Genomic DNA, 45812 nt, shown 5'->3' on the forward strand with positions numbered 1-45812 from the left:
CGAAGCGGACCACCGGTGCGCCCAGACTCACGTTCTTCGGACGGAACGGACAGGGAGAAACACATGGCCAGCAAGGCTGAGAAGATCGTCGCCGGGCTCGGCGGCATCGAGAACATCGAAGAGGTCGAGGGCTGCATCACCCGCCTCCGTACCGAGGTGAACGACGCCGGCCTCGTCGACGAGGCCGCCCTCAAGGCCGCCGGCGCCCACGGTGTCGTCAAGATGGGCACGGCCATCCAGGTCGTCATCGGCACCGACGCCGACCCCATCGCCGCCGAGATCGAAGACATGATGTGAGCCGCTGACCCGCGTCGGCAGGGCCCGTTCCGGCAGGGGAACGGGCCCTTCCGCGCGTCCGGCCCCTCCCTCCCGTACGGCTACGCTCCTCCCATGTCTCGCATCGACGGCCGTACCCCCGAACAGCTCCGCCCCGTCACCATCGAACGCGGCTGGAGCAAGCACGCCGAGGGCTCCGTCCTCATCTCCTTCGGCGACACCAAGGTCTTCTGCACCGCCTCCGTCACCGAGGGCGTCCCCCGCTGGCGCAAGGGCAGCGGCGAGGGCTGGGTCACCGGCGAATACTCCATGCTGCCCCGCTCCACCAACACCCGCGGCGACCGCGAGTCCGTCCGCGGCAAGATCGGCGGCCGCACCCACGAGATCTCCCGGCTCATCGGCCGCTCGCTCCGCGCCGTCATCGACTACAAGGCACTCGGCGAGAACACGATCGTCCTCGACTGCGACGTCCTCCAGGCCGACGGCGGCACCCGCACCGCCGCCATCACCGGCGCGTACGTCGCCCTCGCCGACGCCATCTCCTGGGCCCAGGCCAAGAAGCTCGTCAAGCCCGGCCGCAAGCCGCTCACCGGCACCGTCTCCGCCGTCTCCGTCGGCATCGTCGGCGGCGTCCCCCTCCTCGACCTCTGCTACGAGGAGGACGTCCGCGCCGACACCGACATGAACGTCGTCTGCACCGGCGACGGCCGCTTCGTCGAGGTCCAGGGCACCGCCGAGGCCGAGCCCTTCGACCGGGCCGAGCTCGACGCCCTCCTCGACCTCGCCTCCGCCGGCTGCGCCGACCTGGCAGAACTCCAGCGCAAGGCCCTCGACGCAACCCTCTGAGGCCCCCGCGGCGTCATGAAGGACAACGGGCGCACGGACGCGTACCGGTGACAGACCGATACGATCCGTGCGCCCGCACGACGTCACGTACAGGGGGAGGACCCGCCTTGAAGCGCCGAATAGCTCTGGCGGTGGCCACGGCCGCCGCGCTCACCACCGTCCTCAGCGGCTGTGGGGCCCTCGACAAGGCCATGGACTGCGTCAAGACCGCCGATGCCATCGCCACCTCGGTGAGCAAGCTCCAGCAGGCCGTCTCCAACGCCTCCAACGACGTGACCCAGATCGAGGAGTCCCTCAACTCCATCTCCACCGAGCTCGGCAACCTCAGGAACACCACCGACAACGCCGACCTCTCCAAGGCCGTCGACGACCTCACCAAGGGCGTCGAGTCCGTCCGCACCGCCGTCAAGAACGGCGAGACCAATCCGGACATCACCCCCGTCACCGACGCGGCCACCGAGATCGGCAAGGTCTGCACTCCCGGATAATCGGGGCATGACCCGTCTGATCCTCGCCACCCGCAACGCGGGCAAGATCACCGAACTCCACGCGATCCTCGCCGACGCCGGGCTCGACCTCGAACTCGTCGGCGCGGACGCGTACCCCGACGTCCCCGACGTCAAGGAAACCGGCGTCACCTTCGCCGAGAACGCCCTCCTCAAGGCCCACGCCCTCGCCCGCGCCACCGGCCTCCCCGCCGTCGCCGACGACTCCGGCCTCTGCGTCGACGTCCTCGGCGGCGCCCCCGGCATCTTCTCCGCCCGCTGGGCCGGCACCCACGGCGACGACCGCGCCAACCTCGACCTGCTCCTGGCCCAGCTCTCCGACATCGACGCCCCCCACCGCGCCGCCCACTTCGCCTGCGCCGCGGCCCTCGCCCTCCCCGACGGCACGGAACGCGTGGTCGAAGGCCGCCTGGAGGGCACCCTGCGCCACACCCCCACCGGCACGAACGGCTTCGGCTACGACCCGATCCTCCAGCCCGTCGGCCTCGACGTGACCTGCGCGGAACTGACCCCGGCCGAGAAGAACGCGATCAGCCACCGCGGCAAGGCCTTCCGCGCCCTGGCCCCGGTGGTCCGGGACCTCCTGGGCTGAACGGAAACCGGAAGGGCGCCCCGCCCCGCGGCGGTGCGCCCTTCACTGTGCGGCCGGAGGGATTCGAACCCTCACGGGATTTCTCCCACTGGGACCTAAACCCAGCGTGACTGCCGTTCCACCACGGCCGCCGACCGCCTGTCATCGTAGCGGCAGGCCGCGGTCCGGGGGCAGATCAGTCCTGGCCGTCCGGCGCTCCCGGGCGGCCGAGGCGGCCGGAGGCGGGGTCAGAGGCCCAGGTCGCGGATGATCTTGGCGACGTGGCCCGTGGCCTTGACGTTGTAGAGGGCGCGTTCGACCTTGCCGTCCTCGTCGACGACGACCGTCGAGCGGATCACGCCCGTCACCGTCTTGCCGTACAGCTTCTTCTCGCCGAATGCGCCGTACGCCTCCAGGACCGTCTTGTCCGGGTCGCCGACCAGCGTGACCTTCAGGTTCTCCTTGTCGCGGAACTTGGCCAGCTTCTCCGGCTTGTCGGGCGACACGCCGATGACGTCGTAGCCCGCGCCGGCGAGGAGGTCGAGGTTGTCGGTGAAGTCGCACGCCTGCTTGGTGCAACCCGGGGTGAGGGCGGCGGGGTAGAAGTAGACGATGACCTTGCGGCCCTTGTGGTCCGCGAGGGAGACCTCGTTGCCGTCCGCGTCGGGAAGGGTGAAGGCGGGGGCGGTGTCGCCGGGCTGCAGTCGCTCGCTCATGGCTCTCCTCGGGAAAGTTCGCGTACGCCTCCAGAGCCTAATGGGGGTCGGGGACGACCCATCGGCGGCGGAACTGACAGACTGTCCATCAACGACCGGATCACGACTACGGAGGCAGCGCGGTGTCGGACGCCAGGACCCCTGCGCAGATCGAGGCGGACATCGTCCGCCGGCGCGAGCAGCTCGCCGTCACGCTCGACGAGATCGGCATTCGGGTGCACCCGAAGACGATCATCGGGGACGCGAAGGCCAAGGTCGCATCGGCGGTCGACCAGACCGCGGGGCGCGCCTTCGTCGCCGTCAACCGCGTCGTGTCGGACGTGAAGGCACGTTTCACCGACGAGGACGGCGCCCCCCGCCTGGAGCGCGTCGTCCCGGTGGCCCTCGTGGCCGTCGCCCTCGTCGGGCTGATCGCCGCCTCCGCCCGCAAGGGCCGGGGATGACCCCTCCCGGCCACGGGCGCCGCGTCCGGCCAGGTAGGTTCGTGCCGTGAGCGAGAACACCCACGACAAGCTGCCCATCCGGATGCTCCACGACCGGGTCCTGGTCCGCACCGACTCCCCGGAGGGGGAGCGGCGTTCGGGCGGCGGCATCCTGATTCCGGCGACCGCCGCCGTCGGCCGCAGGCTGGCCTGGGCCGAGGTCGTCGCGGTCGGCCAGAACGTCCGTACGGTCGAGATCGGCGACCGCGTCCTGTACGACCCCGAGGACCGCGCCGAGGTCGAGGTCCGGGGGGTGGCGTACGTCCTGATGCGCGAGCGCGACCTGCACGCGGTGGCGGCCGACCGGTTCCAGGGCAGCTCCGACACCGGCCTGTACCTGTAGCGGACCGCGAGCGGACCCGCAGAGGACCCGAGGCCCTGGTGACGGCTGTCACCAGGGCCTTTGGCTGTTCCTTGCTAGGCTGGAGACACCCGACGAGACGCGCCGTACCGGGATTCCGCAAAGACGACGCACCCCTGTTGTCCGTCTTGCGGAGGTGTCGTCGTCATGGCCTGGGTTCTTCTGATCGTCGCCGGTCTGCTCGAGGTCGGCTGGTCCATCGGGATGAAGTACACGGACGGTTTCACCCGTCTCTGGCCGAGCGTGTTCACCGCCGCCGGGATCGTGGCCTCGATGGTGCTGCTCTCGCAGGCCGCCAAGACCCTGCCGATCGGTACGGCCTACGGCGTGTGGGTCGGCATCGGCGCGGCCGGTGCGGCGGTGCTCGGCATGGTGGTGCTCGGTGAGCCGGCGACCGCCGCCCGGATCTTCTTCGTCTGTCTGCTGCTGGTCGCCGTCGTGGGACTGAAGGCGACCTCCGGTCACTGACGCTTCGGCTCTGAGGGAGCCGGGGGAGCGGAGGGGGCAGGGGGAGCCGGGGGAGCGGCCGGTCTGCGGGTGATCACCGCGCCGGGGCCGGCCTCGCCCGTCTCGTACTCCTCCCCCCGGGGCCCGTCGGGCGCCTCCGCCGGCCCTGTGCCGTCCGGTCCGTTTGGCCCCCCGTCCGGTACGGGTGGTACGGGCGGTTCCTCCGCTCCCGGCATGACCATGAGGTCGAAGTCGCGGGGAGCGGTCCCGGCGAGCGCCTCGCGGGTGAACCGGGCCCAGATCTCGGCGGGGACGCCGCCCCCGTTGACGCGGGGCAGCCCGAGCGCCCCGTACAGCGGCTTCTGGTGGCCCGTCTCGGGGTCCTGGCCCATGAGGGCGACGACGGTGGCGAGGTCCGGGGTGTAGCCCGCGAACCAGGCCGCCTTGTCGTCCTCGGCCGTGCCCGTCTTGCCGGCCGCCGGGCGTCCCGCGGCCCGCGCCGCCGTGCCCGTACCCGTCTCGACGACGCTCCGCAGGACGGCGGTGGTGGTGTCGGCGGCCTCGCGGGTGACGGCCTGCCGGGGCGGGGCGGTCGGCAGGGGGATGGCCCGGCCGTCGCGGGAGACGGAGTCGACGAGGCCGTACGAGCCGTGCGCCCGGCCGTGCGCGGCGAGCGTCGCGTACGCCCGCGCCATGTCGAGGACGCTGGCGGTGGCGGGTCCGAGGGCGATGGAGGGGGAGGCGGTGAGGTCGGGCGTGCCGCGGGGGACGCCGAGGGCGACGGCGGTGTTCCGGACGCGGTCGGGGCCGACGTCGACGGCCATCTGGGCGTAGACGGCGTTGACGGAGAGGTCGGTCGCGGTGCCGACGGGGATCTCGCCGTAGCTGGCGTCGTCCTCGTTGGCCGGGTCGTAGGGCGCGCCCGTCCAGCCCTCGACGGGGCGCCGGTTGGTGCCGTCGTAGAGGGTGTTCGGGGTGATGGGCTCGCCGTGCTGCGTCCGGGCGCCGCTCTGAACGGCGGCGGTGAGGACGAACGGTTTGAAGGTGGAGCCGACCTGGTAGTCGCGGCGGGTGGCGTTGTTGACGTACTGCCGGGTGTAGTCGATGCCGCCGTAGAGGGCGAGGACGTCTCCGGTGGCGGGGTCGACGGCGGCGGCCCCGACGCGTACGTACTGGTCGACGGGGTTCGTCGCCGGGTCGAGGCGGTCGACGACCAGCTCCTCGACGGCCTGGACGAGGGCGTCCTGGCGGGCTGGGTCGAGGGTGGTGGTGATGCGGAGGCCGCCGGCGGCGAGGGTCTTCTCGTCGACGACGCCGTGGTCGGTGAGGTACTCCTCGACGGCCTGCACGAGGTAGCCGCGCTGGCCGGAGAGGCCGGTGGCGGGGCGGGCGGTCCGCGGGTCGGGGAAGCGGGTGGCGGCGCGCTCGGCGCGGTCGAGCCAGCCCTCGCCGACCATGCCGTCGAGGACGTAGTTCCAGCGGGCGACGGCGGTGGCGCGGTTCTCGGGGTGGGCGGTGACGTCGTAGGCGCTGGGGGCCTTGAGGAGGGCGGCGAGGTAGGCGCCCTCGGCGGTGTCGAGCTGTTCGACGTCCTTGCCGTAGTAGGCGCGGGCGGCGGCCTGGAGGCCGTAGGCGTTGCGGCCGAAGTAGCTGGTGTTGAGGTAGCCCTGGAGGATCTCCTCCTTGCTCTTCTCGCGGCCCAGCCTGAGCGCGATGAAGAACTCCTTCGCCTTGCGGGTGAGGGTCTGTTCCTGTCCCAGGTAGTAGTTCTTGACGTACTGCTGGGTGATGGTGGAGCCGGACTGGCGGCCCTTGCCGGTGACGGTGTTCCAGGCGGCGCGGAGCATGGCCTTGGGGTCGACGGCGCGGGAGGTGTGGAAGTCGCGGTCCTCGGCGGCGAGGACGGCCCTGCGTACGGGGAGGGGGATCTGCTCCAGGCGTACGTTCTCGCGGTTGATCTCGCCGTCGCGGGCGAGCGGGGTGCCGTCCCGGTAGAGGTAGAGGTTGGACTGGGCGACGGCGGTGGCGTTGGCGGGCGGGATCTCGACGAGGAGGTAGCCGGCGACGAGGGCGCCGGTGAGGAGCAGGGCGCCGAGCAGGAGGGTGCCGAGGAGGGCGCGCAGGACGCGGCGGGGGCGGCTGCGGCGCGGGGGCGGCGGAGGGGGCGGGGTGAGGGTGGGGTCCCGCGGCTCCCAGCCCGGACGGGTTGGCCGGGGGGTGTCGCTCGTGGCGGAGGAAGGGGACATGCCACCACATACTGCCCGGAAGGCGGCGAAAGTCCTGAAAGCGACCCGAGGGTGACGGAAAACGGGTCGCGGGAAGGCCCCCCGCCCCCATAGGGTCGTGCGCTTCGCCCTCGTGGCCTTCCCCCGCCCTGGTAGCCGTCCCCCGCCCTCGTGCCCTTCCCCCTTGCCCCCTCGTCTCCTCTTCCCGAAAGGAGCGTCATGCTGCGGCTGTACGCGACGGTGGCCGCGGGCGGCTTCCGGCGCCACGCCACGTACCGGGTCGCCACGGCGGCCGGCGTCTTCACCAACTCCGTCTTCGGCCTGATCCTGTCGTACACGTACATCGCCCTCTGGGACGAACGCCCGCACCTCGGCGGCTACTCGATGGACGACGCCCTCGCCTACGTCTGGATCGGGCAGGCCCTGATCACCGTCTGCGGGCTGATGGGCGGCGGCTTCGAGGACGAGCTGATGGAGCGGATCAGGACCGGCGACATCGCGGTCGACCTCTACCGCCCCGCCGACCTCCAGGCCTGGTGGTGCGCGGCCAACGCCGGCCGGTCGGCCTTCCAGCTCCTCGGCCGCGGCGCCGGACCGCTGCTCGTCGGCGCGCTCGTCTTCGACTTCACGCTGCCCGCCGGGCCCGGCGGCTGGCTCGCCTTCCTGCTCGCCGTGGCGCTCGGCTCGCTGGTCGGCTTCGCCCTCTGGTACCTGGTGGCGATGAGCGCGTTCTGGCTCCTCGACGGCCAGGGCGTGGCCCAGGCCGCCTGGCTGGGCGGCCTGTTCTTCTCCGGGATGCTGCTCCCCCTGAACGTCTTCCCGGGCGCGCTCGGCGAGGTGGCCCGGATCCTGCCGTGGGCCTCGCTGCTCCAGGTGCCGGCGGACGTGTACCTGGGGCGGTACGAGGGCTGGGCGCTGGCGGGGGCGTACGCCTTCCAGGGCTGCTGGGCCCTGGTGCTGCTGGCGGCGGGCCGGGCGGCGCAGTACGCCGCGACGCGGAAGGTGGTGGTGCAGGGTGGCTAGCGAGGCGGCCGTGACCGGAGCGGCGGCGGCGCGCGCGGGTGGCGGGGACGGGGACCGGGACGAGTCGGGTGGCGGCGCGGGCGCGTGGCGTGCGCACGACGGGGAGGCGCCGGACGGTGCCGCGGGCGCGTGGCGTACGTACCGGATGGTGGCGGGCATGTGGATCCGCTCCACGATGGCGTACCGCGCGTCCTTCGCCCTCACCCTCCTCACCAGCTTCTGCGTCACCTTCTTCGACTTCGTCGTCATCCTCCTGATGTTCGGTCAGGTCAGGGGCCTCGGCGGCTTCTCCTTCGCGGAGGTCGCCCTCCTCTACGGCACCGCCGGCACCTCCTTCGGCATCGCCGACCTGACGATGGGCTCGCTCCAGCGGATGGGGAAGCGGGTGCGGGACGGCTCGCTCGACACCTTCCTGCTGCGGCCCGCGCCGCTGCTCGCGCAGGTCGCGGCGGACCGGTTCGCGCTGCGCCGGTTCGGCCGGGTCGCCCAGGGGCTGCTCGTCCTGGTGTGGGGGCTGCTCCTGCTGGACGTGGCCTGGACGCCGCTGAAGGTGCTGCTGCTGCCGGTGACGGTGGTGTGCGGGGCGGTGATCTTCGGCGCGCTGATGGTGCTCGGCGCGTCGGCGCTGTTCTGGCTCCAGGACGCCGCCGAGGTCACCAACTCCTTCACGTACGGCGGGAACACGCTCCTCCAGTACCCGCCGACGATCTTCGCCCAGGAGCTGGTGCGGGGCGTCGTCTACGTCGTACCGCTGGCGTTCGTGAGCTGGCTGCCCGCGCTGTACGTGCTCGGGCGCCCCGCTCCGCCCGGCGTGCCGGACTGGGCCGCCTTCGCGGCGCCGGTCGTCGCGCTCGTCTGCTGCGGGGCGGCCGGTCTCGCCTGGCGGGCCGGCGTCCGTTCGTACCGATCGACAGGAAGCTGAGCCGCATGTCCGTGCCCACCGCGCCCCCCGCCCCCGCACCCTTCATCGAACTGGACGGCCTGGAGAAGACGTTCACGGTCCGCCGGAAGACCGGGCCGTTCCGCCGCGAGAGGAGGGAGGTCAGGGCCGTCGACGGCATCTCCTTCACGGTGGACCGCGGCGAGATGGTCGGCTACATCGGCCCGAACGGCGCCGGGAAGTCGACCACCATCAAGATGCTGACCGGCATCCTCACCCCGAGCGGCGGCCGGCTGCGGGTCGCGGGCATCGACCCGGCGCGCGAGCGGACGCGCCTCGCCCAGCGCATCGGCGTGGTCTTCGGCCAGCGGACGACGCTCTGGTGGGACCTGCCGCTGCGGGACTCGTACCGGCTCGTGCACCGCATGTACCGCATCCCGGACGCCCGCTACCGGGAGAACCTCGACCGCTGCGTGGAGCTCCTTGACCTCGGCGACCTGCTCGACGTGCCCGTACGGCAGCTCTCCCTCGGCCAGCGGATGCGCGGCGACATCGCGGCGGCCCTGCTGCACGACCCCGAGGTGCTGTACCTGGACGAGCCGACGATCGGCCTGGACGTCGTGTCGAAGGCGCGGGTCCGGGAGTTCCTGCGGGAGCTGAACGCCACGCGCGGCACCACGGTGCTGCTGACCACGCACGACCTGACCGACATCGAGCAGCTGTGCTCGCGGGTGATGGTGATCGACCACGGGCGCCTGATGTACGACGGGCACCTCCCCGGCCTGCACGAGGCGGGCGACGGCGAACGGCTCCTCGTCGTCGACCTGGCGAGGGAGCTCCCGCCGATCACCGACGTGCCGGGGGCCCGCTTCGTACGGGCCGAGGGGCCGCGCCAGTGGCTCGCCTTCCCGGCATCCGCGTCGGCGGCGCCGCTGGTGTCGGCGGTGGCCGCGGCCTATCCCCTCGTCGACCTCTCGGTGCGGGAACCGGACATCGAGACCGTGATCGCGAAGATGTACGGGGGAACTCGGGACGAGCGCCGGGAGTCCTTGATGTGAGGAGGTGGGCGGGATGGTGAGTTTCTCGTACACGGCGGCCGACGAGGAGAAGAGCCGCGGCGTGCGCCGGATGAAGGCGCTGGCCACGGGTCTGCTGGCGCTGGTCGCGGTCGTGTACGCCCTGGCGACCTGGGCCGAGAACGCGGGCGCGGGCGCCTGGGCGGGCTACGTCGCCGCGGCGGCGGAGGCCGGCATGGTGGGCGCGCTCGCCGACTGGTTCGCCGTGACGGCGCTCTTCCGGCGCCCACTGGGCCTGCCCGTCCCGCACACGGCGATCATCCCGACGAAGAAGGACCAGCTGGGCGCCTCGCTCGGCTCGTTCGTCGGCGAGAACTTCCTCTCCGCCGACGTCGTACGGGGCAGACTCCGCGCCCTCGGCGTCGGCCGGCGCGTCGGCGCCTGGCTCGCCGACCCCGACCACGCCGACCGGGTCACGTCCGAGCTGTCCACGGCGCTGCGCGGCGCGCTCACCGTCCTGCGCGACGCCGACGTGCAGGCGGTGGTGGGCGAGGCGATCACCCGCCGGGCCGAGTCCGCCGAGATCGCCCCCGGCCTCGGCAAGACCCTGGAGCGGATGGTGACCGACGGCGCCCACCGCAGGGCCGTCGACCTCGTCTGCACCCGCGCCCACGACTGGCTCGTCACCCACGGCGACTCCGTGATGGACGCCGTCCAGGGCGGCGCCCCGGGCTGGACCCCCCGCTTCGTCGACCGCAAGGTGGGCGAGCGCGTCTACCGCGAGCTCCTCCGCTTCGTCACGGAGATGCGGGACATGCCCTCGCACCCGGCGCGCGGCGCCATCGACCGCTTCCTCACCGACTTCGCCGCCGACCTCCAGGCCGACACGGACACCCGGGCCCGGGTGGAGCGCCTCAAGGGCGAGCTCCTCGACCGGCCCGAGGTCCAGGACATCATCGCCTCCGCCTGGTCCTCGGTCCGCTCCTTGATCCTCGCGGCCGCCGACGACGACCGCAGTCAGCTCCGCCTGCGGGCCCGCGCCTCCCTGATCTCCCTGGGCGAGCGCCTCTCCTCGGACGCGCGCCTCCAGGCGAAGGTCGACGGCTGGCTCGAATCGGCGGCCACGCACCTGGTCACGACGTACCGCACGGAGATCACCTCGCTGATCACGGACACGGTCGCCGGCTGGGACGCCACCCAGACCTCCCGCAAGATCGAAGCCAACATCGGCCGCGACCTCCAGTTCATCCGCATCAACGGCACGGTGGTCGGCGCCCTGGCGGGCCTCCTGATCCACACGGTGAGCCACGCGGCGGGGGCGTGAGGGCGACGGTTGCTTGCTAGGTGGGATCGGGCCGCGGGGCGTGCTCGGGCCGCGGGGCCGGCTCCCGGGGCGGGAGGGCTCAGCCCCTGCGCCGGGTGACGACCCAGGAGGCCGCGGCCACCCCGCCGGCCACCGAGAACACGGCGGGCCACGCCCCGATCTTCTTCGCCAGCGGATGGGACCCGGCGAACGCGGCCACATAGGCGGTCCCGAGCCCGGCGGCCGCCTTCCCCCCGCCCACCCGCTGCCACTCCCGAGCGGCCACCCCACCGGCCACGGCGAGCACGACGCCCCCGAGGGGCCGCTTCCCGGTCCACCGGGCCACGGCGTAACCGCCCACGAGACCGGCCGCGGCGACGAGGGGGGAGAGGGGGCGGGGCATGAGGGGGGTCCTTCCGTTCGTGGAGTGGTGGGGTGCTGCCGAGCAGGGGCGGGGGCCCGTCGTCGTCGGCGGACGGGCCCCGCCTTCTTCGCTCAGTCCTCGTCCGACGCCTCGAACTCGAGGCGTCCCCAGTCGTAGCGGCCGTTCTCCGTCTCGATGGAGGCCGAGGCTCCGTGCGGCGTGTGGTTGATGGCGATGGAGGCGGTGCTGTCGGCGGGCACGGACAAGCTGTACTCCACCCTCTTCTTCGCGGCCATTCGCTCGTCCTCTCTGAGCGTCGGAGCGCACCGTGCACCCTTTCTCCGTTTCATGGAAAAAGGGCAAAAGGTGCATTTGGAATTATTGTTGGTGCTCGAACGTTCGGCCGCGAGAACGTCAAGGCGCGGCCCCCGTGGTGTTCCTGTCTGCCGCCACCTGTGCGAGTATCACCTCGCGCGGCGACCCGAAGGGCACCGTCGATCGCACACCTGTCCGCAGCGGCACAGCGTCGATGATCGACACAACGACTCTTGAGGTCAAGCCGTCGGAAAAATTTATGCGGTAAGTCCCTTTTGAGGCCGTCTCGATAGACGGCTTTTTCATTTCCTTGATCGAATGAAACGAACTCCTGTAAGGTCGCCGACGAAGGGGAAAGGGGTGGGTGAGTGTCACAGGATTTCGCCGAGTGGCTCAGCGACGTGCTGCGTCAACGGGAGATGCCGCAGAAGGAGTTGGCTCAACTCGTCGGGGTGACTCCGGCGGCCGTGAACGCATGGGCGCGCGGACGGGCCGTCCCGCGGTACGAGAAGATCCAGGCCGTCGCCTCGGCACTGGGCGTCGCCGTGGAGGACGCCGTCAGCCGCCGGCCGCCGGAGTCCGACCGCGCGGAGCTGGCGTGGGTGTTCCAGAGGGCTCCCGAGGACGGCAGTCGTAGCGGCGGCAACGCGGCCGCGTACGCCTTCTCGGCGAACCTGGACGTCCTGGCCCGGGAGGCGACGCAGAACAGCCTCGACGAACGCTTCGACATGACCCGACCCGTGACCACGCGCTTCGTACTGCACGAGCTGACGGGGGACCACCTCGGCAGGTTCCTCGACGCCCTCCGTTGGCAGGAGATCGAGCGACACCTGCGGCAAGCGGCGGACCCCGGCCAGAAGGCGGGCCGTGTGCTGGCCGACGGGCTCAACGAGTTCGAGCGGACCGGCCGACTCGTCCTGCTGAGGATCGACGACTACAACGCGAACGGCCTTACCGGCCCGGAGTACGGCGACGGGCGATTCGCGCGGGTGGTGCGCCGTACCCTGGACAGCGGCAAGGAAGGGTCTCAGGGCGGCTCCTACGGCCTGGGCAAGGCGGCCCTCTGGTCGGCCAGCCGGTTCGGCCTCGTGCTGGTCAACAGCACGCTGTCCGAGCAGCAGGCCGGGCGCCACGAACGGCGCATGGCGGGCCGGCTCGAGCTGCCGTGGCACGCCTTGGGGGGCGAGGAGTACGCGGGACCGGCATGGCTCGGAGCGCCGGACAAGGAGCGCGGCAACGCGGCGCGGTCCTGGTGGGCCGACCGGGCGACGGCCGAGAGCCTCCACCTCGAGCGCGGCGACAGCGATCCGGGCACCTCGTTCCTGATCGTCGGCGCGTACGACGGATCCGGCGACGCCGAGGACGTCGAGGAGATGCACGACAAGCTCGCCGTCGGTGTGGCGAGGAACTTCTGGGCCTCCATGGTCGGCGGACAGCACAGCGGACCGCTGCTGCGCACCACGGTGGCGTCGTGGCGGAACGGCAAGGTGGTGAAGCCGGAGGAGGCGATCGACCCGCACCGCCACGAACCCGCCAGATCGCGTGCGGTGCAGGCGTTTCTCGACGGCCGCACCTCCTCCGAGCTGACGTCCCGCGAGGACGTGTTGCAGACCTCGGTCCCGCTCGTGCTGCCCGCTCGCAAGGGGCCCGCGGGCGCCTCCGCACCGAAGTCCCACGACGCCGTACTGCTCGTGACGCCGACGGCCGAGGACGAGGAGAAACCCGACCAGATCTCGTTCATGCGCGCCACGCGCATGGTCGTGCGCAGCAAGCGGGTGGGCGATCTTCCGTTGGGACACCGGTCCTTCCAGGCCGTACTGCTCGCCGGCCTGGCCACGGGCAGGGAGACACCGGACGCGCACGCGGCCGAGCAGCTGCTGCGTGCCGCGGAACCGCCGGACCACAACGACTGGGGCGGGACCGAGGACCTCACCGCCACGTACGTCCGCGGCGCACGACAGTGCGTGCTCAACTTCAAGAAGGCCGCCGAGCAGGCCGTTCGTGACCTGCTGCGCGGCCAGGAGGAGGAGAGCGACCCGGACGAGGGCCCCCAGGTCCTCCGTGACCTGTTGACGTTCGAGTCACCGAGGAAGTCCCGGACGCAGAGCTTTCCGGTCGTGCACGCGGTCGAGGGCGACGTGCTGTCGAGCGGGGCGTGGCACGTCCGGGTGACGGTGAAACTGCCGGAGCGGGACGGCGCCTGGATCCTCGCCCCGGCGGCGCGCTTCGTCGTCCGCTCGGGCGGGGGGATTCCCGTCCGGTGGGCGGGGTCGCTGGTGCCCGAGCGCGACTGCGAGCTGACCCGCGAGGGCAATCTGCGGTTCAGGGAGGGGGCGCGACGCGGCGTGTTCAAGGCGGTCACGGACGTGTCCAGTCATCCCGTGGCTGCCGCGATGTCGTGCCTCGAGATAGACGTGCCGAGAGCCAAGGAGAGCGCGGAGTGAAGACGGCATTCCCCTATCGGATTCTCGCGGGGGAGGTGATCCTCACGGCCGACGAGGTGCGCGTGGACAACATTCCGCTCTCCCTGAACCTCGTGTCGGACAAGGAACGGGTGGTCGCCCTGCACGCGATCCGCAGGGACTGGGACGAGATACGCGTCAAGGTGTCCGTCACCGCGGACCCCGAGGAGCTCGGGTCCGGTGTGTGGACGTCTCCGCGTTGTCTGGTCTTCGCCAGGAACAGGGCGACCAACGTACGACACTCCTTCGCCCTGCACTACGAGGGTGCGGGACGCTGGACCGGAGAGGTGGAGCTCCACCGCGGCGACCACGTCGGCCGGACCGAACTCGAAGCCGTCGTCGTCGCCGAGGTCGGAGGGGTCGACGGCCGGTTGATCGGCCGAACCGAGGAGAACTGGAGCGCCGATTTCGAGGCGAAGCAGCCGAAGCGGCAGCGCACTCTCCGCATGCAGTGGAGGGAGTTCGCCGAGGACGCCTTCCTCAAGGAGTTCCGGGACGATCCCTGGCTTCTCGACGCGGAGGCCGGCGAGCCGGTCCTCTACCTCAACGCCTCCCTGGACGGTTTCCGTTCGCTCCTCGAAGGTGGGCAGGGGGTCGAGCACAAACTGGTGCGCGAGGTGATGGCCTCGCAGATCGCCTCCGAGGCGTGGACCTCGCTCTTCAACACGGCTCTCTACGCCGCGGGGACGGAGGACGACGAACTGCAGTGGCCGGGAGGGTGGCAGGAGGAGGTCCTCAGAAGGATGCTCCCGGACTTCTTTCCCGGACTCTCGCCGGAGGAGGCGTTGACCGAGCTCGTCGATCGACGGAGTCGGGGCGAGAACGGGTCGGACCTCCACGCGCGGCTCATGCACTCCGCGTCGATCCACTCGAAGAAGCAGAAGACTGTGGCCGGTGCCGTGCGGGCGTTGGCCCGCGCGGCGGACGGAGGACAGGAGATATGACACCGACGGACGGAGAGGCCGTGCCGTCGCGCATCGGCATGCTGCCCGAGGCCGTCGCCGCGCGGGCGATCACTCCCCGGGTCCTCGAAGGGTACGAGACGCCCTCGTTCGCCCGCCTGCGCGAGAACGTCGAGTATCGGGAGGACGACTCCGCGCGTTGGGACGCGGAGCCCGTCGGTGAGCTGCTGACGGAGGCGCGCCGCCGCTTCGACGGTTCGCCCACGGCGAGCGACGCGTGGTTGGCGCCGAGGCTGCACTACACGCTGAGGCTCACGCGCGCGGAGGCGTCGGACACGCGCGTCTGGAACTTCCTGGGCGTCTGTCTCGCCCCCGAGTTCGTCCGTTGGCGATGGGGCCGTGGCGGAACGGGCCGGGAGGTGGCGCAGGCGGCCCGGTTCGCCGGACGGTGGGACCTCCAGTGCTTCTCCCGGCTGTGGTGGGCGGCCGAGCTGTTCAGGGACGGTGGCAACTACCGCCCGGTGGAACTGGCTTGTGGCAACCAGGACGTTCTCAACACGACGCTGAGGCTGGAGATGGTCCAGCACCGCCCGACGGCGCAGGCTCTTCTGAGGCTTCTGCACAAGGGAGCGGTGCGCACCGGCCGGGACGTGAACGCCGCCGCGGCCGCGGCGAACGCCGCCGGCGCCACCCTCGTCTACGAGGCGCTCGGTCACGACGAACCGCAGGACGCCGAGGCGTTGAGGGAATGGATCGAGGCGGCGGGGGAGGATCCTGTCGCGCAGTTCGAGACGCTGCCGAGCGGCCCGAACGACGGAAGTGTGCCGCACACGGCGGCGGAGACGCTGGCGGCCCGCTTCGGTGAGCTCTTCGCGGACGCGCCGGTGCGTGGAAAGTCCGACCGGTAGGCGCGGAAGCAGCCCCTCAGAAGTTCCGGGCTTCGACCGACAGATGCTCGTGGATCGCCTGGGCCAAGGCCCGGCCCAGGCCGATCGGGACCGCGTTCCCGATCTGGCGCGCGATCTCGATCTTGCTGCCGAACCACTGGAAGTCGGGCGGGAATCCCTGGATCAGGGCGGCTTCGTAGTGGGTGATGGGGCGGTTCTCCACGGGGTGGAGATAGCGCCCCTTCTCCGGCTTGTAGAACTCGGTGCGGATGGTCACGGAGGGGCGCTCGGCATGCATCCGCCCCATCACGTCACCCGATCCGCTGTTGTGCTTGTCCCAGCTGTCGGTGGACAGGTACGTCTTCTTGCCGTCGACCTCGGCCCACTGCTTTCGCAGGTCGTGACGGTTTCCCCCGGGGCCGATGGCCGCGTAGCGGGCGAGGGAGAGGCCGGTGGGTCGCCGTCCCACGTGGAGTTCGGTGGTGAGGTACGGACCGGGAAGCTCGGCCTTGCCGAGGGGGTTGCCGGTCCGGTTCTCCGGGAGTTCGGTCCGCGGTGCCTTCGGGGGAGTGTGGTCGAAGACCGCCTCCCCGACGCCCACCCAGGGCCGAAGGCCGGCATCGTTCTCGCCGAGTGTCGGCTGTCGTGCGTCGGTGTGGCGCGAGTGGGTCGGCAGCGGGTGCGTCAGCGCTGTGTGCAGGTCCTTGCGCGTGGCGATCACGATCGCTCGTCGCCGAGCCTGGGGCACTCCGTAATCGGCCGCGTTCAGCACCTTCGAGGTCAGGGTGTAGTCGGAGAGTTCGCCGCCCTTTTCCGTCGCCTTCTGCAAATCCACGAACTGCTGCGACTTCAGGAAACGGTCGACGTTCTCCAACACGAAGATCTTGGGCTTGATCGTGGTGACGACACGCATGTACTCGCGCCACAGGAGATTGCGCGGGTCATTGCGGTCCGGCTCGAGGTTGTCCTTGTTCAGGCCCGAGAATCCCTGGCAGGGAGGTCCGCCCATGACGACGTCGACCGCGTTCCGATACGGCGTCGGGTCCCATTCGGCGATGTCCGTGTTGGCGACGTGCGAGGAGCCGAAATTGGCCGCGTAGGTCGCTGCCGCAGCCCGGTCGAACTCGACGGCCGCCACGGAACGGAACGGGGAGGAACCGGGGCCGTCCGGCTCGTACGCGCGAAACCCGGCCGAAAAGCCCCCGGCTCCGGAGAAAAGGTCCACCACGGTGATCACCTCGGCAGAGAGCTGTGGGCTCAAGGCTGTTGCGGTCGAGGTGGTGGTGGCCATGGGGCCAGAGTCTACTTCGCCGGCCGTGTGCCTTCGTGCGGACGATCAAGATCCGGTCGAGGTGTTGCCGTGCGCAACGACCTCGTCGCGCGGAGTGCCCGACGAGCGCTCCAGCGCAGTGAGGAGCTGCCGGCCCAGGGCGGCTGCCAGCGGCGGAGGAGTGGCCTGGCTGATCTGGCGATAGGCGGAGGTCTTGAGGCCGTGGAGCTCCCAGTCCGGTGTGAACCCCTGGAGCAGGGCGACCTGGGGCACGGTGATCCTCACGAGACCGTGCTTCGGTTCGGCGGCGAGGTCGAGCCGGAAGTCCGGACCGGGTACGTCGTCCCCGAGGCTTCCCCCGTACACGTGCCTGCGTGCCCAGATCGCCTTCGCCCGGCTCGCACCGAGATCGGCGCCTCCGCGCCCCGTGGCGCCCCCCATGATCAAGGGCGCCGGCCCCGACGCGTGCGCCGCCCATTCGCCGGCTTCGGGCCACCCCTTCGAGGCCATGGACTCGTACAGGGTCTCGCCCAGCGAGGAGCAGGGGACATCACTGGGCGCCGGCCAGGCGAAGTGAGCGAGGTCCGAGGGGTGCATGGCGACGACGAAGCCGTGGGAGCGCAGCTGGGGAACGCCGAAATCCGTGGCCGAAAGTACGCCCCAGACCGACGAGTAACCGAGATCGGCGACGGTCTCCCTGACCATTTCCCGTTCCACCTCGAACTTCGCGGCGCTGTGGAAGGTGGCGATGCACTCGAGGACCAGCACGCGCGGACGCACGTAGGAGGCCATGTCGAGCGTGGCCCGCAGGGTGTCCCGCTTGTCCCGCACGGCCAGCTGCTTGCCGGCGACGCTGTACGGCGAGCGGGGAAGCCCGCAGCTGAGGACGTCCGCCCGGTCCAACTGGTCGTGCTCCACGGGCTCGATCTCGTTGAGGTCGCCCTGGATCACGTACCAGTCGGGCCGATTGTTCCGGAGGGTGGCGCAGCTGTCCGCGTCGATGTCCACGGCCGCGGCGATCCGGAAGCCCGCCCTCTCCAGTCCGAGTGCCTGGCCCCCGGCCCCCGCACACAGTTCGATCACCGTGAAGTCGTGCTTCCGCACGGCCCCTCCCCCATGTCGTCGAGGGAATCCATCGTAGGAGGGGCAGCGACCACGACGATGCGATCGGGCCGGCTCAGTGGGTCACGTCGTCCCGGGACGCCTCCGCGGCCGAGTCGATCGTCACGAAGCGCACCACCTTGCCGTCGGCGCTGCGGGCCGACGCGGGGGCGACGAAGGTGAAGGCCATGACCAGGCGGCCCGGATCGATCGTCCCCGTCGCTTCCACCTCCGAACGGTCGTCGGGCTGGATCACCGGATACATCATGACGACACCGCGCCGCTCCGCGACGTACCGCTCGGTCACCGCGTTCCCTCCGAAGGGAAGGGCCCCGGCGATGCGCAGGGGCGCGCCTCGGTGCTTCGGTTCACTGATGGCGCCGAAGGCGTCGCCACGCCTGCGCTGTCGCCCGAACCAGGCGAAGCGGCGCCCCGAACCCGTCGGCGAGAAGGTCCGCGCACCCGAGGAGTGCTGGGGCGCGAGCACCAGCCAGTCGTCCACCTGGGCGGGCGCCGAGGCGGTGATCTCCTCGAGATAGGTCAGATGGGGGGTGAAGCGTTCCGGGACGTCCCAGCGCAGGGAGCGGACGAGTCGGAGGAACGCGCCGGCGTCGAGCCGTCCCGTCAGCGCGGGGAAGCAGAGTTCTCTCCCGGTGCTCTCGTCCTTGTAGGAGAAAGTGAGCGGCTGCGGGCTCAGCCCGTCGAGTACGGGGAGCCACAGGGCGCTGTTGTGGCGGAGGTCCGAAGGGTTCGAGGGGTACGCGGTCGGCTCCTCCCACTTGCCGGGCGAGTGGATCTCGACGAGACGGGTGTTGTACATCTTGTTGGCGCTGGCGGGCTTCAGCCAGGACAGGTGCTGTGAGACCAGCGGCGGCATCTGTGCCGGTGTGACCTGCGGTTTTCCGTCGACCAGGGTGGAGTAAAGGTCGAGCTGGTCACGGAAGGTTTCCTCGTCCCTGCAGATGGCCTCGAAGGCCTCCAGGAGATCGAGGCCCTGCTTTCCCTCGTCCCTTCCGAGATAGAGGCGCACGAGATCGCGGTAGCCGTTGCGGAAACCGAACCATCGGCCCATCTGCATGAGTGTCGACGCGTTGTTCGCACGTCGACGGTAGTAGGTGACGGTGAGCCCTTCGACGGTGAAACCGCGCGCGAGCTTCTGTCCTCCGATGAGGATCTTCCAGATCGGCCGCTTGTCGAAGTCGGCGTCTCCGCCGGTCTTGAGGTCGCTGTCGCCGTTGACGACGATGATGGGCTGGTCGTCGCCGCCGATGCGAATCGCGGCCGTGCCGACGTACGGCGACAGCTCGTCGTACGTGGCCGGCACCGGGAAGCCCTCGGCGCGCACTCGGGAGACGGGGGCCACATCGTTGTCGAAAAGGGCGCGCAGTCGCTGGTGGCCGCTCGGCCCGGTGTAACCGGAGTTCCACCACAACTTGCTCACCTTGCCGTGGAGCTCGCGGTGGTCGGCCGTGCGCACCGACTCGTGAATGAGCATGGTGTGGTGCTGGAAATAGCGCTCCCCGAGGCCGTTCTCCTCCCGGTAGAGCTTCATGGCGGCGGTCAGGACGAACATGTCCAGAGCCTGCTGGAGGGCGGTGTCGTCGTCCTCGCTGTCGAGGAGGATGTCGCGGACATGCGCCTTTTCGTTGGAGTTGGCGACGGTGCGTTCCGCGGGCGGAATCGGGGAGTCGAGGTCGTGGAAGTCCCGCACTCCCATGTAACCGGCGGGCCGGGGCAGGGAGACGATGAAGTCCTTCGGGAAGATGTCCTTGGCGTCACTGGGGTCGATGAACACGTTCGCGAACGGCGTGGCCGTGTAACCGACGTACTGGGCGCGCGGCAGGAGTCCGAGGAGTTCCGAGATCTTGTCGTTGATCGCGGTGCGCTCGGCGTTGGGCCTGTCCGGATTGGCGGTGTTCACCGACGCCTCGTCGGACTCGTCGTCGATGATCAGAACGGGGATCTGGTCCAGCGGTGTCTTGATCTTGTTGAGATCCTTCACCAGCTTTCCGAGGACGGTCTTGTTCTTCTTGACCACCATGAGCCGGGCCGACGAGCGGTGGAGGTTGCGCGGGTCGAAGAGGTCGAAAGCGGGTTCCTGTTTCTCGAATTCGAGGGCGACGATCCCCTGCAGAAGGCTCTTGTAGTCGTCGGTCCTGGTGGTCATGCGGACGATGTCGAATCCCCCGAGGGCCGACGGCAGCCCCCCGTGGGTGAGGAAGTTGCCCTTCGACCAGGCCGGGTCGTCGGCGTAGTCGGATTCGTACTCGGCGGCACCCCTGAGGATGTTCTCGCGACCGACGAGTTCCATGTCGAGGCGCCGCTGAGTCTGGGCGCGCAGCAGGTTCAGCGTGCCTCCGAGGACAATGACCAGGCGATAGCCGGCGTCCATGGCCTTCGCGATGACACCGGTGAAGTTGGCCGTCTTGCCGGACTGCACATGGCCGACGACAAGTCCCTTGGCCTGGTAGGCGGTCGCCGACGTCGGATCGGCGAGCCGCTCGACGACCCGGTCGGTGGCCGTGTCCAGGCCCGCGACCGCCGTCTCGGACCAGCCCTTCTCGGAGAGCAGCCGCCGGTAGGCGGGCCAGTACCAGCTCCGGCCCTGCTGGGACTGCGGCGTGTACCACGGCGTGAACTCGTCGCTGATGACGACGGGGCCGGCTTCCCTGGGGACGGGGACGAGCGAGTTGAGCAGCTCCCGGGTGTGCTCCGAGAGGGCGAGCAGGTTCAGGACGTCCGCGCGCCGCTCTTCGGTACGTGCCGGCGCCGTTGACCACGAAGGGGCCTCCGCGTAGTCCCACTGCGTGAGTCGCTTGCGCCACAACTCCACGAGCTGATGCGTGGAATGGGCGGTGCTCAGGACGGCCCGGAAGTCGCTCTCCTCGACCATGCCCTCGGCGTCCCGTCCCTCGTCCTCGGCCTGGTAGGCCAGGGCGCGCAGCAGGTTCTTGGGACGGGCGTCCATGCCGGCGAGGGCGGAGGTGTGCAGGATGAGCCGGAGCGTTTCGTGCGGAGTCATCGGGGTGTCCTCGGGCGTCAGGGAAGAGAGATGTCGGTGAGGGCGGCCGGGGCCCCGGCGGACGGAAGCAGACCGGTCACGTCGACGGTGTAGGTGATGTCGCCTATGCGGTCCCGAAGCGTCGGGGGCACGGTCGAGTCGTCCAGGCGCGGCACGGTGTCGTCCACGAACAGGGGCACGGCGGGGGAGCGCAGGTGCCACCGCTCGTCGTCCGGCGTGTCCGGTCGCCATCCCGAAGCGGTGAGCTTCCGATCGAGACGGTCCGCCAGCGCCGGCGCGTGCTCGGCGACGCCGCGGCGCACCGTGCGCGCGCAGTCGGACAGCGTCCTTCCGCCGCCGCCACCGCGGGTGAGCTGTATCGAGACCAGCCACAGGTCCCTGCCGGGTTTCGGGCTGAGCTGCCCCAGACCGTGGACGGTGTGCAGGCGACGTTCGGAGGCCGTGGTCTTGACCTCGACGTCGACCTCGGGAAGCCCGAAGTCGTGTTCCTCGCCCTCCGGGCCGATCCAGGACTCCACCGCCGTCGGCCAGCCGTGGGCCCCGGCCACCGACGTCAGGACGGCGAGCTCCCCCATGAGGCCGATCCGCTGTGCCGCGCCGATGTCGCGGGAGCGGCCGAGAAGGGCGCTCCACGCTCGTACCGTCTCGGAGAAGGCCTGCTCCAGGGACCGGTCGTGGGTGATGATGCGGTCGGCCACCGCGTTCAGGAGATCGTGGAAGTCGCGGAGCAGCGTCTCCTGCGTGGTCCTGATGCGAGCCATGCGCATGCCTCGTACGGCGACGGTGTCGACGACGACGGCGGGCAGGGGGGAGGTCGGCGGACGGTGGCGCCCCGTGAGCTCGACGTGCAGGGCGATGCCCCGGCCCCCGTCGCCCACCACGTATGTGACCTCGGGATGGGACTCGGGCGGTGACAACCGGTAGGTGGTCTCCTGTCGGGCGCCGAGGTAGTGCTCCACCGCGCTCCACCGCACGTGGGCGTCCGGTGTGCTCACTGCTCGCTCCCGCGGAGTTCCGACCGTACCGCTGCGACCAGGATCGACTGCCACAGCTGCAGGTTGTCCTTTTCGCGGCTGCCGCTGTACTCCTTCTCGAAGGTTTGGTGGAGCAGCAGGTAGAGAAGGGCCTTCACCAGGGGGGCGTCGTGGGTGTCGCGAGCCTTCCCGCCGAGGATCGCGTCGCGGTAGTGCTCGTTGAGCACGATGGCCCGGAATTCACGGTCGATGTCGAAGAGCAGCTCGTTGCCGAGGCGGCGCCATTCCACGGAGACGGGCGTCTCGTGCGGCAGGGTCGGCAGCTCCTCCACGATCGTGTCGCGGAGCGCCGCGGCGAACCCCTCACCGGGGGCGATCACGGCCCTTCGGGTGGTCCCGGCGCGCTTACGGGCTTCCCGGTACGCCGCGTCGGCGGCGGCCAGGTAGTCGAGGAAGGTGGGGGCCGTGCTTCCCCCGGCCGATCCGTGGGTGGCCGTTTCCAGCGCCGCGCTGAAGTCGGGCGACGTGTCGACCCCGGACTTCTTGACGGTGAGCCGGAAGACGTCGCCGGCGTTGTCCGGGAGGTCCACGGCGACGCGAGCCAGCGAGAGGTGCTGCTCGGGCTGCCGGAAGTTGTTCCAGCCACCGGCCTGCACGAGACGGTCGTGCCGGTAGAAGAAGAAGCCCTGGCGGTCGAGGACAGAACCGATCGCCTTGTACTCGTCGAGGTTGGACTTCGGTGTCCAGACATGGGCGGTGAGGTCCATCTCGCCGATACCGGGCAGGGTCGCGGTGAACACCCGTGGATAGTCGGGCGCCCCCGACACCGGGTAGCCGAAGGGGTCCAGCGGTTCCACACCGAAGTTCATGTAGACCGAGCCGGTTCGGACGTCCTCCACCGCGATGGTGATGTTGAAGTCCTCGCGCGCGAGGAAACGGTGCAGGTGGAGCCCCAGATGCAGGCCCAGCCTGTTGATCGTCCGCTGGAGGTAGCGATCCGTCTGGCCGCCGCCGCCGTGCTTCGGAAAGTCCTTGACTCCGTCCCAACGCACGACGGTGCCTTGCCACGTGATGGGACGCCCGTCGTCGTAGCGGTCGATCAGGGTCTGGGCGTACTCCGGGGCGACGATGTCGCACTGGAACCCGGACACCGCCCGCTCCATGAGCCAGCGACGACCGACGGCGCGGGTGCGCTTGGTGGTACTGACCACGGTGACGGCGGAGGCGTGGCTGAGGGAGGCCGACTTGAGACCGGTGCCGAACATGCCGAGAGCGTCCGGCGCGTAGTCGCGGCGGCCACCGACGGTCATCGCGACGTCCAGCTCCTCGTCGGTCATGCCGCGACCGTCGTCCACCACCAGGAGGCTGACCAGCTGGTCGCCGTCGCGGAGGAAGTGGATGACCACGTCCTTGGCGCCGGCGTCGATCGAGTTGTCGACGAGGTCGGCGACCGCCACCTCGAAACCGTACCCCTGACTGCTCAGCGCTTCCATGTACCGCGCGTCGGGCGGGAGGACCTTGCTCCCGGCGACTGGAACGTCGAACTGCCAGTCCTGAGTCATGGGCGTGCCTCGAGTGATCGGATGCAAGGACATGTCGAAGAGTGACGGTAGAGCACCGGTGCGACTGTCGGGCAAAGCTCCCGGATGTTCGACGAGCGCTTTCGCGACGCGGGGCGGACGACCGGACGCCTCAGCGTCGGTTCCGGCCCGTGGCCTCCGCCTTCGCACCGATGACGAGACGTGCGATCTCGTGCTCGTCCTCGTGCTCCCAGAAACGGAGGACCGTCCACCCCTGGGCTTCGAGGTGCGCGGTCGTCTCGCGGTCGCGGGCGATGTTCCTGTCGAGCTTGGTCCGCCACCACTCGGCGTTGGCCTTGGGCCGTGTCGCGTGCCGGGGGCAGCCGTGCCAGAAGCAGCCGTCGAGGAAGACGGCGATCCTGGCGGGGCCGAAGACGATGTCGATCGTGCGGCGGGGCATGCCCGGAACCGGGACGTTGACGCGGTACCGCAGCCCCGAGGCGTGCAGGAGTCGGCGCACCGCCAGCTCCTGGGAGGTGTCGCGCGAGGCCTGCCGGCTCATGCGGACGGAGACGGAGGGCGACGAGGGCACGAGCTTGGACACGACAACATTCTCCCGCGCCCCCGGCCGCCGGTCACTGCGCCCCGTGGCACTCCCCGTACGGGCGCTTCGAGCCGCACCAGCAGGGGGTGGTGCGGGTGGGGGGCCAGGGGGTGGCGTGGCCGCGGGCCGCGAGGGTCGTGGCGTACTGGGGGAGGAGGTCCGCGTTCGAGGGGTGGGTGGATTCCGAGGCGGCGAAGGCCTCGTAGGAGGGGACCGTCGCCGGGACGATGCCGAGGTTCGGGGTGCCGGCCTGGGCGAGTTCGCGGAGGGAGGCCTCGATGTCCGTCAGGTGGGCGCGGTACGTGGGGTACTCGGCCTCGAGCTCGGGGTAGGCGGCGAGGAGTTCGTCGAGTTCCGGTTCCGGCCAGTGCAGGACCGCGACCGGGAAGGGGCGGGACAGGGCCGTGCGGTAGGTGCCCAGCTCGGAGCGGAGGCGGGCGATCTCCGCCTGGAGTTCCGCCGGGTCGGAGGAGCCGAGGGCCCAGAGGCGCTTCGGGTCGTGCAGCTCGTCGAGGGGGACGTCGGCCGGGTGGAGGCGGTCCGCCAGGGTGTCCCAGTCGTCGTGCGGGAGCGCCAGCATCCGGCGGACCCGGTGGCGGGTGGTGAGGAGGGAACGGGTGGAGTGGGGCAGTTCGTCCGGGGCGGTCACCAGGAGCGTCGCGGCCTCGGTCAGGGTCGCCTCCGCCGCCTCCAGCTCGTCGTGGGCCTCCAGGGTCTCCGCCGCGATCTCCCACGGGGCCGCGTCCGCCGGGCGGGCGCGGCGGATGCCGGCGACGATCGCCCGCGCCTCGGCCTCGTGGCCGTACTCCCAGAGGTTCGACGCCTTCAGGGCTCGGATGAGCAGCGGGTCGGCGGGAGTCCCGGAGAGCAGCTCGTCGTAGAGGGTCGTCGCCCGGGGGCGGTCGCCCGCCAGTTCCAGATGGGCCGCGGCCTGGAGCAGCAGGGGCTCCCGGTCCCCGGGGTACTGCGTGGCGGTGCGCAGCAGGCGCTCGGCTTCGGTGGTGTGGGCGGCAGGCGTGTCGGGGCGCATGCCGTCCACCGTACTGCTGTACGTGTCCGGAGAGTTGGCGCGGCAGTGCTCGTCGTCCCGTCGGGCGGGGTGCGGAGCGTGCCCGCGCGGGCCGCGGGTGGGGGCCGAGACGGTCCTCATCCGCCGCGGGAACTTTTCGCGGGGGCCGTGCGTCGACAGGAGAGAGTCACACGAAGAGCTCGAAGAGCACGGAGAGGGACGGGGGAGGGGCGTCATGGGGAGGGAGCTGGGGCTGCGCGTCCTTGCGCCGCTGTTCTGCCTGCTCGCCCTCGCCGACCTGCTGCTCTCCGACGGCGGCGGGCTCTCCACGGCCGTCGCGCTCGCCGCGACCGCCTTCCTCTGCGCCCTCGCCGGAGCGCGTACGGCCCCCGCCGTGCCGCCCACCCGCGTCCGCACCGCGATACGCGACCGTGAGCTGCGCACCGCCTTCCTGCCGCAGCGCGATCCCGACGCCGCCGGGCGCCGCAGACCCCGGGCTCCCGGCCGTCGCCTCGCGACGGCCGCGTAGGGAGCGTTCACCGGGCACAGCTCACCGAGCACCTCACGCGGATCCGTCCTGCCGAGATTCCCCTTTCTCCTGGCACGACGAGACCCCCGGAGGGCTCACCATGTCCGCGCTCCTGTCCGCGTTCGCTTCCCTGGTCGAGCGGCTCGCCGAGCTGCTCCAGCCGCTGTTCGCCACCGCATCGACCGCCGCCGCCATCGTCCTGTTCACCGCGCTCGTCCGGCTCGCGATCCACCCGCTGTCCCGGGCCGCCGCCCGCGGCCAGAAGGCCCGCACCCGGATCGCCCCGCAGCTCGCCGAGGTGCGCACGCGGTACGCCAAGAACCCGGAGCGACTGAAGAAGGCGGTCCTCGACCTGCACGCCAAGGAGAAGGTGTCGCCCTTCGCCGGCATCCTGCCGAGCCTGCTCCAGGCGCCCGCGTTCCTGCTGATGTACCACCTGTTCGCCGACGAGCGGATGGCCGGGCACGCCCTCCTCGCAGCCCCGCTCGGCGACCGCTGGGCCGACGCCCTCGCCGACGGCGGGCCCTTCGGCCCGGCCGGGCAGGTGTACCTCGTCCTCTTCGCCCTCGTCGCCGCCGTGGCGACCTTCACCTACCGCCGCACGAAGCGGCAGCTCGCCGACCAGCCCCTCGACCTCGGGCAGCCCACCCCGGGCGCCGAGACCATCGCCAAGGTGATGCCACTGCTCTCCTTCGCCACCCTCGTCACGGTCGCTGTCGTCCCGCTCGCCGCCGCGCTCTACGTCGTCACCAGCACCACCTGGAGCGCCGTCGAGCGGGCCCTCCTCTTCCGTACGGAGAAGGAGGCGCCCGCGGCTACTCGCGCGTAAGGGTCCAGGGTGTGAACGGGGTCTTGCAGAGCGCCCCGTTCTCTTGGAGGATCGACCAATCCTCCGATGGCCGCACTCCATCGGCCGGGGCACCTCAGGGCCCGCCGCGGGCCCACCTCGACCACAGGGAGAAGACCATGAAGCTGCTGCGTGTCGGCCCGGCGGGGGCCGAGCGCCCCGCCCTGCTCGACGACGGCGGGATCCTCCGCGACCTCTCCGCCCTCGTCGACGACATCGACGGCAGTCTGCTCGCCGACGGCTCCGCGCTCGACCGGATCCGCGGCGCGGCCGGCGCCGGCGTGCTGCCCGCGCTCGACGCCACCGGGCTGCGCGTCGGACCACCGGTCGGCCGGATCGGCAAGGTCGTGTGCATCGGGCTGAACTACCACGGGCACGCCGCCGAGACCGGCCAGGCCACCCCCGCCGAGCCCGTCGTCTTCCTCAAGGCCGCCGACACCGTCGTCGGCCCGGACGACACCGTGCTCGTACCGCGCGGCTCGGTCAAGACGGACTGGGAGGTCGAGCTCGCCATCGTCATCGGCCGGACCGCCCGCTACCTGGAGACCGACGAGCAGGCCCTCGCGCACGTCGCCGGGTACGCCGTCGCCCACGACGTCTCGGAGCGCGAGTTCCAGATCGAGCGCGGCGGCACCTGGGACAAGGGCAAGAACTGCGAGACCTTCAACCCGCTCGGGCCCTGGCTGGTCACCGCGGACGAGGTGCCCGACCCGCAGGCGCTCGGCCTCCGCCTCTGGGTGAACGGCGAGCTGAAGCAGGACGGCCACACCTCCGACCAGATCTTCCCGGTCGCGGAGGTCGTCCGGTACGTGAGCCGGTTCATGACCCTCTACCCGGGCGACGTCATCAACACCGGTACGCCCGCCGGGGTCGCGATGGGCCAGCCCGAGCCCAAGCCCTACCTGCGCCCCGGCGACGTCGTGGAGCTGGAGGTCGACGGCCTCGGGCGCCAGCGCCAGGAGCTCAAGAGCGCCTGACGACTCCATTGCGGCGACGCCTCCGCGTGGGGCGTCGGCGCGAGGGCGATCTTTGCGCATATTGCCTGATATGCAACGTCATATGACCGCGCGACGCCTCGCCGTCGTCGCCGCCGCCTCCGTGGCCGGTGCCGCCGCCCTCGTCGGAACGCTCGCCGCCACCGGATTCGCCGATCCGCTGCCCGGCGGCCTCGGACCCTGCAAACCCGGCAACTGCCCCACCGGCCCGTACCCCGATCCCGGCAACGGCACCGTGGTGTACCGGGACAACAACATCAACGTCTTCGTCGGCGGCGACTTCCTCGTCCGCGAGGCCGCCGCCGAGGCCGAGGGCAAGGTGGTCGTGCTCGGCGCGTTCGACATGAACAAGCGCGCCGGCGCCTCCAGCGTCTACAACGTCGGCGTCGCGGGCGTCGGCTCGCGCATCCCGCCGGAGAACGGCACCGACTTCCTCACGGTCGGCGAGGACCTCTCGGTCGCCGCGGGCCAGCGTCTCCTCGCCGAGGAGGGGACGGTCCGCGGAGTCGTACGGTACGGGGGCGCGCTGACAGGGACGGTGAACCCGGCCCCGGTGCGCACGGCGGCCGCCGCCTCTCCGTACACGGCGCTCCGCGACCAGCTGTCCGCCGCGAGCCGGTGCTACGCGTACGTCGACGGCCGGTCCCGCTCGGCCACCGGCACGGCCGTCAACACCGGCGGGGAAACCGTCTTCACCGGCGACGGGACCTCGGCCCTCCAGGTCTTCACCGTCGACTTCGACCTGGAGTCGGCGAGTGGCGGACAGCAGGGCATCCGCTTCGCCGGAATTCCCGCGAACGCCACGGTCCTGGTCAACGTCCTGGGGGCCGATCGCGTCGTCGACTCGTACGTCAACGGGCTGCCGGACGGTCTGCGCGAGCGGGTGCTGTGGAACTTTCCGGACGCGGCGGCGGTGAAGTTCGAGGGGACCGCCCAGTTCGCGGGGAGCGTGCTGGTCGGCAACCAGGCCAGTACGACCACCGTCACGATGCCCGGGATGAACGGGCGCTTCTTCACGACCGGCAACCTGACGCACGCGTCCGAGGTCAGCGGGGGCGGCGGACAGGAGCTCCACGCCTATCCGTTCAACGGCGACCTGCCCGCGTGCGACGAGAAGCCGACCCCGACCCCGACGGAGCCCACGCCTACCGAGCCGACCCCGACGGAGCCCACGCCGACCGAGCCGACCCCGACGGAGCCGACTCCGACGGAGCCCACGCCAACGGAGCCGACGCCAACGGAGCCGACGCCGACGGAGCCGACGCCGACCGAGCCGACTCCCACGGAGCCGACCCCGACGGAGCCGACGCCGACGGAGCCCACGCCGACCGAGCCGACTCCCACGGAGCCCACGCCGACCGAGCCGACGCCGACGGAGCCCACGCCCACCGAGCCGACCCCGACCGAGCCGACGCCCAGCCCCACCGACCCCACCAACGGCGGGACGACCAGCGGCGGCGGTGACACCGGCGGGTACGGAGACTCCACGGGCGGCTACGGCGACGCGGGAGGCGGCCACCACGGTCCGCACGGCCAGCTGTCCGAGACCGGCGCGGGCACGGGCGAGGTCGTCATGGGCGCCACCGCCGTCGCCCTCGCCCTCGGCGGCGGCACGCTCGTCGTCGTCAGCCGCCGCCGTCGCCGTCGACGTCCGAGTTGAGGAAGCGTTCCAGCGCCTCCACCACCAGGGCGTGGTCCTCCGCCTGCGGGAGCCCCGAGACGGTGACCGAGCCGATCACGCCCGCGCCCTCGACCGCGACCGGGAACGAACCGCCGTGCGCGGCGTACCGGTCGGGGTCGAGGCGCGAGGACGCCTCGAACGTCGTGCCCTTGGCCCGGAACCGGGCGCCGACCAGGAACGAGCTGACGCCGTACCGTTCGACGACCCGGCGCTTCCGGTCGATCCAGGCGTCGTTGTCCGCGCTCGACCCGGGCAGCGCGCAGTGGAAGAGCTGCTGCGCGCCGCGCCGGATGTCGATCGCCACGGGCGCCCGCCGCTCCCTGGCGAGCTCCACCAGCAGCGTGCCGAGCGCCCAAGCGTCCTCGTAGGTGAACCGGGGCAGGACCAGCCGCGCCTCCTGGGCCTCGATGGCCTCGGTCTCGGAGAGCCCCTGGGCCTCCGGGATCCCCTGGGCCTCCGGGACCCCCTGGGCCTCCGGGACCCCCCGCGCCTCGGGAATCCCGTCGTCGCCGGGCCTCACAGCGTCACCGTGATTCCCTCGCGGGCGGAGCGCCGCGCCGCCTCCAGGACGTCCAGGGCGGCCGCGGCCTCCAGCGCGGTGACCGGGTTCGGGCCGGTGCCGCGCACGGCGGCGGCGACGGCCGCGTAGTACGCCGGGTAGTCACCCGGCACCGAGGGGACCGGGGTCCCGCCGCCGGAGAGCGGCGACTCGCCGGAGCCCAGCCGGCCCCACAGCTCCTGCGGCTCCGCGCCCCAGACGGTGCCGGGCTCCGGGCGCAGGCCCTCGCGCAGGGCGGCCTCCTGCGGGTCGAGCCCGTACTTCACGAACCCGGCGCTCCGCCCGAGCACCCGGAAGCGGGGACCGAGCTGGGCGGTGGTGGCGCTCACGTACAGGTGGGAGCGGACGCCGTTCGCGTGGGTGAGCGCGAAGAACGTGTCGTCGTCGGCCTCCGCGCCGGGGCGCCGCACATCGGACTCGGCGTAGACGGAGACCACCGGGCCGAAGAGGACGAGGGCCTGGTCGACCAGGTGGCTGCCCAGGTCGTACAGCAGCCCGCCGATCTCCTCGGGGGAGCCGGACTCGCGCCAGCCGCCCTTGGGGCGGGGGCGCCAGCGCTCGAACCGCGACTCGAAGCGCTGGACCTCGCCGAGGGCGTCCTCGTCGAGGAGCCGGCGCAGGGTCAGGAAGTCGTTGTCCCAGCGGCGGTTCTGGAAGACCGAGAGCAGCAGTCCGCGCTCGTCGGCGAGGGCGGCGAGGCCGCGCGCCTCGGTGGCGGTCGCGGCGAGCGGCTTGTCGACGACGACGGGGAGGCCGGCCTTCAGGGCGGCCCCGGCGAGCGCGACGTGGGTCTTGTTCGGGGAGGCCACGACGATCAGGTCCAGCTCCTCGGCCCGCTCCCACAGCTCCTCGGGGCGGGCGGCGACCCGGACGCCCGGGTGGGCGGCGCGGGCCTCGGCGGCCCGCTCGGGGTTGCCGGTGGTGACCGCGGTGAGGACGAGGTCCTCGGAGGCGGCGATCAGCGGGGCGTGGAAGACGGAGCCCGCGAGGCCGTAGCCGACGAGTCCGACGCGGAGGGGAGTGCGGGGGTCGGTGCTGCTGCCAGTCATGCCCGCCACTTAAGCAACGCTGTTGCCAAAGTGCAAGCGACCGCGACAATGGGGGTGTGAAGAACGACCTGGGTGGAGTGAACCTGCCGGCGCTGCGCAGCCACAACGCGGCGCTCGTGCTCGATCTGCTGCGCGCGGCGGGGGAGGACGGCATCAGCCGCCTCGAACTGGCCGAGCGCACCGGCCTCACCCCGCAGGCCGTCAGCAAGATCACCGCCCGGCTGCGCGCGGAGGGCCTCGCGGCGGAGGCCGGGCACCGCGCCTCGACCGGCGGCAAGCCCCGTACGGTCCTCCGGCTCGTCCCCACCGCCGCGTACGCCGTTGGTGTCCACGTCGACCGCGACGAACTCACCGTCCTCCTGACCGACCTCGCCGGCACCGCGGTCGGCCTGCGCCGCCGCCCCCTGGACCTGGGCGCGGGCGCGGGCCCGGTCCTCGACGCGGTGGAGGGGGAGGTCCGCGCCCTGCTGGGGGAAGGGGGCGGTGGCGACGGCTTCCTCCCGGACGGCTCCGCGCTCCGCGCCGCCGTGGTCGGGGTCGGAGTGGCGATGCCCGGGCCGTTGGACCACCGCGCCGGGGTGCCGGGGCGGGTGACGGGCTTCCCCGAGTGGGCCGGGCACCCCGTACGGGACGAACTGGCAGCGCGCCTCCGCCTGCCCGTGGTCCTCGACAAGGACACCAACGCCGCCGCCCTCGGCCTCGCCCTGCGTCCCGGGGCCCCCGGCTCCTTCGCGTACGTCCACCTCGGTACGGGACTCGGTGCCGGGCTCGTCCTCGGCGGGGCGGTGCTGCGCGGGGACCGCACCGGGGCGGGCGAACTCGGCCACCAGACCGTCCAGCTCGACGGCCCCCCGTGCGGCTGCGGCGGGCGCGGCTGCCTGGAGGTCCTGTGTCTGGCGGCGGTCGGGCGCGGCGACCTCGCAGGAGCCGCCCGGATCCTGGGCACGGGCGCGGCCAATCTCGTACGGCTCCTCGACATCGACCAGGTCCTGCTGGGCGGGCGGGTGGTGCTGGGCGCGCCGGAGGCGTTCGCGGACGGGGTGCAGAAGGTGCTCGCCGGGCTCGGTCTCGTCACGCCCGTCGCGGTGGCGACGGCGCCGCAGGCCGTGGCGGAGGGGGCGGCCTGGCTCGTTCTCGGTCCACTTTTCGGACAATAGGCTGATCGGGCGGATTGCGCGGACCGTTCGGGGGTCCGCGCGGTGTCGTTCCCCGGTCCGGCCCGCCCGGCATGGCAGCGTCGCGGCCGTCCCGTACGCCCGCGAGCAGCAAAGGCCTGCCCCATGGCACCAGCCCCCCTGCGACTGCGCAGCGCCCGAGCACCGTCCCCGTCCCCATCCTCGTCCCCGTCCCCGTCCCCGTGCCCCAGCCCGAAGGTCCTCCCGGGCCCCACCGAGAGCCCCACCGGCACCCCCCGTCCCACCCCCCGTCCCACCCCGCGCGCCCTCGCCGCGGTCCTCGCCCTCGGCGCGACCGTGACCACGACCGCGGGCCTGGTCCTGGGCCCGGTTCCGTACGCGTACGGCTCCGCCCGCACGGCCGAGGCGCCCGTGCCCGCCTGCGGCGCCGCGGCGGCGACCGAGTTCCCGCTCGCCACCCGCATCCACGGAGGCCCGGCCGCGTACGCCGCGGGCGGCCCGCTCCAGGCCTGGCGGCTCGACCTCACCAACACCACCTCCGCGCCCTGCACCGGCATCCACCCGGTGCTCGTCCTCACCGACCGGGACCGCGAACGGGCGCTGCGGCCGGAGCAGATCCGGGCCGAGTTCTACGACGCGGAGGCCGCGCGCTGGCGGCCCCTGGCGTTCGAGGCGACCGACGAGGCGGAGAACGTGGGGGTGTTCGCCGACTCCGCGGGCCGCGCGGACGTCCCGGCCGCGCTCTCCGGCTTCTCCGGCTTCTCCGTCCCCCCGGGCCGTACCCTCACCGTCCCCGTGCGGCTGGCGTTCCGCGCCGGTACCGACCCCGACGAGGTCGTCGTCAACGCGGCCGTCGTGCAGCGCCGGGGCGCCGACGGCGAGTGGGTCGGGGAGTCCGACGACTACCGGCTGACCGTCGAGCCGGCCGAACCCGGCGCGCCCGACCGGTCCGACACCACCGCCCCGCCCGGCACCCCGGACCCGCCCGGCCGCCCCGAGGGCGCGGCGACCCTCCCCGGCATCCCGCCCCCCGGCACGGACCCGGGCCGCGACCCCGCCCACCGCCTGTGGCCGCCGTACGCCCACGTCCCGGGCCACGAACTCGCCCGTACCGGCGGGGAGGAGGGGCTCGCCCTCGCGCCCGTCGCCGCCGCGCTCGCCCTCGGCGGCGGCATGCTCGTCCTCCTCGCCCTCACCGCCCGCCGACGCCGACGCACACCCCCCGCCCCCTGACTCCCGGACCCGGCCAGGGCCCCACCGCCCCCGTCGGCCCCGGCACCCCCAGGTCACGTCCCGTACACCCTCCCGTTCACCACCGTCTGCGACCATCCCCTCGTGAATCCCGTGAACCATCAGACGACCCCCGGCGCCCCCGTGCGCTCCGGCGTGCCCGAGCACGGCCGGGTCCCCAAGTACTACGCGGTGAAGGCGAAACTCTCCGAGCTCATCGACGAGTTGGGGGAGGGCGGGCTGCTGCCCACCGAGCGTGACCTCGCCGTCCGGTACGAGGTGTCCCGCGAGACCGTCCGCCAGGCGCTGCGCGAACTCCTCCTGGAGGGCAGGCTCATGCGCCGGGGCCGGGGCACGGTCGTCGCCGGTCCCAAGCTCGAACAGCCCCTGTCGCTCGCCAGCTACACGGAGGGCGTGCGCCGCCAGGGCCGCCGCCCCGGCCGCAGCCTGATCTCGCTCGACCGCTTCCCCTGCACCGAGGCGCTCGCGCCCGAGGTCGGCGCCGAACGCGGCGAGCCCGTCTGGCACATGGAGCGCGTGCTGCTCGCCGACGACGAGCGCGTCGGCCTGGAGAGCACGTACGTCTCCGAGGCCCGCGCGCCGCACCTGGACCGGGACTTCGACCCCGACTCCTCGTTCTACGCCTACCTCCACGACCGGCTCGGCATCGCGTTCGGCGACGCGGACGAGCGGATCGAGACCGTGCTCGCGACCCCGCGCGAGGCCCTGCTCATCGGCACCCCGCCCGCCCTGCCGATGCTGCTCCTGCACCGCGTCTCGCGGGACACCGAGGGCCGCCCCCTGGAGCGGGTCCGCACGCTCTACCGGGGCGACCGCTTCAGCTTCACCGCCCACCTCGGCCGCCAGGACTGACCCCCCCCGCCGGAAGCGACGGAAAGGGCCACCCAGAGGCCTTATTACGAGAAGATAACGGGTCTGGGCCAACCTTGGCAGGTCGTTCACCGTCCCGTTGCCCTCCCGATCGACGCAGGACACCCACCCCCACGACCGTTTCGGCCATGAAGGTGATCGTCGTAGGAGCCGGCGTGGTGGGAACCATGCACGCCTGGCACGCAGTGGAACGCGGCCACGAGGTCGTACACATCGAGCGCGAGGCCGAGGCCCGCGGGGCCTCGCTCCGCAACTTCGGCCAGATCTGGGTCAGCGGCCGCGCCGGCGGCGAGGAACTCGCCACCGCCCTCCGCGCCCGCGAGCTGTGGGAGGGCATCGGCGCCCGCGTCCCCGGGCTCGGCTTCCGGGCGAACGGCTCCCTCACCCCCGTACGGAACGAGCTGGAGCTCGCCGTCGCCGAGGCCGCCCTGGCCAGGGACGACGCCGCGGCCCGCGGCTACGAGCTGCTCACCGCGGCCGAGGCCCGCGAGGCCAACCCGGCCCTGCGCGGCTCGTTCGAGGCGGCGCTCCGGTGCGAGCGCGACGCCGCGGTCGAGCCGCGCGTCGCCCAGCTCGCCCTGCGCGAGGCGCTGCTCGCCTCCGGCCGCTACACGTTCCTGCCGCACCGCGAGGTCCGGGACGTCGTCGGCAAGAGCGGCGTCCGCGACGACCACGGGGACGTCCACACCGGCGACGCCGTCGTCCTGTGCACGGGCGCCTGGCTCTCCGGGCTGGTCCGCGAGGTCGCCGGCGAGATACCCGTCCGCCGCGTCCGGCTCCAGATGATGCAGACCGAGCCCCTCGGCGAGCCGCTCACCACCTCCGTCGCCGACGCCGACTCCTTCCGGTACTACCCGGCATACGCGTCCCCGGCCCTGGACGCCCTCAACGCAGGCCAGGCGCAGGACCCGGTCGCCGCCGCGCACAAGATGCAGCTGCTCATGGTCCAGCGGCTGGACGGCGGGCTGACCATCGGCGACACCCACGAGTACGAGCACCCCTTCGCCTTCGACACCCTCGAAGACCCCTACGAGCACCTCACCCGCGTCGTCGAGTCCTTCCTCGGCCGCCCGCTGCCGAAGATCCGCCGCCGCTGGGCCGGGGTGTACGCGCAGTGCGTCGACACCGGCCGGGTCGTCCACCGCCAGCGGATCGACGACGGCGTGTGGCTGGTGACCGGGCCCGGCGGCCGCGGCATGACGTGCTCGCCCGCCATCGCCGAAAAGACCGCGAACGAACTGGGCTGGTGACAAGAACCATGAACACGCAGACGAACCCGCACACGCCGACGAACACCTCCGCGAGGGCGGGCACGCGGACGCACCACCTCGTCGTCCTCGACATGGCCGGCACCACCGTCGCCGACGACGGCCTCGTCGAGCAGGCCTTCACGGCCGCGGCCGAGCGCCTCGGCGAGGACCCGGCCACCATGATCGACCACGTCCGCGCCACCATGGGCGAGTCGAAGATCACCGTCTTCCGCCACCTCCTCGGCGGCGACGAGCAGCGCGCCCAGCAGGCCAACCAGGCCTTCGAGCAGGCGTACGGCGAGCTGGTCGCCGACGGCAGGATCGCCCCCGTGGCGGGCGCCGCCGACGCCATCGCCGCCCTCCGCGAGCAGGGCAGGACCGTCGTCCTCACCACCGGCTTCGCCCGCGTCACCCAGGACGCCATCCTCGACGCCCTCGGCTGGCGCGGCCTCGTCGACCTCACCCTCTGTCCGGCCGACGCGGGCGGCCGCGGCCGCCCCTACCCCGACATGGTCCTCGCCGCCTTCCTCCGTACCGGAGCCGTCGACGGCGTACGCCAGGTCGTCGTCGCGGGCGACACCTCGTACGACATGCTCAGCGGCGTCCGCGCCGGAGCCGGGATCGTCGCGGGCGTCCTCACCGGCGCCCACGGCGCGACCGCCCTGAAGGAGCACGGCGCCACCCACGTCCTCGCCTCCGTCGCCGAACTTCCCGCGCTCATCGGGGAGTACGAGTCGTGACCAGCGGCATCCGGTTCCAGGGCGTCTCGGTCACCTACGGCACCACCACCGTCCTCGACTCCCTCGACCTGACCGTGGAGCCCGGGGAGGTCATGGCCCTCCTCGGCCCCTCCGGCTCCGGCAAGACCACCGCGCTGCGCACCGTCGCCGGTTTCGTCCGCCCCTTCGCCGGGCGGGTGTTCATCGGCGACCGGGACGTCACCGACCTCCCCCCGTACAAGCGGGGCATCGGCATGGTCGTCCAGCAGTACGCCCTCTTCCCGCACCTGCGGGTCGAGGACAACGTCGCCTTCGGCCTGAAGGCGCGGAAGGCGCCCAAGGCCGAGATCCCGGGCCGGGTCGCCGAGGCCCTGGAGATGACGGGCATGGCCGCCTACGCCCGCCGCTACCCGCGCGAGCTCTCCGGCGGGCAGCAGCAGCGCGTCGCGATCGCCCGCGCGCTCGCCATCCGGCCCGACGTCCTCCTCCTCGACGAGCCGCTCTCCGCGCTCGACGCCCAGCTGCGCTCCGGGATGCTGGCCGAGCTGGCCCGGCTCCACCGCGAACTGCCCGACGTCTCCGTCCTGTACGTCACCCACGACCAGGTGGAGGCGCTCACCCTGGCCGACCGGATCGCCGTCATGGACCGGGCGCGCCTCCAGGACTGCGGCACCCCGCAGGAGCTGTACCGGCGCCCGCGCACCGAGTTCACGGCCTCCTTCGTCGGCAACGCCAACCTGCTGCCGGTCCTCGTCGGCACGGACGGGGTCGCCTTCGCGGGCGCCGACCTGAAGGTCCCGGTCAGCGACGCGGCGCCCGGTGCGAGCGCCACGCTCTGCGTCCGCCCGCACCTCGTCGGCCTCGGCGAGGGCCCCAACGCGCTCCGGGGCCGGATCGCCGAGGTCCAGTGGCGGGGCGCCACCCACCGGCTGTACGTCGACGTGGCCGGGCACCGGGTGAAGGCGGACGTCCGCGAGCTGCGGGAGACCCCGGCGCTGGGCACGGAGGTGACGCTGCACTTCGCCCCCGAGGACGCGGTGCTGCTCGCGGCGGGAGTGAACGATGGCTGAGGTCTCCGCCCGGACGACGGCGGTCCGCGCGACCGGCCCCTCGAAGGGCCCGGCGGCACACGGCGGCCCCGCGGCCGCCAAGGGCTCCCCGGCCCCGACCGGCCCCCCGGCCCCGGCCGGCCCCGCGGCCGAGGGACCCGCAGGTCGCTCCACGCCCCCCGCCGCCCACGGAAGCCCCACGCCTCCCGCCCGGCCCCCCGCCCGCGCGGTCCCCGCCTGGGTCTGGGCCCTGCCCCCCGTCGCCGTCCTCGGGCTCGTCTTCCTCTACCCGCTCGTCCTCGTCGTCCAGGAGTCCCTGGCCCCCGGCGCGTACGCCGAGGTCCTCGCCTCCGCCTCCTTCCGCGACGCGCTCGGCACCACCGTCTGGCTCGCGGTCGGCTCCACCGTCGGCTGCCTCGTCCTCGGCTTCGTCCTGGCCCTGGTCATCGCCTTCGTCCCGTTCCCCGGCGCGAAGGCCGTCTCCCGCTTCATCGACGTCTTCCTCTCCTTCCCCTCCTTCCTCATCACCCTCGCCCTGCTCTTCGTGTACGGCACGGCGGGCATGGCCAACGGCCTGTGGACCGGCGTCACCGGCGCCCCCGAGGGGCCCTTCCAGTTCCTCACCACCTCCTGGGGCGTCCTCCTCGCGGAGATCACCTACTTCACGCCCTTCGTGATGCGCCCCCTCCTCGCCGCCTTCTCCCAACTGGACACCGCGCAGCTGGAGGTGGCCTCCTCGCTCGGCGCCCGCCCCGCGCGGATCGTGCGGCAGGTGATCCTGCCCGAGGCGCTCCCCGCGCTCGCCGCCGGCGGCAGCCTGGTCCTGGTGATGTGCCTCAACGAGTTCGGCATCGTGCTCTTCACCGGGGCCAAGGGCGTCACGACGCTCCCGATGCTCGTCTACTCCAAGGCGATCCTCGAGTCCGACTACGCCGCCGCCTGCGTGGTCGCCGTCGTCAACGTCGCGATCTCCGTGGGCCTCTACGGCCTCTACCGGGTGGTGAGCAAGCGTGCTGGTGCATAGCCGTACGGGCCGGTGGACCCTCTGGGCCGTCTTCGCGGTCCTCTTCGTCCCCCTCTTCGCCCTCCCCCTCCTCGTGATCCTCGCCGCCTCCTTCTCCACGCACTGGTCCGGCGCCCTCCCCTCCGGGCCGACCGTCGAGAACTACGCCTCCGCCGTGCGCGGCGAGTCCCTCCAGGCCCTGACGACCAGCCTGGTCACGGCCGTCGCCGCCAGCCTCCTCGCCCTCACGCTCGGGACCTGGGCGGCGCTCGCCTCCGCCTCCCTGCGCGGCCGGGCGGGCCGCAGGCTCCTCGACGCGCTGTTCGTGCTGCCGCTGGCCGTGCCGTCCGTGGTCGTCGGCCTCGCGGTCCTGGTCGCCTTCTCGCGGCCGCCGGTCCTCCTCAACGGCACGCGCTGGATCGTGATCCTCGCGCACACCGTCCTCGTCACGGCCTTCGCCCACCAGTCGGTGTCGGCCGCGATCCGCCGCCTCGACCCGATGTACGAGCAGGCGGCGGCCGGACTCGGCGCCCGCCCCTCGTACGTCCTCTTCCGGGTCAAGCTGCCCCTGCTCCTGCCGTCGCTGAGCGCCGCCGCCGGGCTCTGCTTCGCCCTGTCCATGGGCGAGCTGAGCGCCACGATGATGCTCTACCCGCCGGACTGGATGCCGCTTCCGGTGCGGGTCTTCACCGCCACCGACCGCGGGTCCCTCTTCACCGGATCGGCGCTGGCCGTGGTCCTCATGGCCGCGACCCTGCTGGTCCTGCTGGCCGTCTCCCGAATCCGTACCAGAGCCTCGTACCGCTAGGAGAGAACCACGTTATGCGCACGACGTCCCCGCACCTCAAGCCGATCGCCGCCGTCACCGGCGCCCTCGCCCTCACCGCGTCCCTCGCCGCCTGCGGCGGCTCCTCCTCCGCCTCCGACGAGAAGGTCGTCACCGTCTACAGCGCCGACGGCCTCAAGGGCGAGAAGGGCGACGGCTGGTACGACAAGGTCTTCGCCGACTTCGAGAAGCAGACCGGCATCAAGGTCGAGTACGTCGAGGGCGGCTCCGGCGAGATGGTGCAGCGCGCCCTCCGCGAGAAGTCCAACACGCAGGCCGACGTGATCGTGACCCTGCCGCCCTTCATCCAGCAGGCCGGCTCCAAGGGCCTCCTCCAGGCGTACGTGCCGAAGGGCTCCGACCAGGTCAGCGGCGCCGACAAGGCGTCCGACGGCACCTGGACCTCCGTCGTCAACAACTACTTCGGCTTCATCCACAACAAGAAGGAGCTGCCCCAGGCCCCCGGCACCTGGGAGGCGCTCCTCGACGCCAGGTTCAAGAACAAGCTCCAGTACTCCACCCCGGGCGTCGCGGGCGACGGCACCGCCGTGCTCATCAAGGCCATGCACGACTTCGGCGGCCAGGCCCCGGCCCTGGAGTACCTGAAGAAGCTCCAGGCCAACAACGTCGGCCCGTCGTCGTCCACCTCCAAGCTCGCGCCCAAGGTCGACAAGGGCGAGCTGCTCGTCGCCAACGGCGACGTCCAGATGAACTTCGCCCAGGCGAAGTCGATGCCGAACCTCGGCATCTGGTTCCCGGCCCGCGAGGGCGGCAAGCCGACCACGTTCGCGCTGCCCTACGCCGCCGGGCTGGTGAACAAGGCACCGCACGGCGAGAACGGCAAGAAGCTCCTCGACTTCCTGCTGAGCGAGGGCGCCCAGCGCGAGGTCAGCGCGGTCGGCGGCGGCTTCCCGGCCCGCAAGGACATCAAGGCGACCGACGCCAACGCGATCGCACTCGCCCAGCTGATGGAGGGCGTGGAGGTCTTCGAGCCGAACTGGGCCGACATCGACAAGAACCTCACGGCGTACGTCGACGGGTGGAAGACCGCGACCGGCAGCTGACCACCCCCTAGGCTGGGGGCGTCGCCACAGCGCTGTCGCGTCGCCCCCAGAACACCGCACGTTTGTACGGCAGGAGTCCCGCAACCATGGCAGAGCGCAAGCCGATCGAATCCTGGCTCACCGACATGGACGGTGTCCTCATCCACGAGGGCGTGCCGATCCCCGGCGCCGACGCGTTCATCAAGAAGCTGCGGGACACCGGGAAGCCGTTCCTGGTCCTCACCAACAACTCGATCTACACCGCGCGCGACCTGCACGCCCGGCTCGCCCGCATGGGCCTCGAAGTCCCCGTCGAGAACATCTGGACCTCGGCCCTCGCCACCGCCAAGTTCCTCGACGACCAGCGTCCGGGCGGCACCGCGTACGTCATCGGCGAGGCGGGTCTCACCACCGCGCTGCACGACATCGGCTACGTCCTCACCGACCACGACCCCGACTACGTGGTGCTCGGCGAGACCCGTACGTACTCCTTCGAGGCGATGACCAAGGCCGTCCGCCTCATCAACGCCGGCGCCCGGTTCATCTGCACCAACCCCGACGAGACCGGCCCCTCCCTGGAGGGCCCGCTCCCGGCCACCGGCTCCGTCGCCGCCCTCATCAGCAAGGCCACCGGCAAGAAGCCCTACTTCGCGGGCAAGCCCAACCCGCTGATGATGCGCACCGGGCTCAACGCCATCGGCGCCCACTCCGAGTCCAGCGCCATGATCGGCGACCGCATGGACACGGACATCCTGGCCGGTCTCGAAGCGGGCATGCAGACCTTCCTCGTCCTGACCGGACTGACGACGCAGGCCGAGATCGACCGCTTCCCCTACCGCCCCTCCACGATCGTGAAGTCGATCGCGGACATCGTCGACCGCGTCTGAAGGAAACGGCCCGGCCGGCCGCGCCCGGGTTCCTCCTCCCGCCCCCCTGCGGATGCGGAACGCGCCGAAACGGGTGACCCTGCCAGTACCAGGAGGTCACGATGCGTTCAGGTCCCATTGCTCTCCGTGCCGCAGGGGCGGCCCTCGTTCTCGTACTGGCTCCGGCCGCGACGGGCGGCGCGTACGCCCACGACGGGGTGAAGGTCACCGTCACCCCGGCCGCCGCCCGGCCCGGTGCCGACGTCGACGTCCGGGTCCACGGCTGCAAGGGCACCACCGGTGCCGCGAAGTCCCAGGCATTCGTCGCCGACGCCGAGCTCACCGGCCGTGACGGCGCCGGGAAGCCGCTCGTCGGCGACACCACCATCCGCTCGGGCCTGGAGGACGGCACCTACCGGGTCAGCGTGACCTGTGACGGCCACGACCACCCCGACGTCGGTACGGTCCGGGTCCAGCGGCACCACGAGCCCACGCACAAGCCGTCGCACCACCCCACGCACAAGCCCTCGGACAGGCCCACGCACCGGCCCACGCACGAGCCGACGCGTCACCCGTCCGGACACTCCACCCCCGTGGCCCCGGTCCGCGCGGGCGGCGGCGGCACGGCCGCGTTCGCCGCGCCGGCCGCCCCCGGGGTGGCCCAGACCGCGAACGAGAGCGGCCTCGGCACCCCGTACACCCTCCTGGGCCTCGGCATGGCCGCCGTCGCCGCCGTGGCGGTCGCCTTCCGCAGCGCCCGCCGCCACCGCGCCGGCTCCGGTCGCGGTACGGACTGACCGTGGCGGCCGTGAGCCGCCCGGTCACGGGCACGGCATGGGCGGTCCTCGTCCTCGGACTCTGGCTCTGGGGCCGCGACAGCGAGGGACCCGGCGGCAGCTCGGCGCCGACGACCGGCGACATCGCCGCCGTCGGCCGCCCCCTCGGCGCGGCCCTGCCCCCGGCCCACCGGCCGGTCACCGCCGCCGAGCCGAGCCGCGTCGAGATCCCGTCCCTCGGCATCACGGCGCCCGTCGTCCCGCGCGGCCTCGACGCCACCGGGGCGATCGACCCGCCGCCGTACGAGATGCCGCACACGGTCGGCTGGTTCGCGGCCGGCACCCGGCCGGGCGCCGAGGGCGCCGCGCTCCTCGTCGGCCACGTCGACACCGACACCCGCCCCGCCGTCTTCTACGGCCTGAGCGCGGCCCGGCCGGGCGACACCGTGCGCGTCACCCGGACGGACGGCTCGGTCGCCCGATTCACCGTCGACGACATCCAGGTCTTCCCGCGGGACGACTTCGACCCGACGAAGGTCTACGGCCCGCGCACCCCGCACCGGGCCGAACTCCGCCTGATCACCTGCGGCGGCACCTTCGACCGCGCGGCCGGTACGTACACGGCGAACGTGGTCGTCTCCGCGTACCTGACGGGGTGGGACCGCGCCGGTTCCTGACCCGACGGCGATCAGAGGGGACCGGCGGGGTGGCAACGGGGAATGGCGGCCGGGGCCGCAACCGGGCCCGGCCGGCGGGGCGCGTCCCACGCCGGCCGGCCGGGCCGGTCCTCGACCGCGGGCTCACGGGCCGCGGGAGAAACCCGGAGCCGCCGCGGGAGGTCGGGGTTGCCGGACACTGTAAAGGGCCCCGCCTCGCCCGGCCCAGAGCCCCGACGTGTCACGATGGTCACGACCGAGCCACGCAGCACGTGCCCGAAGGGCCGCCCGCATGTCCGTACGTCGTGCCGGGGCCGCCCTCCCGGCCCTCCCCACCCTCCCGGTCCCCACCCTCCCGGTCCCCGCCCTCCTCGTCCCCCTGCTCGTCGCCGGGCTGCTCCTCACCGGGTGCGGCGCCCCACCCGGCCCCGGTCCCGATCCCGGGCCCGGCACCGGCCCCGCCCCCGCGCGGATCGCACCGGGGCCCGGGGCGTCCGCGACGGCCGACGCCGCCCCCTACTGGGTGAACCCCGACGGCAAGGCCGCCCGGGCCGTCGCCGCGCACCTCGCCGCGGGCCGTACCGCCGAGGCGGAGCTGCTGCGCCGGATCTCCTCCCGGCCCGCGGCCGAGTGGATCGGCCCCGACCGCCCCGAGGAGGAGACCCGGGCCCTCACCGAGGCCGCCGCCCGCGCCGGGCGCACCGCGCTCCTCGTCCTCTACGCCATCCCGAACCGCGACTGCGGCCAGCACTCGGCGGGCGGCGCGGCCGACGCCGCCGCCTACCGCACCTGGGTGGACGCGGTCGCCCGCGGCATCGGCGAGCGCCGCGCCACCGTCGTCGTCGAACCCGACGCGGTGATGCACGTCGTCGACGGCTGCACGGAGAGCCGCCACCACGCCGAGCGGTACACGCTGCTCAAGGAGGCCGTCCTACGGCTGAAGCGGCAGCCGGCCACCACGGTCTACCTGGACGCGGGCAACGCGGGCTGGGGCCGCCCCGCCGATCTGCGGCGCCCGCTCCTGGAGGCGGGGATCGCCGAGGCGGACGGCTTCTCCGTGAACGTCTCGAACTTCCAGTCGACCGCCGCAAGCGTCGCGTACGGGCGCGGGCTCTCCGCCCTGGTCGGCGACAAGCCCTTCGTCGTCGACACCAGCCGCAACGGAAACGGCCCCTACGCGGAGGGCGACCCCGCCCAGACCTGGTGCAACCCGCCGGGCCGCGCCCTCGGCGAGCCGCCCACCACCGCCACGGGGGACCCGCTGGTCGCGGCCTACCTGTGGATCAAGCGCCCGGGAGAGTCGGACGGCACCTGCCGGGGCGGCCCGAAGGCGGGGGAGTGGCACGACGCGTACGCGCTGGAACTGGCCCGCAACGCACGGTAGTTGAATACGGGGGCGGGAACGTGCCGAAGCCCCTCACCATCGGTGAGGGGCTTCGGCTTTCGCGTGCGCCGCCAGGGACTCGAACCCCGGACCCGCTGATTAAGAGTCAGCTGCTCTAACCAACTGAGCTAGCGGCGCCTGCTGACAGAGAGAACTCTACCCGACGCCGAGGTGTGCTCCTGACCAATATCGGTCGCCACCGGCCTGTCGGATGGTCGTATCAGGCCTTCAATCCGTCAAAATGCGATTTGTCCAGACAGTTGAGACACTGGCGCCCAACCGAGGCCCAAAAGATCTTGACGAGTGTGGAGGGGAATCGCATGAGCGTGCCGGTCTTCGAGGAGTTCGAACCCGCGGCCGACTGCGGCTGCCCGGGGTGCGCCCGGCAGCGGCGTGACCTCGCCCTTGGCCTGCCGGTCCGCGCCGGCGGCCACCCGGCGGCGCACGGCGCGCGCCGCGCCCTGGTCCTGGTGACGGCGGCGGGCGTGGTGCTCGGCGGGGGAGGGGCGGGGGCGGCGAGCGCCTTCTCCCCGATGGCGGAACCGTTCACCCCGGCGGACGTGACGGACCGGGTGGACGGGACGGGAGGGGCGGGCGGGGCCGGTGCGGCGGCCGGTCCGGTGGACACGGGGGATCCCTCGGACGCGGTGGCTCCGCCGGACGGACCCGACATGCCGCAGGGCAGCCGGGGGCCGCTGCACGGCGCGCCCGGCCCCGGCGGCCAGCCGTCGCCCGGCTCCACCCCGACGACCAGTCAGATCTCGACGGAGTCGCTGCGCCGCACGACCCGGGCCGAGATCATCAACCGGGCGAAGAAGTGGGTCACCGCCCAGGTCCCGTACTCCATGGAGAAGTACTGGTCGGACGGCTACCGCCAGGACTGCTCCGGCTACATCTCCATGGCCTGGAACCTGCGCAGCAACGAGTGGACCGGCAGCCTCGACCGCTTCGCCACCCGGATCGACCGCACCGAGCTCCAGCCCGGCGACATCCTGCTCTTCCACAACCCGGCCAACCCGACGCGCGGCTCGCACGTGACGATCTTCGGCGGCTGGACGGACTACACCCACACCGCCTACGTCGCGTACGAGCAGACCAAGCCGCGCACGCGGAAGCAGGCGACGCCGATGGCGTACTGGGAGAACTCCGACCGGTACGTGGCCTACCGCTACAAGGGCGTGGTCAGCGGCGGCACCGGGGGCGGCTCGACGCCGACGGACCCGACGGACCCGGCCGGCCCGACGGACCCGACGACGCCGACGTCCCCGACGAGTCCGACCGCTCCGGCGGGGGCGGCGTACCCCGGCGCGGCGTACTTCGGCCCCGGCGCCCACAACGCGTACGTCACCCAGCTGGGCAAGCTGCTCGTCGCGCGCGGCGGCAAGAAGTACTACCGCGAGGGCCCCGGCCCGCGCTGGGGCGAGGCCGACCGGCGCGCGACCCGGGCCTTCCAGCTCGCACAGGGCTGGAAGGGCAAGGAGGCGGACGGCCTGCCCGGCCCGCAGACCTGGCGGCTGCTCGCCACCGGCGGGGGCCGGAGCATCGGCGGTTCGAGTGGTTCGGCCGGTTCGAGCGCGAATGCGACGGGGTTCCCCGGGCGTGGCTCCTTCCGTCCGGGCCAATCCAACGCATATGTGGAGAAGCTGGGCAAACAACTGGTGAAGCGGGGCTTCGGCAAGCACTACCTGTCGGGACCCGGTCCGCGCTGGACGGAGGCGGACCGCCGCAACGTCGAGGCGTTCCAGCGGGCACAGGGCTGGCGCGGCGGAGCGGCCGACGGCTACCCGGGCCCGGAGACCTGGCGGCGTTTGTTCCGATGACCCCGAGAGCATGAGGTGGACCCCGAATGACGGCTTCGACCCCGAACCCGCCGGACTCCGGCGCGGCGGCCTCGCGCGACGCCGCCCGCACGGCCCGACGCCTGACGGACGGCACGCTCCCCCGCACGACCCCTCCGCCCCCGCCGCCGCCCGGTGACCCGTCCGGGGCCGATGCCGCACCCGCTTCGGGGCCGGGCCCGCTCGCGCCCGCCGACACCGACGAAGCGGTAGCGCCCGGGACCGGGGGCGGCGCGTCCCCGGCGCCGGGGCACACCGCTGCCCCGCCGGCCGGCGCTTCTCCCGTCTCGGGTACGGCCGCGGCTCCGGGCACGGGACGGCCGGTCGCCCGCGAGCCCAGAGTTTCATCGAGAGATGGCCTTTCCGCTCGCCTCGTAGGCGCCTGACTCGTAGCCGCCCGACG

General features: G+C 72.4%; 45 protein-coding genes, 2 tRNA genes and 1 riboswitch. Of the genes, 32 read left to right on the forward strand and 15 right to left on the reverse strand.

The window, feature by feature from the left end:
* Positions 1–63: 63 nt before the first annotated feature.
* The 4 genes from ACWDVG_RS13945 to rdgB all read left to right on the forward strand — a co-directional run bounded on the left by ACWDVG_RS13945 (position 64) and on the right by rdgB (position 2220).
* On the forward strand, positions 64–297 hold the full coding sequence (locus tag ACWDVG_RS13945) for a glucose PTS transporter subunit EIIB (protein ID WP_451699358.1): 234 nt from the start codon (positions 64–66) through the stop codon (positions 295–297).
* 93 nt (positions 298–390) lie between these two features.
* Positions 391–1122, forward strand: coding sequence for a ribonuclease PH (gene rph / locus ACWDVG_RS13950; protein WP_451699359.1), 732 nt, complete (start codon positions 391–393; stop codon positions 1120–1122).
* Between the two features lie 107 nt (positions 1123–1229).
* Positions 1230–1610 carry a hypothetical protein gene (locus ACWDVG_RS13955; protein ID WP_451699360.1) on the forward strand — a complete coding sequence of 127 codons (381 nt, stop codon included), beginning with the start codon at positions 1230–1232 and terminating at the stop codon, positions 1608–1610.
* Positions 1611–1617: 7 nt separating this feature from the next.
* The gene (gene rdgB / locus ACWDVG_RS13960) at positions 1618–2220 is read left to right on the forward strand and encodes an RdgB/HAM1 family non-canonical purine NTP pyrophosphatase (RefSeq protein ID WP_451699361.1); all 603 of its coding nucleotides are present in this window, start codon (positions 1618–1620) and stop codon (positions 2218–2220) included.
* 48 nt (positions 2221–2268) lie between these two features.
* On the opposite strand, the gene ACWDVG_RS13965 is transcribed toward rdgB, so the two are convergent.
* A tRNA-Leu gene (locus tag ACWDVG_RS13965) sits at positions 2269–2351 on the reverse strand.
* Positions 2352–2447: 96 nt separating this feature from the next.
* Positions 2448–2915 (reverse strand): thioredoxin-dependent thiol peroxidase, encoded by a 468-nt coding sequence (gene bcp / locus ACWDVG_RS13970; RefSeq protein WP_451699362.1) that lies wholly within the window; start codon positions 2913–2915, stop codon positions 2448–2450.
* A 122-nt stretch (positions 2916–3037) separates the two neighbouring features.
* Here bcp and ACWDVG_RS13975 point away from each other — a divergent pair, with 122 nt between their 5' ends.
* The 3 genes from ACWDVG_RS13975 (at position 3038) to ACWDVG_RS13985 (ending at position 4226) form a co-directional block, all read left to right on the forward strand.
* Entirely contained in the window at positions 3038–3358 is a 321-nt protein-coding gene (locus ACWDVG_RS13975; protein WP_451699363.1) for a DUF3618 domain-containing protein, read from the forward strand.
* Between the two features lie 46 nt (positions 3359–3404).
* Entirely contained in the window at positions 3405–3740 is a 336-nt protein-coding gene (locus tag ACWDVG_RS13980; RefSeq protein WP_451699364.1) for a GroES family chaperonin, read from the forward strand.
* A gap of 63 nt (positions 3741–3803) precedes the next feature.
* Positions 3804–3873: riboswitch (guanidine-III (ykkC-III) riboswitch) on the forward strand.
* Positions 3874–3905: 32 nt separating this feature from the next.
* Positions 3906–4226, forward strand: coding sequence for a DMT family transporter (locus ACWDVG_RS13985; protein WP_451699365.1), 321 nt, complete (start codon positions 3906–3908; stop codon positions 4224–4226).
* Here the strand turns inward: ACWDVG_RS13985 and ACWDVG_RS13990 are convergent.
* Positions 4220–6451 carry a transglycosylase domain-containing protein gene (locus tag ACWDVG_RS13990; RefSeq protein ID WP_451699366.1) on the reverse strand — a complete coding sequence of 744 codons (2232 nt, stop codon included), beginning with the start codon at positions 6449–6451 and terminating at the stop codon, positions 4220–4222. The genes ACWDVG_RS13985 and ACWDVG_RS13990 overlap by 7 nt on opposite strands.
* A gap of 201 nt (positions 6452–6652) precedes the next feature.
* Here ACWDVG_RS13990 and ACWDVG_RS13995 point away from each other — a divergent pair, with 201 nt between their 5' ends.
* The 4 genes from ACWDVG_RS13995 to ACWDVG_RS14010 all read left to right on the forward strand — a co-directional run bounded on the left by ACWDVG_RS13995 (position 6653) and on the right by ACWDVG_RS14010 (position 10673).
* Positions 6653–7453 carry an ABC transporter permease gene (locus ACWDVG_RS13995; RefSeq protein ID WP_451699408.1) on the forward strand — a complete coding sequence of 267 codons (801 nt, stop codon included), beginning with the start codon at positions 6653–6655 and terminating at the stop codon, positions 7451–7453.
* Between the two features lie 145 nt (positions 7454–7598).
* A complete protein-coding gene (locus tag ACWDVG_RS14000) occupies positions 7599–8375 on the forward strand; it encodes an ABC transporter permease (protein WP_451699409.1) in 777 nt (258 codons plus the stop codon).
* 5 nt (positions 8376–8380) lie between these two features.
* Positions 8381–9391 carry an ABC transporter ATP-binding protein gene (locus tag ACWDVG_RS14005; RefSeq protein WP_451699367.1) on the forward strand — a complete coding sequence of 337 codons (1011 nt, stop codon included), beginning with the start codon at positions 8381–8383 and terminating at the stop codon, positions 9389–9391.
* A gap of 13 nt (positions 9392–9404) precedes the next feature.
* On the forward strand, positions 9405–10673 hold the full coding sequence (locus ACWDVG_RS14010; RefSeq protein ID WP_451699369.1) for a DUF445 domain-containing protein: 1269 nt from the start codon (positions 9405–9407) through the stop codon (positions 10671–10673).
* 79 nt (positions 10674–10752) lie between these two features.
* On the opposite strand, the gene ACWDVG_RS14015 is transcribed toward ACWDVG_RS14010, so the two are convergent.
* Positions 10753–11055 (reverse strand): hypothetical protein, encoded by a 303-nt coding sequence (locus tag ACWDVG_RS14015; protein ID WP_451699370.1) that lies wholly within the window; start codon positions 11053–11055, stop codon positions 10753–10755.
* Between the two features lie 92 nt (positions 11056–11147).
* Positions 11148–11312, reverse strand: coding sequence for a hypothetical protein (locus ACWDVG_RS14020; RefSeq protein ID WP_451699371.1), 165 nt, complete (start codon positions 11310–11312; stop codon positions 11148–11150).
* Positions 11313–11699: 387 nt separating this feature from the next.
* On the opposite strand from ACWDVG_RS14020, the gene ACWDVG_RS14025 reads away from it, so the two are divergent.
* Genes ACWDVG_RS14025 through ACWDVG_RS14035 form a run of 3 tightly spaced genes read left to right on the forward strand, consistent with a single transcriptional unit; the run spans position 11700 to position 15603 of the window.
* Positions 11700–13775, forward strand: a complete 2076-nt coding sequence (locus ACWDVG_RS14025; RefSeq protein WP_451699372.1) for a helix-turn-helix transcriptional regulator — start codon at positions 11700–11702, stop codon at positions 13773–13775.
* Entirely contained in the window at positions 13772–14737 is a 966-nt protein-coding gene (locus tag ACWDVG_RS14030; RefSeq protein ID WP_451699374.1) for a hypothetical protein, read from the forward strand. The genes ACWDVG_RS14025 and ACWDVG_RS14030 overlap by 4 nt, the downstream gene beginning before the upstream one ends.
* The gene (locus ACWDVG_RS14035; protein WP_451699375.1) at positions 14734–15603 is read left to right on the forward strand and encodes a DUF6339 family protein; all 870 of its coding nucleotides are present in this window, start codon (positions 14734–14736) and stop codon (positions 15601–15603) included. The genes ACWDVG_RS14030 and ACWDVG_RS14035 overlap by 4 nt, the downstream gene beginning before the upstream one ends.
* A 16-nt stretch (positions 15604–15619) precedes the next feature.
* Here the strand turns inward: ACWDVG_RS14035 and ACWDVG_RS14040 are convergent, their stop codons facing one another.
* From ACWDVG_RS14040 to ACWDVG_RS14070, 7 genes are all read right to left on the reverse strand, one after another.
* Positions 15620–16873, reverse strand: a complete 1254-nt coding sequence (locus ACWDVG_RS14040; RefSeq protein WP_451699376.1) for a DNA cytosine methyltransferase — start codon at positions 16871–16873, stop codon at positions 15620–15622.
* Positions 16874–16918: 45 nt separating this feature from the next.
* Entirely contained in the window at positions 16919–17956 is a 1038-nt protein-coding gene (locus tag ACWDVG_RS14045) for a DNA cytosine methyltransferase (RefSeq protein WP_451699377.1), read from the reverse strand.
* A 73-nt stretch (positions 17957–18029) separates the two neighbouring features.
* The gene (locus tag ACWDVG_RS14050) at positions 18030–20975 is read right to left on the reverse strand and encodes a Z1 domain-containing protein (RefSeq protein WP_451699378.1); all 2946 of its coding nucleotides are present in this window, start codon (positions 20973–20975) and stop codon (positions 18030–18032) included.
* A 17-nt stretch (positions 20976–20992) separates the two neighbouring features.
* Complete coding sequence (locus ACWDVG_RS14055) at positions 20993–21970, reverse strand: PD-(D/E)XK motif protein (RefSeq protein WP_451699379.1); 978 nt, start codon at positions 21968–21970, stop codon at positions 20993–20995.
* Positions 21967–23511, reverse strand: a complete 1545-nt coding sequence (locus tag ACWDVG_RS14060) for an ATP-binding protein (protein ID WP_451699380.1) — start codon at positions 23509–23511, stop codon at positions 21967–21969. The genes ACWDVG_RS14055 and ACWDVG_RS14060 overlap by 4 nt, the downstream gene beginning before the upstream one ends.
* 130 nt (positions 23512–23641) lie before the next feature.
* On the reverse strand, positions 23642–24031 hold the full coding sequence (locus ACWDVG_RS14065; protein ID WP_451699410.1) for a very short patch repair endonuclease: 390 nt from the start codon (positions 24029–24031) through the stop codon (positions 23642–23644).
* A 73-nt stretch (positions 24032–24104) separates the two neighbouring features.
* Complete coding sequence (locus ACWDVG_RS14070) at positions 24105–25103, reverse strand: SEC-C metal-binding domain-containing protein (protein WP_451699381.1); 999 nt, start codon at positions 25101–25103, stop codon at positions 24105–24107.
* A gap of 214 nt (positions 25104–25317) precedes the next feature.
* On the opposite strand from ACWDVG_RS14070, the gene ACWDVG_RS14075 reads away from it, so the two are divergent.
* The 4 genes from ACWDVG_RS14075 (at position 25318) to ACWDVG_RS14090 (ending at position 29113) form a co-directional block, all read left to right on the forward strand.
* The gene (locus ACWDVG_RS14075) at positions 25318–25611 is read left to right on the forward strand and encodes a DUF6412 domain-containing protein (RefSeq protein WP_451699382.1); all 294 of its coding nucleotides are present in this window, start codon (positions 25318–25320) and stop codon (positions 25609–25611) included.
* Positions 25612–25711: 100 nt separating this feature from the next.
* Positions 25712–26440 (forward strand): YidC/Oxa1 family membrane protein insertase, encoded by a 729-nt coding sequence (locus tag ACWDVG_RS14080; RefSeq protein ID WP_451699384.1) that lies wholly within the window; start codon positions 25712–25714, stop codon positions 26438–26440.
* A 137-nt stretch (positions 26441–26577) separates the two neighbouring features.
* Positions 26578–27435 (forward strand): fumarylacetoacetate hydrolase family protein, encoded by an 858-nt coding sequence (locus ACWDVG_RS14085; RefSeq protein WP_451699386.1) that lies wholly within the window; start codon positions 26578–26580, stop codon positions 27433–27435.
* Between the two features lie 82 nt (positions 27436–27517).
* Positions 27518–29113: a choice-of-anchor A family protein gene (locus ACWDVG_RS14090; protein ID WP_451699387.1), complete on the forward strand. Its 1596-nt coding sequence runs from the start codon at positions 27518–27520 to the stop codon at positions 29111–29113.
* Here ACWDVG_RS14090 and ACWDVG_RS14095 read toward each other — a convergent pair.
* Positions 29079–29579: a heme-degrading domain-containing protein gene (locus tag ACWDVG_RS14095; protein ID WP_451699411.1), complete on the reverse strand. Its 501-nt coding sequence runs from the start codon at positions 29577–29579 to the stop codon at positions 29079–29081. The two genes, ACWDVG_RS14090 and ACWDVG_RS14095, sit on opposite strands and share 35 nt — an antisense overlap.
* Before the next feature lie 71 nt (positions 29580–29650).
* Positions 29651–30742, reverse strand: coding sequence for a Gfo/Idh/MocA family oxidoreductase (locus ACWDVG_RS14100; RefSeq protein ID WP_451699389.1), 1092 nt, complete (start codon positions 30740–30742; stop codon positions 29651–29653).
* Between the two features lie 56 nt (positions 30743–30798).
* Between ACWDVG_RS14100 and ACWDVG_RS14105 the strand changes: the two genes are divergently transcribed.
* The 13 genes from ACWDVG_RS14105 to ACWDVG_RS14165 all read left to right on the forward strand — a co-directional run bounded on the left by ACWDVG_RS14105 (position 30799) and on the right by ACWDVG_RS14165 (position 43571).
* A complete protein-coding gene (locus ACWDVG_RS14105; RefSeq protein ID WP_451699390.1) occupies positions 30799–31899 on the forward strand; it encodes an ROK family transcriptional regulator in 1101 nt (366 codons plus the stop codon).
* 315 nt (positions 31900–32214) lie between these two features.
* Positions 32215–33111: a hypothetical protein gene (locus ACWDVG_RS14110; protein WP_451699391.1), complete on the forward strand. Its 897-nt coding sequence runs from the start codon at positions 32215–32217 to the stop codon at positions 33109–33111.
* A gap of 111 nt (positions 33112–33222) precedes the next feature.
* On the forward strand, positions 33223–33981 hold the full coding sequence (locus tag ACWDVG_RS14115; RefSeq protein ID WP_451699392.1) for a GntR family transcriptional regulator: 759 nt from the start codon (positions 33223–33225) through the stop codon (positions 33979–33981).
* Between the two features lie 146 nt (positions 33982–34127).
* On the forward strand, positions 34128–35249 hold the full coding sequence (locus ACWDVG_RS14120) for a TIGR03364 family FAD-dependent oxidoreductase (RefSeq protein ID WP_451699393.1): 1122 nt from the start codon (positions 34128–34130) through the stop codon (positions 35247–35249).
* An 8-nt stretch (positions 35250–35257) separates the two neighbouring features.
* Positions 35258–35989 carry a phosphonatase-like hydrolase gene (locus tag ACWDVG_RS14125; RefSeq protein WP_451699395.1) on the forward strand — a complete coding sequence of 244 codons (732 nt, stop codon included), beginning with the start codon at positions 35258–35260 and terminating at the stop codon, positions 35987–35989.
* Complete coding sequence (locus ACWDVG_RS14130; RefSeq protein WP_451699396.1) at positions 35986–37038, forward strand: ABC transporter ATP-binding protein; 1053 nt, start codon at positions 35986–35988, stop codon at positions 37036–37038. The genes ACWDVG_RS14125 and ACWDVG_RS14130 overlap by 4 nt, the downstream gene beginning before the upstream one ends.
* Complete coding sequence (locus ACWDVG_RS14135; protein WP_451699397.1) at positions 37031–38041, forward strand: 2-aminoethylphosphonate ABC transporter permease subunit; 1011 nt, start codon at positions 37031–37033, stop codon at positions 38039–38041. Before ACWDVG_RS14130 ends, ACWDVG_RS14135 begins: the two co-directional genes overlap by 8 nt.
* The gene (locus ACWDVG_RS14140; protein ID WP_451699398.1) at positions 38028–38828 is read left to right on the forward strand and encodes an ABC transporter permease; all 801 of its coding nucleotides are present in this window, start codon (positions 38028–38030) and stop codon (positions 38826–38828) included. Before ACWDVG_RS14135 ends, ACWDVG_RS14140 begins: the two co-directional genes overlap by 14 nt.
* Before the next feature lie 14 nt (positions 38829–38842).
* Entirely contained in the window at positions 38843–39910 is a 1068-nt protein-coding gene (locus tag ACWDVG_RS14145) for a 2-aminoethylphosphonate ABC transporter substrate-binding protein (protein WP_451699399.1), read from the forward strand.
* Between the two features lie 86 nt (positions 39911–39996).
* Positions 39997–40776 carry an HAD-IIA family hydrolase gene (locus ACWDVG_RS14150; protein ID WP_451699400.1) on the forward strand — a complete coding sequence of 260 codons (780 nt, stop codon included), beginning with the start codon at positions 39997–39999 and terminating at the stop codon, positions 40774–40776.
* A 101-nt stretch (positions 40777–40877) separates the two neighbouring features.
* A complete protein-coding gene (locus ACWDVG_RS14155) occupies positions 40878–41552 on the forward strand; it encodes a hypothetical protein (RefSeq protein ID WP_451699401.1) in 675 nt (224 codons plus the stop codon).
* Between the two features lie 11 nt (positions 41553–41563).
* Entirely contained in the window at positions 41564–42208 is a 645-nt protein-coding gene (locus tag ACWDVG_RS14160) for a class F sortase (protein WP_451699402.1), read from the forward strand.
* 271 nt (positions 42209–42479) lie between these two features.
* Positions 42480–43571: a glycoside hydrolase family 6 protein gene (locus tag ACWDVG_RS14165; RefSeq protein WP_451699403.1), complete on the forward strand. Its 1092-nt coding sequence runs from the start codon at positions 42480–42482 to the stop codon at positions 43569–43571.
* A 64-nt stretch (positions 43572–43635) separates the two neighbouring features.
* On the opposite strand, the gene ACWDVG_RS14170 is transcribed toward ACWDVG_RS14165, so the two are convergent.
* Positions 43636–43709, reverse strand: a tRNA-Lys gene (locus ACWDVG_RS14170).
* A 182-nt stretch (positions 43710–43891) separates the two neighbouring features.
* Here ACWDVG_RS14170 and ACWDVG_RS14175 point away from each other — a divergent pair.
* A complete protein-coding gene (locus ACWDVG_RS14175; protein ID WP_451699404.1) occupies positions 43892–45391 on the forward strand; it encodes a peptidoglycan-binding protein in 1500 nt (499 codons plus the stop codon).
* Positions 45392–45812: the final 421 nt, after the last annotated feature.

The sequence above is a fragment of the Streptomyces sp. NPDC003327 genome, assembly GCF_053589515.1.

What these genes read in the sequence shown, in the direction of transcription:
- ACWDVG_RS14175 (WP_451699404.1), top strand. Translation starts at nt 43,892, where the DNA reads ATGAGCGTGCCGGTCTTCGAGGAGTTCGAACCCGCGGCCGACTGCGGC.
- ACWDVG_RS14020 (WP_451699371.1), bottom strand. Translation starts at nt 11,312, where the DNA reads ATGGCCGCGAAGAAGAGGGTGGAGTACAGCTTGTCCGTGCCCGCCGAC.
- ACWDVG_RS14075 (WP_451699382.1), top strand. Translation starts at nt 25,318, where the DNA reads ATGGGGAGGGAGCTGGGGCTGCGCGTCCTTGCGCCGCTGTTCTGCCTG.
- ACWDVG_RS14125 (WP_451699395.1), top strand. Translation starts at nt 35,258, where the DNA reads ATGAACACGCAGACGAACCCGCACACGCCGACGAACACCTCCGCGAGG.
- ACWDVG_RS13945 (WP_451699358.1), top strand. Translation starts at nt 64, where the DNA reads ATGGCCAGCAAGGCTGAGAAGATCGTCGCCGGGCTCGGCGGCATCGAG.
- ACWDVG_RS14000 (WP_451699409.1), top strand. Translation starts at nt 7,599, where the DNA reads ATGGTGGCGGGCATGTGGATCCGCTCCACGATGGCGTACCGCGCGTCC.
- rdgB (WP_451699361.1), top strand. Translation starts at nt 1,618, where the DNA reads ATGACCCGTCTGATCCTCGCCACCCGCAACGCGGGCAAGATCACCGAA.
- ACWDVG_RS14165 (WP_451699403.1), top strand. Translation starts at nt 42,480, where the DNA reads ATGTCCGTACGTCGTGCCGGGGCCGCCCTCCCGGCCCTCCCCACCCTC.
- bcp (WP_451699362.1), bottom strand. Translation starts at nt 2,915, where the DNA reads ATGAGCGAGCGACTGCAGCCCGGCGACACCGCCCCCGCCTTCACCCTT.
- ACWDVG_RS14100 (WP_451699389.1), bottom strand. Translation starts at nt 30,742, where the DNA reads ATGACTGGCAGCAGCACCGACCCCCGCACTCCCCTCCGCGTCGGACTC.
- ACWDVG_RS14080 (WP_451699384.1), top strand. Translation starts at nt 25,712, where the DNA reads ATGTCCGCGCTCCTGTCCGCGTTCGCTTCCCTGGTCGAGCGGCTCGCC.
- ACWDVG_RS14085 (WP_451699386.1), top strand. Translation starts at nt 26,578, where the DNA reads ATGAAGCTGCTGCGTGTCGGCCCGGCGGGGGCCGAGCGCCCCGCCCTG.
- ACWDVG_RS14015 (WP_451699370.1), bottom strand. Translation starts at nt 11,055, where the DNA reads ATGCCCCGCCCCCTCTCCCCCCTCGTCGCCGCGGCCGGTCTCGTGGGC.
- ACWDVG_RS13985 (WP_451699365.1), top strand. Translation starts at nt 3,906, where the DNA reads ATGGCCTGGGTTCTTCTGATCGTCGCCGGTCTGCTCGAGGTCGGCTGG.
- ACWDVG_RS14050 (WP_451699378.1), bottom strand. Translation starts at nt 20,975, where the DNA reads ATGACTCCGCACGAAACGCTCCGGCTCATCCTGCACACCTCCGCCCTC.
- ACWDVG_RS14035 (WP_451699375.1), top strand. Translation starts at nt 14,734, where the DNA reads ATGACACCGACGGACGGAGAGGCCGTGCCGTCGCGCATCGGCATGCTG.
- ACWDVG_RS14040 (WP_451699376.1), bottom strand. Translation starts at nt 16,873, where the DNA reads ATGGCCACCACCACCTCGACCGCAACAGCCTTGAGCCCACAGCTCTCT.
- rph (WP_451699359.1), top strand. Translation starts at nt 391, where the DNA reads ATGTCTCGCATCGACGGCCGTACCCCCGAACAGCTCCGCCCCGTCACC.
- ACWDVG_RS14065 (WP_451699410.1), bottom strand. Translation starts at nt 24,031, where the DNA reads ATGAGCCGGCAGGCCTCGCGCGACACCTCCCAGGAGCTGGCGGTGCGC.
- ACWDVG_RS14155 (WP_451699401.1), top strand. Translation starts at nt 40,878, where the DNA reads ATGCGTTCAGGTCCCATTGCTCTCCGTGCCGCAGGGGCGGCCCTCGTT.
- ACWDVG_RS14150 (WP_451699400.1), top strand. Translation starts at nt 39,997, where the DNA reads ATGGCAGAGCGCAAGCCGATCGAATCCTGGCTCACCGACATGGACGGT.
- ACWDVG_RS14120 (WP_451699393.1), top strand. Translation starts at nt 34,128, where the DNA reads ATGAAGGTGATCGTCGTAGGAGCCGGCGTGGTGGGAACCATGCACGCC.
- ACWDVG_RS13990 (WP_451699366.1), bottom strand. Translation starts at nt 6,451, where the DNA reads ATGTCCCCTTCCTCCGCCACGAGCGACACCCCCCGGCCAACCCGTCCG.
- ACWDVG_RS14135 (WP_451699397.1), top strand. Translation starts at nt 37,031, where the DNA reads ATGGCTGAGGTCTCCGCCCGGACGACGGCGGTCCGCGCGACCGGCCCC.
- ACWDVG_RS14005 (WP_451699367.1), top strand. Translation starts at nt 8,381, where the DNA reads ATGTCCGTGCCCACCGCGCCCCCCGCCCCCGCACCCTTCATCGAACTG.
- ACWDVG_RS14145 (WP_451699399.1), top strand. Translation starts at nt 38,843, where the DNA reads ATGCGCACGACGTCCCCGCACCTCAAGCCGATCGCCGCCGTCACCGGC.
- ACWDVG_RS14090 (WP_451699387.1), top strand. Translation starts at nt 27,518, where the DNA reads ATGACCGCGCGACGCCTCGCCGTCGTCGCCGCCGCCTCCGTGGCCGGT.
- ACWDVG_RS14060 (WP_451699380.1), bottom strand. Translation starts at nt 23,511, where the DNA reads ATGACTCAGGACTGGCAGTTCGACGTTCCAGTCGCCGGGAGCAAGGTC.
- ACWDVG_RS14070 (WP_451699381.1), bottom strand. Translation starts at nt 25,103, where the DNA reads ATGCGCCCCGACACGCCTGCCGCCCACACCACCGAAGCCGAGCGCCTG.
- ACWDVG_RS14010 (WP_451699369.1), top strand. Translation starts at nt 9,405, where the DNA reads ATGGTGAGTTTCTCGTACACGGCGGCCGACGAGGAGAAGAGCCGCGGC.